General features: G+C 50.9%; 52 protein-coding genes and 4 pseudogenes. 55 read left to right on the forward strand and 1 reads right to left on the reverse strand.

The genetic code is table 11. The features are described from left to right. The first annotated feature begins 127 nt into the window (after window positions 1–127). The 20 genes from HNP82_RS16210 (at window position 128) to HNP82_RS16305 (ending at window position 16,065) form a co-directional block, all read left to right on the forward strand. Window positions 128–1,294 carry an iron-containing alcohol dehydrogenase gene (locus tag HNP82_RS16210; RefSeq protein WP_183776414.1) on the forward strand — a complete coding sequence of 389 codons (1,167 nt, stop codon included), beginning with the start codon at window positions 128–130 and terminating at the stop codon, window positions 1,292–1,294. Between the two features lie 30 nt (window positions 1,295–1,324). Beyond that, window positions 1,325–2,023, forward strand: a complete 699-nt coding sequence (locus HNP82_RS16215) for a flavodoxin (RefSeq protein WP_183776415.1) — start codon at window positions 1,325–1,327, stop codon at window positions 2,021–2,023. Between the two features lie 19 nt (window positions 2,024–2,042). Further along, entirely contained in the window at window positions 2,043–2,789 is a 747-nt protein-coding gene (locus tag HNP82_RS16220) for a flavodoxin (RefSeq protein ID WP_183776416.1), read from the forward strand. A 38-nt stretch (window positions 2,790–2,827) separates the two neighbouring features. After that, complete coding sequence (locus HNP82_RS16225) at window positions 2,828–4,225, forward strand: alpha/beta hydrolase fold domain-containing protein (protein ID WP_183776418.1); 1,398 nt, start codon at window positions 2,828–2,830, stop codon at window positions 4,223–4,225. Window positions 4,226–4,324: 99 nt separating this feature from the next. After that, the gene (locus tag HNP82_RS16230) at window positions 4,325–5,692 is read left to right on the forward strand and encodes an MATE family efflux transporter (protein ID WP_183776420.1); all 1,368 of its coding nucleotides are present in this window, start codon (window positions 4,325–4,327) and stop codon (window positions 5,690–5,692) included. An 85-nt stretch (window positions 5,693–5,777) separates the two neighbouring features. After that, window positions 5,778–6,803: an aldo/keto reductase gene (locus tag HNP82_RS16235; protein WP_183776422.1), complete on the forward strand. Its 1,026-nt coding sequence runs from the start codon at window positions 5,778–5,780 to the stop codon at window positions 6,801–6,803. Between the two features lie 14 nt (window positions 6,804–6,817). Next, entirely contained in the window at window positions 6,818–7,189 is a 372-nt protein-coding gene (locus HNP82_RS16240) for a nuclear transport factor 2 family protein (protein ID WP_183776424.1), read from the forward strand. Window positions 7,190–7,274: 85 nt separating this feature from the next. Continuing rightward, window positions 7,275–8,120, forward strand: coding sequence for an aldo/keto reductase (locus tag HNP82_RS16245; protein ID WP_183776426.1), 846 nt, complete (start codon window positions 7,275–7,277; stop codon window positions 8,118–8,120). A gap of 13 nt (window positions 8,121–8,133) precedes the next feature. Then, entirely contained in the window at window positions 8,134–8,691 is a 558-nt protein-coding gene (locus HNP82_RS16250) for a flavin reductase family protein (RefSeq protein WP_183776428.1), read from the forward strand. Window positions 8,692–8,704: 13 nt separating this feature from the next. Then, window positions 8,705–9,100 carry a cupin domain-containing protein gene (locus tag HNP82_RS16255; RefSeq protein WP_183776430.1) on the forward strand — a complete coding sequence of 132 codons (396 nt, stop codon included), beginning with the start codon at window positions 8,705–8,707 and terminating at the stop codon, window positions 9,098–9,100. An 18-nt stretch (window positions 9,101–9,118) separates the two neighbouring features. Further along, window positions 9,119–9,442 carry a carboxymuconolactone decarboxylase family protein gene (locus HNP82_RS16260; protein ID WP_183776432.1) on the forward strand — a complete coding sequence of 108 codons (324 nt, stop codon included), beginning with the start codon at window positions 9,119–9,121 and terminating at the stop codon, window positions 9,440–9,442. Beyond that, a complete protein-coding gene (locus HNP82_RS16265) occupies window positions 9,378–10,157 on the forward strand; it encodes a RibD family protein (protein ID WP_243164825.1) in 780 nt (259 codons plus the stop codon). Before HNP82_RS16260 ends, HNP82_RS16265 begins: the two co-directional genes overlap by 65 nt. A 204-nt stretch (window positions 10,158–10,361) precedes the next feature. Continuing rightward, the gene (locus HNP82_RS16270; RefSeq protein ID WP_183776434.1) at window positions 10,362–11,216 is read left to right on the forward strand and encodes an aldo/keto reductase; all 855 of its coding nucleotides are present in this window, start codon (window positions 10,362–10,364) and stop codon (window positions 11,214–11,216) included. A gap of 13 nt (window positions 11,217–11,229) precedes the next feature. Further along, window positions 11,230–11,736 (forward strand): flavodoxin, encoded by a 507-nt coding sequence (locus HNP82_RS16275; RefSeq protein WP_183776436.1) that lies wholly within the window; start codon window positions 11,230–11,232, stop codon window positions 11,734–11,736. Continuing rightward, window positions 11,733–12,464 carry a flavodoxin gene (locus HNP82_RS16280; RefSeq protein ID WP_183776438.1) on the forward strand — a complete coding sequence of 244 codons (732 nt, stop codon included), beginning with the start codon at window positions 11,733–11,735 and terminating at the stop codon, window positions 12,462–12,464. The genes HNP82_RS16275 and HNP82_RS16280 overlap by 4 nt, the downstream gene beginning before the upstream one ends. A 14-nt stretch (window positions 12,465–12,478) precedes the next feature. Further along, a complete protein-coding gene (locus HNP82_RS16285) occupies window positions 12,479–13,402 on the forward strand; it encodes a prolyl oligopeptidase family serine peptidase (RefSeq protein WP_183776440.1) in 924 nt (307 codons plus the stop codon). Then, on the forward strand, window positions 13,399–14,028 hold the full coding sequence (locus HNP82_RS16290) for a flavodoxin family protein (protein WP_183776442.1): 630 nt from the start codon (window positions 13,399–13,401) through the stop codon (window positions 14,026–14,028). Before HNP82_RS16285 ends, HNP82_RS16290 begins: the two co-directional genes overlap by 4 nt. Window positions 14,029–14,058: 30 nt before the next feature. Further along, window positions 14,059–14,748 carry a DUF4405 domain-containing protein gene (locus HNP82_RS16295; protein WP_183776444.1) on the forward strand — a complete coding sequence of 230 codons (690 nt, stop codon included), beginning with the start codon at window positions 14,059–14,061 and terminating at the stop codon, window positions 14,746–14,748. Continuing rightward, window positions 14,745–15,791: an FAD:protein FMN transferase gene (locus HNP82_RS16300; RefSeq protein WP_183776446.1), complete on the forward strand. Its 1,047-nt coding sequence runs from the start codon at window positions 14,745–14,747 to the stop codon at window positions 15,789–15,791. The genes HNP82_RS16295 and HNP82_RS16300 overlap by 4 nt, the downstream gene beginning before the upstream one ends. Before the next feature lie 91 nt (window positions 15,792–15,882). Next, window positions 15,883–16,065 (forward strand): cysteine-rich KTR domain-containing protein, encoded by a 183-nt coding sequence (locus tag HNP82_RS16305; RefSeq protein WP_183776448.1) that lies wholly within the window; start codon window positions 15,883–15,885, stop codon window positions 16,063–16,065. Between the two features lie 56 nt (window positions 16,066–16,121). On the opposite strand, the gene HNP82_RS16310 is transcribed toward HNP82_RS16305, so the two are convergent. After that, window positions 16,122–16,451 (reverse strand): helix-turn-helix transcriptional regulator, encoded by a 330-nt coding sequence (locus HNP82_RS16310; protein ID WP_207720655.1) that lies wholly within the window; start codon window positions 16,449–16,451, stop codon window positions 16,122–16,124. Window positions 16,452–16,770: 319 nt separating this feature from the next. On the opposite strand from HNP82_RS16310, the gene HNP82_RS16315 reads away from it, so the two are divergent. From HNP82_RS16315 to HNP82_RS16485, 35 genes and pseudogenes are all read left to right on the forward strand, one after another. Continuing rightward, a complete protein-coding gene (locus HNP82_RS16315; protein WP_183776450.1) occupies window positions 16,771–17,187 on the forward strand; it encodes a sigma-70 family RNA polymerase sigma factor in 417 nt (138 codons plus the stop codon). A gap of 544 nt (window positions 17,188–17,731) precedes the next feature. Next, entirely contained in the window at window positions 17,732–17,962 is a 231-nt protein-coding gene (locus tag HNP82_RS16320; protein WP_183776452.1) for a MerR family transcriptional regulator, read from the forward strand. An 85-nt stretch (window positions 17,963–18,047) separates the two neighbouring features. Continuing rightward, a complete protein-coding gene (locus HNP82_RS16325) occupies window positions 18,048–19,268 on the forward strand; it encodes a tyrosine-type recombinase/integrase (RefSeq protein ID WP_183776454.1) in 1,221 nt (406 codons plus the stop codon). A gap of 146 nt (window positions 19,269–19,414) precedes the next feature. Beyond that, entirely contained in the window at window positions 19,415–20,626 is a 1,212-nt protein-coding gene (locus tag HNP82_RS16330) for a tyrosine-type recombinase/integrase (protein ID WP_183776455.1), read from the forward strand. Between the two features lie 558 nt (window positions 20,627–21,184). Then, on the forward strand, window positions 21,185–21,340 hold the full coding sequence (locus HNP82_RS16335) for a hypothetical protein (protein ID WP_178576745.1): 156 nt from the start codon (window positions 21,185–21,187) through the stop codon (window positions 21,338–21,340). Between the two features lie 234 nt (window positions 21,341–21,574). Next, a pseudogene (locus tag HNP82_RS18905) lies at window positions 21,575–21,880 on the forward strand (ParA family protein); the annotation flags it as partial. A gap of 60 nt (window positions 21,881–21,940) precedes the next feature. Next, a pseudogene (locus tag HNP82_RS18910) lies at window positions 21,941–22,348 on the forward strand (CHAP domain-containing protein); the annotation flags it as partial. A gap of 250 nt (window positions 22,349–22,598) precedes the next feature. Next, entirely contained in the window at window positions 22,599–22,823 is a 225-nt protein-coding gene (locus HNP82_RS16350) for a helix-turn-helix domain-containing protein (protein ID WP_087171829.1), read from the forward strand. Window positions 22,824–22,826: 3 nt separating this feature from the next. After that, window positions 22,827–23,387: a TetR/AcrR family transcriptional regulator gene (locus HNP82_RS16355; protein ID WP_183776456.1), complete on the forward strand. Its 561-nt coding sequence runs from the start codon at window positions 22,827–22,829 to the stop codon at window positions 23,385–23,387. A gap of 148 nt (window positions 23,388–23,535) precedes the next feature. Beyond that, window positions 23,536–24,441: an alpha/beta fold hydrolase gene (locus tag HNP82_RS16360; RefSeq protein WP_183776457.1), complete on the forward strand. Its 906-nt coding sequence runs from the start codon at window positions 23,536–23,538 to the stop codon at window positions 24,439–24,441. Then, window positions 24,428–25,078, forward strand: a complete 651-nt coding sequence (locus HNP82_RS16365; RefSeq protein ID WP_330599686.1) for a GyrI-like domain-containing protein — start codon at window positions 24,428–24,430, stop codon at window positions 25,076–25,078. Before HNP82_RS16360 ends, HNP82_RS16365 begins: the two co-directional genes overlap by 14 nt. Before the next feature lie 38 nt (window positions 25,079–25,116). After that, window positions 25,117–25,239: pseudogene (locus HNP82_RS16370) on the forward strand (IS200/IS605 family transposase); the annotation flags it as partial. Window positions 25,240–25,440: 201 nt separating this feature from the next. After that, window positions 25,441–27,219 (forward strand): oleate hydratase, encoded by a 1,779-nt coding sequence (locus tag HNP82_RS16375; RefSeq protein WP_183776459.1) that lies wholly within the window; start codon window positions 25,441–25,443, stop codon window positions 27,217–27,219. A gap of 56 nt (window positions 27,220–27,275) precedes the next feature. Beyond that, window positions 27,276–28,646 carry a radical SAM protein gene (locus HNP82_RS16380; protein WP_183776460.1) on the forward strand — a complete coding sequence of 457 codons (1,371 nt, stop codon included), beginning with the start codon at window positions 27,276–27,278 and terminating at the stop codon, window positions 28,644–28,646. Next, complete coding sequence (locus tag HNP82_RS16385) at window positions 28,643–28,888, forward strand: S-adenosylmethionine synthetase N-terminal domain-containing protein (protein WP_183776462.1); 246 nt, start codon at window positions 28,643–28,645, stop codon at window positions 28,886–28,888. Before HNP82_RS16380 ends, HNP82_RS16385 begins: the two co-directional genes overlap by 4 nt. Before the next feature lie 47 nt (window positions 28,889–28,935). Continuing rightward, the gene (locus HNP82_RS18850) at window positions 28,936–29,100 is read left to right on the forward strand and encodes a methionine adenosyltransferase domain-containing protein (RefSeq protein WP_408609668.1); all 165 of its coding nucleotides are present in this window, start codon (window positions 28,936–28,938) and stop codon (window positions 29,098–29,100) included. 191 nt (window positions 29,101–29,291) lie between these two features. After that, the gene (locus HNP82_RS16395) at window positions 29,292–29,894 is read left to right on the forward strand and encodes a GTP pyrophosphokinase (RefSeq protein ID WP_330599683.1); all 603 of its coding nucleotides are present in this window, start codon (window positions 29,292–29,294) and stop codon (window positions 29,892–29,894) included. Window positions 29,895–30,063: 169 nt separating this feature from the next. Next, on the forward strand, window positions 30,064–30,672 hold the full coding sequence (locus HNP82_RS16400; RefSeq protein ID WP_330599684.1) for an HdeD family acid-resistance protein: 609 nt from the start codon (window positions 30,064–30,066) through the stop codon (window positions 30,670–30,672). A 6-nt stretch (window positions 30,673–30,678) separates the two neighbouring features. Then, the gene (locus HNP82_RS16405; protein WP_183776464.1) at window positions 30,679–32,607 is read left to right on the forward strand and encodes an efflux RND transporter permease subunit; all 1,929 of its coding nucleotides are present in this window, start codon (window positions 30,679–30,681) and stop codon (window positions 32,605–32,607) included. Window positions 32,608–32,733: 126 nt separating this feature from the next. Further along, the gene (locus HNP82_RS16410) at window positions 32,734–33,705 is read left to right on the forward strand and encodes an alpha/beta hydrolase (protein ID WP_183776465.1); all 972 of its coding nucleotides are present in this window, start codon (window positions 32,734–32,736) and stop codon (window positions 33,703–33,705) included. A 9-nt stretch (window positions 33,706–33,714) separates the two neighbouring features. Then, window positions 33,715–34,023 (forward strand): cation-transporting P-type ATPase, encoded by a 309-nt coding sequence (locus HNP82_RS16415; RefSeq protein WP_183776466.1) that lies wholly within the window; start codon window positions 33,715–33,717, stop codon window positions 34,021–34,023. A 185-nt stretch (window positions 34,024–34,208) separates the two neighbouring features. Beyond that, window positions 34,209–34,645 (forward strand): annotated as a pseudogene (locus tag HNP82_RS16420) (TraM recognition domain-containing protein); the annotation flags it as partial. A gap of 215 nt (window positions 34,646–34,860) precedes the next feature. Continuing rightward, window positions 34,861–35,001 (forward strand): Maff2 family mobile element protein, encoded by a 141-nt coding sequence (locus HNP82_RS16425; RefSeq protein WP_076944450.1) that lies wholly within the window; start codon window positions 34,861–34,863, stop codon window positions 34,999–35,001. A gap of 213 nt (window positions 35,002–35,214) precedes the next feature. Continuing rightward, complete coding sequence (locus HNP82_RS16430; protein WP_183776467.1) at window positions 35,215–35,736, forward strand: nitroreductase; 522 nt, start codon at window positions 35,215–35,217, stop codon at window positions 35,734–35,736. 59 nt (window positions 35,737–35,795) lie between these two features. Then, window positions 35,796–37,133, forward strand: a complete 1,338-nt coding sequence (locus HNP82_RS16435; protein ID WP_015573791.1) for an MATE family efflux transporter — start codon at window positions 35,796–35,798, stop codon at window positions 37,131–37,133. Between the two features lie 22 nt (window positions 37,134–37,155). After that, entirely contained in the window at window positions 37,156–38,559 is a 1,404-nt protein-coding gene (locus tag HNP82_RS16440; RefSeq protein ID WP_183776468.1) for an MATE family efflux transporter, read from the forward strand. A gap of 66 nt (window positions 38,560–38,625) precedes the next feature. After that, on the forward strand, window positions 38,626–39,048 hold the full coding sequence (locus tag HNP82_RS16445; protein WP_183776470.1) for an RNA polymerase sigma factor: 423 nt from the start codon (window positions 38,626–38,628) through the stop codon (window positions 39,046–39,048). Further along, the gene (locus HNP82_RS16450) at window positions 39,041–39,253 is read left to right on the forward strand and encodes a helix-turn-helix domain-containing protein (RefSeq protein ID WP_183776472.1); all 213 of its coding nucleotides are present in this window, start codon (window positions 39,041–39,043) and stop codon (window positions 39,251–39,253) included. Before HNP82_RS16445 ends, HNP82_RS16450 begins: the two co-directional genes overlap by 8 nt. Window positions 39,254–39,557: 304 nt before the next feature. After that, window positions 39,558–40,241: a DUF3849 domain-containing protein gene (locus tag HNP82_RS16455; RefSeq protein ID WP_243164826.1), complete on the forward strand. Its 684-nt coding sequence runs from the start codon at window positions 39,558–39,560 to the stop codon at window positions 40,239–40,241. After that, window positions 40,238–40,582: a plasmid mobilization protein gene (locus tag HNP82_RS16460; RefSeq protein ID WP_183776474.1), complete on the forward strand. Its 345-nt coding sequence runs from the start codon at window positions 40,238–40,240 to the stop codon at window positions 40,580–40,582. The genes HNP82_RS16455 and HNP82_RS16460 overlap by 4 nt, the downstream gene beginning before the upstream one ends. Window positions 40,583–40,724: 142 nt before the next feature. After that, window positions 40,725–41,030, forward strand: a complete 306-nt coding sequence (locus HNP82_RS16465; protein ID WP_087384196.1) for a hypothetical protein — start codon at window positions 40,725–40,727, stop codon at window positions 41,028–41,030. Next, the gene (locus HNP82_RS16470) at window positions 41,027–41,338 is read left to right on the forward strand and encodes a CD1845 family protein (RefSeq protein ID WP_183776476.1); all 312 of its coding nucleotides are present in this window, start codon (window positions 41,027–41,029) and stop codon (window positions 41,336–41,338) included. The genes HNP82_RS16465 and HNP82_RS16470 overlap by 4 nt, the downstream gene beginning before the upstream one ends. 235 nt (window positions 41,339–41,573) lie before the next feature. Beyond that, window positions 41,574–42,617, forward strand: a complete 1,044-nt coding sequence (locus HNP82_RS16475; RefSeq protein ID WP_183776478.1) for a PDDEXK nuclease domain-containing protein — start codon at window positions 41,574–41,576, stop codon at window positions 42,615–42,617. Next, entirely contained in the window at window positions 42,610–43,044 is a 435-nt protein-coding gene (locus HNP82_RS16480) for a hypothetical protein (RefSeq protein WP_183776480.1), read from the forward strand. Before HNP82_RS16475 ends, HNP82_RS16480 begins: the two co-directional genes overlap by 8 nt. A gap of 247 nt (window positions 43,045–43,291) precedes the next feature. After that, a complete protein-coding gene (locus HNP82_RS16485; RefSeq protein ID WP_243164828.1) occupies window positions 43,292–43,840 on the forward strand; it encodes a transposase in 549 nt (182 codons plus the stop codon). Window positions 43,841–43,965 lie beyond the last annotated feature (125 nt).

Consider the following 43,965-nt stretch of genomic DNA (forward strand, 5'->3'; position numbering starts at 1 on the left):
AGAAATCCCAGCATAATACTACAAAATATGAATTTTTCAAGGTACTATAGGTACAGGGCACAACTAATTATATAGTTTCGACCCCAACATCATATAATGAAACAATTTACAGAAAGGAAGCACTGCTATGAACAACTTTATTTTTCAAAACGCTACCAAGGTTTACTTTGGCAAGGGCTGCGTGAAAGAATATCTGACCTGCCTGACGAATGACGCAAAGACGATCCTGTTGGCCTATGGCGGCGGCAGTATCAAGAAAAACGGTGTCTATGATGAAATCACCGGTATTCTGAAGGAAGCCGGCAAAACCATTGTGGAGTTTCCCGGCATCATGTCCAACCCTACCTATGCCAAGGTGCAGGAGGGTGCGAAACTGGCACGGGAGAATAATGCCGACATGATCCTTGCCGTGGGTGGTGGCAGCGCCATGGACTGCTGCAAGGCTGTCTCCCTGGCCGCCCGGTACAACGGTGACATTTGGGATGATTTCTGGGCACGTCCCGGCGTTATTGACTTTGAACCGCTACCTCTGGGCGTGGTGGTTACGGTAGCTGGCACCGGCAGCGAGTGTAACGGCGGCGCGGTAATTACCAACGAGGAAAAGAAGGTAAAGACCGGGCGGGATTATCCGGCCCTCAATCCCCGCTTTGCCCTGATGGACCCCACCTATACATTCTCGGTGCCCATGCGGCAGATGATCTCCGGCAGCTTCGACATCTTGAGCCACATCATGGAAACCTATTTCAGCGAGCCCAATGAGGACAACGTCTCCGATGACATCATGGAGGCGCTGATGAAGAGCGTTATCCGCAATCTGCGCGTGGCCATAAAAAATCCGGAGGATTACACCGCCCGTTCCAACCTGATGTGGGACGCCACCATGGCGGAAAACCGCATCATCAAAATGGGCAAGAAGTGCGACTTCGAGTGCCACAACATGGAGCACCAGCTGGGCGCTTATACCAACTGCAACCACGGCTGCGGCCTGGCGGTGCTCCACCCGGTCTACTACCGTCATATTTACAAGGAGGGGCTGCCTAAGTTTGTCCGATTCGCGGAAAACGTGTGGGGCATCGCCCGTGACGGGAAAACGGACGAGGAACTGGCTCTGGCGGGCATCGAAGCCCTGGCCGCCTTTATCAAAGAGATCCGGCTACCCATCACGCTCAAGGAGCTGGGCGCAGACAAGGCGCAGCTGAAGGAAATCGCCGACTCCTGCGGCATCTCTCAGGGCAGCTATAAGCCTATGACCCATGAGGAAATTCTGGCAATCTTCCAGGAATGCTATGAATAAAATATTTGAACTAAGAAAGGAATGACCAACATGAAAAAATCAGCAGCCATTTTTTTAGGCCTTGCAATGGTCCTGAGCCTGGCAGCCTGCGGCACCAGCTCATCCAATGAGACCAGTGCCCCGGAAACTTCTACCTCTACCGCTTCCAGCGAAACGCAGGAGCCGGAGGCGACGCCGGAATCCACAGAACCCGCAGAGTCCACGGAAGAACCTTCTTCCCAGCCGGAAACGGAGGATGAGGCAGGCGGGACTCTGGTGGTCTATTATTCGGCTACCGGAAACACCGAGCAGGTGGCAAACTATATTGCCGACATCACCGGCGGCGATTTGTTTGAACTGGAGCCGGTAGAGCCTTACACCAGCGATGATCTGGATTGGACCAATGATAACAGCCGTGTTTCCCAGGAATACTACGATGAAAGTCTGCGGGATGTAGAGCTGGTGGCGGATACCGTGGAAAATTGGGACAGCTATGATACGGTATTCATCGGTTATCCTATCTGGTGGGGCATTGCCGCCTGGCCGACGGATGGCTTTGTGGAGGCCAATGACTTTACCGGAAAGACCGTGATCCCCTTCTGCACCTCTTCCAGCTCTGGTCTGGGTGAAAGCGGGCAGCTGCTGGCGGAACTGGCTGGTACAGGAGACTGGCAGGAAGGGATGCGTTTCCGTTCCAGCGCCAGCGAAGCGGATGTACAGGAGTGGATCGACAGCCTGAGCCTGTCCTGATGGATGAAAGGAGGACCCCATGAAATGGATTTTACCATTACTCCTTACTGGGGCTCTGATCCTCAGCCTTGCTGCCTGCGGCAGTGAGACTGGGGAATCGGGGCAGAGTTCAAGCGCTGCGCCATCTTCATCTTCCCCACAGGCAGAAACCGAAACGGATTCTGCTGCGGTAGCGCCTTCCATCGATACAGAAGAAACGGTAAGCCAGATTTCCGACAGCGATATTTTGATTGCTTACTTCACCATGCCGGAAGATGTAGATACGGAAGGTGTGGACGCCATTTCCGGAGCCAGCATTGTGGTAAATGGCGGAGAAGTGATGGGCAATGTGGAATATATGGCCAGCGTCATTCAGGAAACGGTGGGCGGTGATCTGTTCCAGATCGAAACCGTAGAGCAGTATCCTTTGGACCATGATCCATTGGTAGATCAGGCCGCAGAGGAACAGGACGCAGACGCCCGTCCGGAACTGGCAACACACATTGATAATCTTGAACAGTACGACACGATTTTCCTGGGCTACCCAAACTGGTGGGGTGATATGCCCCAAGCGCTGTATACCTTCCTGGAGGAATATGACTTTTCCGGAAAAACAATTATTCCGTTTTGCCCCCACGGCGGCAGCGGCTTTTCACGGACGGAAAGCACGATTGCAGATCTGCAGCCGGAAGCCACTGTCAGCGAAGACGGCCTGACCATTTCACGCAATGATGTGGCGGACAGCCATGACCAGGTCGCACAGTGGGCGGCGGGGCTTGGACTCTAACATCATAAGCTGCGTATAAGAGAAGGGAGGTGCGCTGGATGAGAAGAGTTTTAGCTTTGATATTGGCGGTCATGTTGAGTCTCTGTCTGGCCGCCTGCCAGCAGGAAGATAGCGGGCATTTCACCTTGACCGATGGCAATCCTAGGTCCGAGACGGAGGACGAAGATGACAACCCCCAGGTATCCGGTTTAGCCCAGGGAAATTCTAATATCCTGATTGCATACGATCCCGCGCAACAGTCGGTGGTTCAGGCGGCGGAAATCCTGGCGGACACACTCTCTGGCGACTTGCTGGAAGTAGAACAGGATGACAGCCTCCTGGCGGACGCCTATGAATATGTACTGCTGGGGTTTGCACCCGATGGGGATGCGCTCCCACAGACAATCGAGGAATTTCTGGGACGCCACGATTTTGGGGCGCGCACCATTTATCCCTTTGTGTTGGGTGATGGCGATGCAATTGATTCCGCAAGTTTGTATTCCGCTATCTCCCAGATTCAGCCGGGAGCCTTGATGGGAGGGGATGTCTTGATCCTATCGGCGGATATGACGGAGGATTCGATTCGCGCTTGGGCACAGGGCCTTGGGCTGAACAGTGCAGACGCTGTTCCAGAAGGCATCGCCGGCAACACAGTGGCCACCGCCGCAGTTACCCCTGGAAAACAGCAGGTGCTGTATCTCTGGGAGGAGGGAAACGCTCCGGCACAGACGGAGTACATCGTCAATAACAGCGGCTATTCGGATGATCCGGACTTCCGGCCTTACATTACCAGCTTTCCTGTCCCGGAGGGAATCGAGATTAAGGGCGCAGTGCTTATCTGCCCCGGCGGGGCCTTCCAGTTCCGCAGCGATCAGCCGGAAGGTGTGGATGTGGCAGAAGCACTCAGCGCCCTGGGCTATCAGAGCTTTGTAGTGGATTACCGGCTGCGCCCCTACACCCAGCAGGAGGGAGCGCTGGATCTGGCGCGGGCAGTGCGGTTCGTCCGTGCCCATGCGGAGGAATACGGCATCGATCCCCAAGATATCGCCGTCATGGGATTTTCGGCGGGCGGCATTTTAAGCGGTGAAATGCTCTTAAACTTTGACGGAAACACGCAGCCCACAGCCCTCGACCCGGACTATCAGCCTGATGAACTGGACGAAGTCTCAGCTGACGCGGCGGCCTGCGGCATGATTTATTCTTTCTATGGACGCCTGAGTGTGGGCACCACGAATGTGGAACTGCTGCGTTCCGGAGATCTGCCGCCTACTTTCTACTGCTATGGCACCCGCGATCCGTTCTATGAACAGTTTTTAGCCAATGCAGATGCAGCGGAGGAAGCGGGCGTGGGAGTGGAGCGGCTACAGCTTGACGGAATGCCGCACGGCTTTGGAGCCAGCGGCGATTGGATTCCTGCTTATGACCAGTGGCTTGGCGCTGTGTTCGCAGAAAACTGACAAACCAGAGCACTTTATCTTGCTTGTTATCATACCGGCAGGCTCCGACCTTTTTGGGCGGGGTCTGCCTATTTCTTTTGAAAGGAAGCGATGGACGCAATGGAAGAAGATGCGGAAAAATATTTGTTTGAAAAAATGCCGGTACCCAAAGCAGTAGCGACTTTGGCGCTCCCAACCATCATCAGTCAGATCGTCACCATGATCTACAACCTGGCGGATACCTTTTTTGTAGGACAAATCGGTGACCCACTGATGGTGGCCGCCGTCTCGCTGGTGTCGCCCTGGTTTAATCTGCTCACGGCACTGGGGAACCTGTTCGGCTTGGGCGGCAGCAGCCTGATCTCCCGGATGATGGGGGCGCAAAACCACAAGGACATCAAATATGTGTCCGTGTTCAGTATTTGGGGCGGTGCAGCGGTGACGCTTCTCTTTTCTCTGGGCACCTGGTCAGCCCGCGTCCCCCTGCTGAATTTTTTGGGAGCCAGCCCAGATACCTATGGCTATGCAGAGGATTATCTGTTGTGGGTAGTCGTATTGGGCGGTATGCCAACCATGTTGAGCCTGGCGCTGGGCCATCTGCTACGGAGCGAGGGCCACGCGAAACAGGCCAGCGCCGGCATGATGTTCGGCGGTATCCTCAATGTGGTGCTGGACCCTGTTTTTATTTTTATCTTCCATCTGGATGTGGCGGGAGCCGCTATCGCCACAGCGTTGTCCAATACTGCTTCGGTGGTGTTCTTTGTCGTCCAGTACATACGGCTGAAGGACAAAACGGCGGTTTCCCTGAATCCCCGGCACTTTACTTTCCGTTTTGTACGCCCCATCTTCTCGGTCGGCTTGGCGTCTGCCTTGGCTACCGCCCTGGGAAACGCCTCGAATATGGTGATGGTCCATCTGGCCTCCGGCTATGGCGACATCCCCGTGGCGGCCTACGGCGTGGTGAAACGTATCGACCAGTTCCCACTGAATGTTTCCATGGGGCTGTGCCAGGGCTTCATGCCCCTGGTAGGCTATAACTTTGCTGCGAAAAATTATGGGCGGATGCGCAAGATATCCACCTTTTCCTGGAAGGTTGCCCTGATGATGTCTGCCTGTTTTATAGCCTTCTTCGCCGCCTTTGCGCCGCAGATCCTGCACCTGTTTATCCCGGAGACGCAGACCAGTACCCTGGGTGCTTCCTTCCTGCGGATCGCCTGCCTTGCGGTGCCGCTGACCAGCGTCAACTTCCTTATCAGCTATACGCTTCAAGCCATGGGAAAAGGCGTGCAGTCAGCGATTCTTACTTCCTGCCGGCAAGGGTTACTCAACATCCCGCTGCTGATCGTGATGAACCTGATTTTCGGCTTGTACGGCATGATCTGGACTCAGCTTGTGGTGGAGATCGTTATGCTGCCGGTTTCACTTGGGCTATATTTCTATACTTTCCGAAGGTTGAAAGTTGAAGAGAAAAGGAGCATAAACCTTTGAGTTTCAACTGCATAACAAACCGAGACTTCTGCTTTTCTCTGTGCCGAATTAGAATATAGATAAAGGAAAGAAAGAGGTGTACAAAATGGAAACCCGTGTTTTAGGAAAAGATTTAACTGTTTCCGCTATCGGCCTTGGTTGTATGGGCTTTTCCCATGCCTATGGTGCGCCGACAGACGAAAAAGAAACCATCCGCCTGCTGCGCCGGGCACTCGATCTGGGATATACGTTTTTTGATACGGCAGAGGTCTACGGCACGCCGGATGATCCGCATATCAACGAAGCTCTGGTGGGAAAAGCCCTTGCTCCGGTTCGAGATCAGGTTGTCATCGCCACAAAATTTGGTCTGCGGTTTGACCGGGAGAGCGGGAAGGTGCCCCTGCCCCTCATTCCCGATTCCCGGCCTGAGACTATCCGCCGGTCGGTGGAAGGCTCGCTCCGACGGCTGGGTACCGACCATATCGACCTCTACTTCCAGCACCGCATAGACCCGGCAGTGGAGCCGGAAGAAGTGGCTGGAGTGATGGCGGATTTAATGAAAGAAGGAAAAATTACCCATTGGGGCATTTCGGAAGCAAACGAAGATTATCTTCGCCGTGCAAATGCAGTCTGTCCTGTAACTGCGGTGCAAAACCGCTACTCCATGATGGCCCGAAAGTATGAAAGCCTGTTCCCGGTTTTGGAGGAACTGGGCGTGGGGCTGGTGGCCTTTTCCCCCATGGCCAACGGTTTCCTCACTGGCCAGTATGGCAAGGGTCAGCACTTTGACCCCGCCACCGATTACCGCGCGGCTATGCCGCAGTTTACCGATGAGGCTGTGGAGCAGAATGCCGCATTATTGAAGCTGCTAAACGATATGGCGGTGGAGAAACACGCCACCCCGGCCCAGATTAGCCTGGCCTGGATGCTGTGCAAACGTCCGTGGATTGTGCCCATTCCCGGCACCCGGAAAGAAGATCGGATGACGGAAAACGCCGGAGCCGCCAGAATCAAGCTGTCATCCGATGAGGTTGATGCGCTGGACCGGGCTTTGGATTCTATGAAAATGTCTGCTGTATTTGGGGGAACTACTGTTTCTCTCCATGAGGCAGAAAAAGATTCAGATAAGTAAAGGAGATGAGCAAAATGAACAACATGAAAAATGACCTTCTCGCATTATCTCAGAAATTCTGGGATGCAGTGGAGCACGCCGACGAGTCCGGGATGCGTGCCTGCGCGGACCCTGAATGCAATTTCGTCCACATAGGCATCACCTGCAACTTGGACAAGGAGATCAGCTTTTATACCAGCGGAACCTTCCAGCCCACAGATATCACCTTCCACAACAAAACTGCGGAGGTGTTCGGCAGTACCGGCATAGTGCTCACTGACTGTGATTACAGCCTGTTGCTGGATGGAAAAGAAACCACCCATCATTTCATGGTAACAGAGGTCTATGCCCAGCGGGAAGGCAGCTGGAAACTGGTCACCTTCTCTTTTACTGCGCTGGTGTATTAAACTGTTTCCTTTGAATTTCAGCAATCTGCCGCTTAAAGCGGTATAAGACATACATTCAGAAATCTATTTTAAGGAGGCTTTCTATATGAAATACGCAACTTTGAACAACGGAGTAAAAATGCCCATGGCGGGTATCGGCACCTTTTTGCTGACGCCGGATGAAGCGGAGGCTTCTGTCCTCTCTGCCCTCCAGTGCGGCTACCGGCTGATCGATACCGCCAACGCCTATGTAAATGAAAAGGCTGTCGGCAGAGCGATGAAGAAATCCGGGATTCCCAGAGACGAGATCTTCCTGGAGACGAAACTGTGGCCGGCCTTTTATGAGCAGCCTGATGCGGTAGAAAAGACGCTCCAGCGTCTGGATACCGATTACATTGACCTTCTGCTCATTCATCAGCCTGCGGGCAATTATGTGGCCGGCTACCGGCAGATGGAGAAGGCTTATCAGGAAGGCAAGGTGAAGGCTATCGGACTTTCCAACTTCAACGAAAAGCAGATTCAGGAGATTTTGGACATTTGCGAGGTGAAACCCGCCGTGCTGCAAACCGAGGTGCATCCCTACTCCCAGGAGAAGGAGCTGAAGAAGTTCCTGGACAAAGAGAGCATCGTCATCCAGGCGTGGTATCCTCTGGGCCATGGCGATAAAGCACTGCGGGAGGAGCCGCTCTTCACGGAGCTGGGGGAAAAATACGGCAAAACGAACTCCCAGATCATCCTGCGCTGGCATATCCAGTGCGGCAACATCGTGATCCCCGCCTCCAAGAACCCGGCCCATATTAAGGACAACCTGGATCTGTTCGATTTCTCCCTCACCGATGAGGAGATGGCACAGATCGCCGCGATGGACAGGAAAAAACGCTACTACACCAGCACCCCGGAGATGCTGAAAAGGTACGCGGAAATGGTGCCGGATGTGGACGGGCAGAAATAAGGAGGAAACAAAAATGCGGAAAAATTTTGGCGTCAAATCCTGGTTTTACCCTCTGCCGGTGCTCATCATCGGCACCTACAATGAGGACGGCACACCCAACGCCATGAACGCCGCCTGGGGCGGGCTGTATGATGCGGACAAGGTCGTGCTCTGTCTCAGTGCAGGCCATAAAACCACAAAGAACATCAAGGCCAAGGGCGCGTTCACCGTGGCCTTTGCGGATGCCGCCCATGTGATTCCTGCGGACTATGTGGGCATGGTTTCCGGCAACAACGAACCAAAGAAAATGGAAAGGGCCGGTTTCCACATAACAAAAAGCGCCTTTGTGGACGCCCCGCTCATCGATGAACTGCCGGTGGCGCTGGAGTGCAAATTTCTGAAGGTCAATGAGGACGGTAATATCATCGGCCAGATTGTGAACGTGAGCATTAACGAGAGTGTGCTGGACAGCGAGGGAAAACTGGATATGGAGAAATTCCGGCCGATATCTTTTGAACCCGCCAATAATGGCTATCATCTGCTGGGCGAACGCGTAGGCAATGCCTTTAGCGATGGCGGTAAATTGAAATAAGGGGGCGTCTGGTATGATTGAAGAATTTCACAATTTGTTCCCACAGGGCGACCCCAACACAGTGGCCGGACAGTATTTCAGCGGGGCCAGTTACCTCTGCCCTCTGAGCGATATGGGCGTGTCCGTTTCCAATGTGACCTTTGAGCCCGGATGCCGGAACAACTGGCATATCCACCATGACGGCGGCCAGATTCTCCTGTGCACGGCAGGGCGCGGCTACTACCAGGAGTGGGGCAAGCCCGCCCGGGAACTGCACCCCGGCGATGTCGTCAACATCCCGCCGGAGGTCAAACACTGGCATGGTGCCGCCCCGGACAGCTGGTTTGCCCATGTGGCGATTTCCGTTCCCGGTTCCCATGCTGAGTGGCTGGAACCGGTGGACGCAGAGGAATATGCAAAACTGAAATAAACGGAAAGGATGGGTTTTATGGATAAAGTAACAGCGGGCAGAGATGCCATGAGCAAATTTGCCCCGAAATTTGCGGAGTTAAACGATGATGTCCTCTTTGGGGAAGTCTGGGCGCGGAAGGACAAGCTCTCGCCCCGCGACCGCAGCCTGATCACCGTCTCCGCTCTGATGGCCAGCGGGATTTTGGATACCTCTCTGCTCCACCACATCGAGCGGGCAAAAGCAAACGGCGTCACCGCTACCGAGATGAGCGAGGCGCCGACGCAGCTGGCCTTCTATGCGGGATGGCCCAAAGCCTGGGCGGCGCTGCGGATGGCAAAAGATGTCTATGGAGAGGAATAAGACGGAGCAGCCTTTTGTGGTGTGCCACATGCTGGCTTCTTTGGACGGCAAAATCGACGGGGCGTTTTTTGCCGCCCCGCAGACAGCACTCGCCCTCAAGGTATACGGTGAACTGCGTGGGTTTTACGGCTGCCAGGCCACTCTGTATGGTACGACCACTATGCTGGGCGGCTATGCCGATAGAAAGGTATCGCCCTTTCCCGCAAACGGAAAAGGGCTGCCCAAAGAGGACTGGGTGAACCCGGCCGGTAAGGAGATGGGCAATTTCATCATTGCGGTGGACCCTGCGGGAGAACTGGCTTATTCCGGCTCCACACTCGAAAAGAAAGGCCGCCCCGCCGCCCATGTGATCGAGATGCTGACACAGCAGGCGTCCCCGGCCTACCTTGCCTATTTGCAGGAGCGGGGCGTGTCCTATCTGTTCGCCGGCAAAGAACGGCTGGACTGCGCGCTGCTTCTGCAAAAGCTGTACCGGCAGTTTGGCATTGACAAGCTGATGCTGGCGGGTGGCGGGATCGTCAACGGGTCGTTTCTGGCTGAGGGCCTGGTGGACGAGTTCAGCCTGGTGGTCGCTCCGGTGGCCGACGGCGGCAGCGGCGTGGCCTCCTTTGCCCAGGCGGACTTTCTGCCCCACTGGCCCCCGGCGGCCTTTCATCTGAAAAGCGCGCAAACCCCACAGCCGGACGTGCTGTGGCTGTGCTACACAAAGGCGTAAAACGTAAAACTTTTGTATCAAGGCATCTGCTGTGCAGGTGCCTTGTTTTATGTTTTAGTGGAAAGCCAAAGGTTAAAACTCCATAACGAATCGAGACTTCTGAAACGCTGTGAGAACCTTTACAATAGAATCAGAAACAAAAAAGGTTTCCCATGCAGCGCCTTGGCAGACGCTGCCAAACCGATAGAAAGGAAGTCATGGATCATGGAATATGTAACATTGCGTAATGGAGTCAAAATGCCGAAGCTGGGATATGGTGTTTTCCAGGTTTCAAACGAAGAATGTGAACGCTGTGTATTGGATGCCATTTCGGTGGGTTACCGCTCCATCGATACGGCGCAGTCCTATGGAAATGAGGAGGCAGTGGGCAGTGCCGTTCAGAAATCCGGCGTGCCCCGCGAGGAACTGTTCCTCACCAGTAAAATCTGGATGTCCAACGCCGGCTATGAAAAAGCGAAAGCCTCTATCGACAAGTCCCTGCAAAGGATGAAAACGGATTATCTGGACCTGATGCTGATCCATCAGCCCTTTGGGGATTACTACGGCGCTTACCGGGCGATGGAGGAAGCCTACAAGGCCGGGAAGCTCCGGGCCATTGGGGTGTCCAACTTCTACCCGGACCGGCTCATTGACCTGTGCCAGTTTGCGGAGGTTTCCCCCATGGTCAACCAGGTGGAGACCCATGTATTCCAGCAGCAAAAAGTTGCACATGAATATATGAAAAAGTACGGCGTACAGCACGAAGCCTGGGGGCCCTTTGCAGAGGGCAAAAAGAGCTGCTTTACCAACCCCGTGCTGGTGGAGATCGGCCAGAATTACGGCAAAACAGCCGCCCAAACTGTCCTGCGGTTCCTCATCCAGTCCGATGTGGTGGTGATTCCCAAATCCACTCACAAGGAGCGGATGGAGCAGAACCTGGATGTATTCGATTTTGCCCTGAGCGATGCTGAAATGGACGCTATCCGCGCACTGGACGAGGGTAAGAGCTTGTTCTTCGACCATTACGACCCCGCCACGGTGGAGATGCTCACAAATATGGGAAAGACGAGAATTGTATAAGGAGGAAAGAGAGATGAGCAGAATGTTGATTGTATACTACTCTGTCTCAAATGGAAATACCAGAGGGATTGCCCGTCAGATGGCAGAGTATACGGGAGCGGATCTGGCCGAAATTCAAACAGTACAGCCCTATGTTGGTTCCTATCAGGAAATTGTGGAACAAGGGAAACAGGAAGTGGATCAAGGCTATCACCCGCCCATTCGTCCGCTGCCCTTTCGCCCGGAAGATTATGACATCATTGCGGTGGGAACACCTACCTGGTGGTATACCATGGCCCCGGCTGTAGCTACATTTTTGACATCTTATGATTGGACGGGAAAAATGGTTATTCCTTTTCAGACGCATGGAGGATGGCCCGGTCATACGCTAAAAGATATGAAGACAGCTTGTACAGGTGCAAAGATCTGCTGTGAAGGAAAAATCCAATTTGATTCCAGCGGCGGGAGCCAAATGGTTACTGACAAAAAAGAAGTGCAGCATTGGTTGCGGCAAATCGAGAAAGAGGTTGAAATCAAATGAGTGACATTTTGAAAAAACGGATTCTTTCTTTGCTTCTGGCAGGTATCCTGACACTTTCCCTTGCAGCTTGTGGAAACACGGATTCCACAAGCGGAACAGAGGACGTTTCCAAAACATCCGAGCAAGGCGGTGAAATTCAGCCAAATACTTCCGCGACGGGAGAAAGTGGCAGCACCGAATTGGATGGCAATAACATCCTGATTGCCTATTTCACGGCGGCGGAAAACAGTGGCGTTGATGCCATCGCTTCCGCCAGCTACACCACCATTGACGGGCAGGCCGTGGGCCGGGTCCGCGCGGTGGCGGATATGATTCAGGAAAACGTGGGAGGAGATTTATTTTCCATCCGGACTTCCGTGGTATATCCAACCGATGGCGGGGAATTGATCGACTATGCTGCCCAGGAGCAGGACGAAAATGCCCGTCCGGAACTCACTTCCCACATTGAAAATCTGGATCAGTACGACACGATTTTCATCGGCTATCCCAACTGGTGGGCCGACTTGCCTATGGCGGTGTACAGCTTCTTCGATGAATATGATTTTTCCGGTAAGACCATCATCCCGTTTAATGTCCATAACGGAAGCCGGTTCTCCCGCACCATCCAGACCATTGAGGAGTTGGAGCCGGATGCTACGGTCATCGAGGATGGTTTTACGGTCAGCGAGCAGACGGTGGCCGAGGCTGCCCCGGATGTGGCTGATTGGCTGGCTGGGCTGGGATATTAAGGAAAATGAGCAATATGCAGAAAAAGAAAACCGCTCCGTTTCTTTCGCTTCTGTTATGCTGCACCTTGCTTCTCACTGCCCTTGCTGGATGTGCGGCTTCCAGCCCGGTTGCACAGTCCCAAGCAACAGAATCCTTTGAACCGCCGGAATCAGCCAATCAGGCGTCCGATAGGGACAGCATCCTTCCCTCTGGTGCAGAGCCACCAGACATAGAGACAGGGTTGATTCCTGAACAGGTTTTGGAGGGAGAAACCGGGACAATTCATTACAGCTACTATCTCCCGGAAAACTATGACCCGCAAAAGAATTACCCGCTGATGATGGTTATGCCGGGATATGACATGATGTGGTTCGGAGAAGAATCCTCTGGCTCCAATTTGAGCTGGGATGGGTTCCTGTGCTGGACAAAGCTCCCAGAGGAGATGATTGTGGTCTCTGCCCAGCTCACCGACTGGCATGAAACATCGGCCAGGCAGGCCATTGAGCTGACAGAATACTTTATCGACCATTTCTCTGTAGATCAGGCCCGCGTTTATGCGGCCGGTTATTCCGCCGGCGGGGAGACCATGTCCCAGGCTGTGTCCATGTGCCCGGATCTTTATGCAGCCTATCTGCACGGCGCATCCCAGTGGGATGGGGATTATGCGCCTATCGCGGAAAACGGCGTAGCAGTTTATATCTTTATGGCTGAGCATGATGAGTATTACGGTTCCGAACGGGCATGGGACGCATACAACAGCCTCCGTGATGCCTATATCGAGGCCGGATGGAGCGAAGAACAGATCAGTGAAGTTTTACAAATCCAGACGCCGGATGATGAATGGTTTGCCCAGCGCGGCATTACCGGAAACTACCATGGAGGCGGCAATGCGGTGTTTGGAGAAAAAGATGTTCTGAACTGGGTTTTATCTCATTCTAAGGAGAGTGATATTTTTTGAAGGTATTGTTGGTAAACGGTAGCCCGCACAGGGAAGGCTGCACATATACGGCGCTTTGTACGGTGTCGGAGGCGCTGAATCAGAATGGAATTGACACGGATATTTTTTGGATTGGGAATAAACCCCTTTCCGGGTGTATCGCCTGCCACAAGTGCAGTGATCTCAACCACTGCGTATTTCAGGATACTGTGAACGAATTCCTATCACTGGCAGAGGACTATGATGGCTTTATATTCGGCACACCAGTCCATTGGGCCGGAGCCACCGGTGCAATTACTTCCTTTTTGGACCGTGCTTTTTATGCAGACCTGAACGGGGGCGGCGGACGCTTCTATTTGAAGCCTGCGGCAGTAGTCCTATCAGCCCGGCGGGCCGGAACGACAGCCACCTGGGATCAGGTCAACAAGTATTTTGGCCTGATGCAGATGCCCATTATCACCTCCCGCTATTGGAATATGGTTCACGGAACCACTCCGGAGGAGGTGCAGCAAGATCGGGAAGGGATTTACACCCTGCGGACCCTTGGACACAATATGGCTTATTTTCTGAAATGTAAGGAGGTCGGCAGCAAGCTGGTGCCGCTGCCCCCGCTGGAAACGCCAGAACGAACTAATTTCATCCGATAGAACAAAATTGGAGAACAGGAGGCCACACCAATGAAGCCCAAAATGATTGGAAAAATCACAGTGGATCTTGGCATGACCATCCTTCTGATGCTGCTTATGGCCTTTGAACTGATCGGTAGAACGGCCCATGAGTGGATCGGGGCCGGGATGTTCGTGCTGTTTATTTTTCACCACATCCTAAATAGAAAATGGACGGGCAATCTGCTCCATGGACGGTATACTCCCTATCGCGTCTTACAGACGGTGAGCGCCGTTCTGGTTTTCCTGGCGATGCTGGGGTCCATGGTCAGCGCTGTGCTGATTTCCCGTGAGGTGTTTGCGTTTCTTCCCATTAGCGGAGGGCGCAGCTTTGGACGGACTCTGCACATGCTCTGTGCCTATTGGGGCTTTGTTCTTTTATCCTTTCACCTGGGGATTCACTGGAATATGATCTTGGGCATGGTTGGAAAGCTGTGCGGGAAGCCATCTAAAATGAGGGCAGGACTGATCCGTGTGGCAGGGGTTCTGGTCGCAGCTTATGGCATATATGCTCTGATTCGCCGAAACATCCTGGCCTACCTGTTTTTACGGACTCAATTTGTATTTTTCGACTTTGAAGAACCGCTCATCTTTTTCTTTCTGGATTATCTGGCTGTCATGGGACTGTTTGTGTTCGTAGGGCACTATGCGGGAAAAGCAGTTCGATTTTTACCGAAAAGTCAGGAGAGGTGGATGCCATGAAGCGGCTTCTATCCAGCCTTCTGGCGATATGCCTGCTTGCCGGGCTGGCCGGCTGTGCTATGGAAAGCCCGCAAGGCAATGAGAGCGGCCTGTCTGCATCCTCCCATGATTTCTTTGCCATGAATACTTATATCCGCCTGGAAGCGTATGGGGATGGGGCCGAAGATGCGCTTGCTCTGGCGCAGGCACGGATCGAGGAACTGGAAGGGCTTTGGTCCGTCACAGACGAAACCAGTGACATCTATGCGGTCAACCACAGCGGCGGGCAGCCGGTTTCCGTCAGTGAGGATTCAGTGGAGCTTGTTTCCTTTGCGCTGGAAATGGCCGAAGAAACAGGCGGCGCATTAGAGCCCACCGTTTACCTGGTGCTGACTGCCTGGGGCTTTACCACCGATGAACACCGTGTGCCAAGCCAGGAAGAAATCGACGGGCTGCTTGCATCGGTGGATTACCGCAGAGTTTCCGTGGATGGAACTACCGTTCAGTCGGAACCGGGCATGATGCTGGATTTGGGCGCGGTAGGCAAAGGGTATGCCAGCGATGAGGTCGCGGCGCTTCTTCGGGAAGAAGGGATTACGTCCGCCCTGCTCGACCTTGGCGGCAATATTGTGATGATCGGCTCCCGCCCCGATGGCAGCGACTGGAGGCTGGGACTGCAAAGCCCGTTTGAGAACGACACCGTAGGGGTGTTGACCGCTTCCGACTGTGCGGTGGTGACCTCCGGCAATTATGAGAACTTCTTTACGGCGGATGACGGCACGATTTATGGCCATATCATAGACCCTGCCACCGGTTACCCTGTGAATAATGACCTTGCTTCTGTGACAGTTGTGGCCCCTGACGGAAAGTTGTGCGACGCCCTTTCCACCTCCCTCTTCGTGATGGGTGCAGACGGTGCAATCGAATACTGGCGGGAGCATTCAGGCTTTGAGATGATTCTTATTATGCAGGATCGTCAGATTCTTATTACTGAAGGACTGGACGATCAATTTTCTTTGGATGAGGCGCACTTGGATATGGAATTACGGATCGTTGAAAAGTAAAATTTGCTATGCTGTGGAGCCTGGTAACGAATTTCATGTTAAAGAACCAGTCATTGAATGCAGTGTCATAATATGAAATAGGGTATATAAAATGGAAAAGAAAAAAGGATCATTATGGATACACTGCCCGATCTGCGGCGGTAAAACAAGAACAAAGGTGTATGAGGATACCGTCCTGATAAAGTTCCCACTCTACTGCCCAAAGTGCAAGAGAGAAATCTTGATTGACGTAGTAAAACTGAAAATGGTGCCCAGCAAAGAGCCAGACGCTTAAAGCGCAGAGCCTGCTGCCCGATGATCGGGAGCAGGCTCTGTTTTCGCTTATGTGGCTTATTCAATTTGAACCCCTTTGTGGGAACGCAAGGCGGTCAGAACCGCCTCAATCACGGGAAGTAAGGTTGCCACCTCGTTCTCGCTGCACTCGTTGATAAGGGACTTTACCTGACGCACCATGGAACTTTCGTTTCCCGGATCATCATCGAATAGGAGACGCGCATCCATTTTGAGCGCGCGAATGACGGCATACAAGGTCTTTAATTTTGGATTTCCGCGCCCCATTTCCATGTTGATAATGGTACGCACATCGGTTCCGCTTCTTTCGGCCACTTCCTCTTGCGTCAGGCCGAGTTCCAAACGGGTATTTTTAATGGCTTCAGCCAATCGCTGGGAATATTCTGGTATTCTGTTTCACCTCAGATATATTCTACAATACACCTCGTTCTGTTTTAATTCACTGTGTTTCATCCTTAAACTGTATTGTATTTCAGCTTATATATGAAAGGAGAAGCATTTGAAGGAGAGCATGAGGAATCGCATTGACGCTCTGAATATGAATTTCAAGGTTTCGAGCGGGAGCGGTATGCTTATGCACCTGTATTCCAATACAGGTTAAGAAAAAACGGCAGTTTTCCAGGCTGCCGTTCTCCGCCTCCATTCGGTTCGCACGTTCACAACATACGAATCGAAATGGAGGTCTATCATGAAAACAATCAATTTGCGGGATCTGTATCCCGATGTGTATAAAATCGATACTTATGTGGAAGTAAGCGAGGAAGTGTTGAATGCCATCCAGGCAGCCCAGCGGATGGAGGCGGCTTATGATCGCCGTATGTACCGCCACAAGGCCCACTATTCCCTGGACTACGGTAATGGTATCGAGAAGGCGACGGTATCCCATGCGCCGACCCCGGAAGATATTTTTGAGGCGAAACAGCAGCAGGAGCGGCTGTATGCTGCGGTGATGACCTTGCCGGAAAAGCAGGCCAAGCGGCTATATGCCCACTTCTATCTTGGCATGACGCCGGTGGAGATTGCGCACGCTGAGGGTGTTGATCCCAGCAGCGTCCGCCGCAGCATCCGCAATGGATTGAAGCGGTTGGCAAAAAAATTCTGCTAAATTTCTTTGCCTATACCCGTTTGCGCCGGTTTTTGTCAGTACCTATAAGAAGGTTATTTTTCCTTCACGGGTACATTGACAACCGAATACACGGCAGAACAGGTACATAACCCGCGTATGAGCGAGTGCAGGACGCCGCGAAGATGGAACAGCCAGGAGGTGATGGACAAGCTGTTTCGGAGCGATCAACGACCCTGCACCCCGGATGGTGGCAGATCCGGCGCGATGACTGCGCGGGGGCTTAAAGATACTTCCTCACGGCCCGCCAAAGACTTGGGGGGAACCCTGCGGCGCACGCTACGAACGACGCTGCGGAGTTATGACAGCCGCGCCAGCGGAGACCTGTTCTGTCCCCAGCGTCAGGGGTGCGTGGCAAATGTGGCGTGATAACCAGATTGATTTCATGGCGATCCCCTTTCGGCGCATGAGCGACGATGGGGATGCCTTTCAAAGTTAGATACCATGCGCTGGCAGTTTCGGCTACCAGCGTATTCATGTGATTTTGAAAGCCACAACCATATCCGCAACGAAAGGGGGAACACCTATGGAAAAACTAATTTCTCGAAAAGAGGCCGCCAAAATTCTGGGTATCAGTATTGCGACCTTAGACGCAGCTCGCAACAGTGGGATGATTTCCTATGTTCAGTATGTACAGAACGGTTGCGTCTATTTTACAGATGCGTGCCTTCAGGAGTACATTGCAAAATGCACCCATCGTGCAAAACCGATGGAAAAAAGCACCACATACCGCAAACCTCGAAGCGCAAGGGAATGAGACTTTCCGTATCCTTGCTGGAACCCCAAATGTCTGATAAAACAAAGGTACAGCGCTGGAGATTATTTTCGAGGAGGTGACGGAATTGGCAAAACGAAAAAAAGCAATTCCTCAATATGGCACCGTTATGAAAAATGGTGCCTTGTATTATAGAACCAGAATTAAAGACGCGAATGGGAAGCTCATCGCACTTTATGCAAAAACACCGGAGGAACTGTATCAGCGAGAAACCCTTGCGCTGGAGCAGATTGAGAGTGCTACCTTTCATCGCAAAACGCCCACAGTTGCTGAGTATTGCGAGAAGTGGCTGCTGATGCAGTCTGCTCATGTGCGAGCCACTACCTTGACGGATTATACCTCGAAGGTCAGGCGGCATATCATTGCGGAATTGGGGAATAAGAAGATGGGAGAGGTCAGCCTGGATGATATTCAAATTGCCCTTGTCCCAGTTTCCAAGAAATCTGCATCGGTTTATAAGTCCGTGGTGATCCTTTATAAATCTATCTTTCGTGCGGCGATGGAAAGCAGGATCATTGACCATAACCCGACGATTTATTTGACAGCAAAAGGCGGCGGTGTTCCCCAAGGGGAGCGGCAGGCTTTGAATGATGAACAAGTAGAACGCCTTTTGGATGCTATCCGAGGTTTGCCCCCGTATGTATTTGTGATGCTTGGTTTGTATGCCGGGTTGCGGCGAGAAGAAATCCTCGCGCTACAATGGGATTCTGTCTATCTGGACACGGATACCCCATATCTGACAGTGCGGCGGGCGTGGCACACGGAACATAACAGGCCGGTCATTCTGGATGAGTTGAAAACAAAGGCTGCGGAGAGAAATATTCCCCTTCCTGTCTGCTTGGCGGATTGTTTGAAAGAGGCAAAGGCCACTTCGACTTCTGAATATGTAGTTTCAAACCGGGATGGTGAACCGCTGTCTTACACACAGTTCAAGCGGCTTTGGCAGTATATTGTAACCAGAACGACAAAGGAAAGGGTTTATTACCGATATGAAGATGGAAAGCGCGTAAAACATACGGTCAAACCTGTTCTTGGGGAAAAGGCGGTTCATAACGGCAAGGTCGTTTACAGCCTGGACTTTGAGGTTACCCCACATCAGCTGCGGCATACCTACATCACCAATCTCATTCATGCGTCAGTCGATCCCAAAACCGTTCAATATCTGGCGGGACATGAAAGCAGCAAGATTACAATGGACATCTATGCAAAGGTCAAGTACAACAGGCCAGATGAATTGGTGCAGGCGATGCGTAGTGCATTTGCAGACTGGGATACTGCACAAGTATGAAATCCAAAAGCAGGAAACAAACAAGAGCGAGGCCGATGTCTCGCTCTTGTTCTATATAGGCCGTATCTTTGATTAAATGGAAGCTTTCTGATAAAACAGGGGGGTAGATATAGTAACCACACATTGTCAGGAAAGGAAGATCGAAGATGGCTAAAAAGAAAATGGAGATACCGGAATATGGCACCATTACATTGAAAGGAATTCAGTATTACAGAACGCGGATCATGGATGCAGATGGTAAACAGATAAGTTTGTATGCTACTACCTGCGAGGATTTGTATAAGAAGCAGTTGGCGGCACAGCGGCAGGTAGAAGAAATCATCTTCCATCGTCGGCACCCAACAGTAGCCGAATATTGTGAAAGGTGGCTGCTGATGCAGTCTGCAAAGGTGTCTGCGTCTACGTTGCGAGGATATACGGCCGATCTGAAGAACTACGTTATCAAGCCCTTGGGGGAAATGTACATGGAAGAAGTAACCACGGACGATATTCGATTGGCTCTGGTTCCGCTGTCGAAAAAATCGGAAGGCCTGTACAATACGGTAAATATGCTCATTAAATGTGTCTTTTATGCGGCAGAACGCAATCAAGTCCTCGAACACAATCCTTGCGAGGGAATATCGGGAAAGGGCGGAAAGCCGGGAAAAAGGCGGGAAGCATTGACGGATCAACAAGTAGCGGTTCTTCTGGATACAGTCAAAGGGCTTCCCCCATACTTGTTTATTATGCTTGGGTTGTACTCCGGCTTGCGCCGGGAAGAAATTCTTGCGTTGCAATGGGATTGCGTATTTTTGGACGAGCCTACACCTTATCTATCGGTGCGGCGAGCATGGCGTACAGAACACAACAGGCCCGTGATTTCTACGGTGCTTAAGACCAAAGCAGCCAGGAGGGATATTCCGATACCTAAATGCCTGGTGGATTGTTTGCGGGAAGCCAAGACAACATCTCATTCTGATTATGTGATTGCGGACAGCAAAGGTGAGCCGTTGGCTGCATCCCAGTTCCAGCGGGTATGGCAGTATGTAGTAGTTCGGTCTACCAAACCCCGTAACTACTATAAATATGTGAACGGGCAAAGCATCAAATACACGGTTACTCCCACGCTGGGCATGACACAGAAAAACCAACCAAAAATCAAATATACACTGGACTTTAACGTGACCCCACACCAGCTGCGCCACACATACATCACAAATCTCCTCTATGCAGGCGTCGATCCTAAGACGGTTCAATATCTTGCTGGACATGAAAACAGCAAGACAACTATGGACATCTACGCGAAAGTGAAGTATAATAAGCCAGAGGAGCTGTTCGGGGTTGTAAATAGTGCTTTTCATCAGGGCACAGCTTATTGAAAAGCCGAGATTTTCATGGTTACCATATAGGATAACTGAACAGCTATAATCCCTCAAAGCCCGTAAAATCAAGGAAAATCGGCTCTAAAAGTCATGCAGTACGGTCTCAAAGCAGCTCGTCGTGCACCACAGTTCAGCAAGCGTTAATCGACTGCTCAGACTATATCAAAATGGCTCAAAAACCCCGGAAAATCAAGGTTTTCCGGGGTTTTCCTGTATCTATGGCTTTGATTCTGTTTGGCTGATTTTCGCCGGATTTGACCCGTTTTGATCTCGTTTTTATGTGTTAATAATGGGGCAACTGGGCATTTTGAACCCCTTATGTGTTAATAAATGGGGCAACTGCGAACGAAAATCGGACCGATTTTGAGGTTCTTTTCCCCTTCACTCATTGCCGTCTGATGGCAGAATTCTGTTTGCATTTTTGAGCAAGAAGCTGCTGATATAGTTTCGCTGGATTTGGATGGATTTGACCGAATCTGATATAGTTTATCGGATTTGCACATTGGAAAATCAGGAACTGCTTCGGTATCCTGTAAGTGTAAGGAGGGGTGAACGATGATGAAGGATAAAAAACGCTATCTCTATCTGAATGATGAAGAAACCCGTCTTGTGCTGAAAAGCCTCATTCGTTTCAAGAACAAGTTACTGCAACAGGGGCGATACACGGACTGCGTGGACGAACTGATTTTGAAGGTATCAGACACACTGTAAAACTTAATATCGCATTGGTTACATATGCCGCTTATTCTTTTATGCAAAGAGTAGGCGGCTTTTTTTATGCCCGTACATAGTCGCCGCGTCACCGCAAGCTCCGTATTGTTCGTTTCCGTGTGAAACACGAAAGCTCACTCACTCTGCTGCGGCTCCTTTTCCCAAAAAGTCTTGCGACTTTTCGGGAGCCCTGTGACGCAGACGGCTAAATCTAAGAAAAGGAGGAACCCATTTATGGCGAAAACAAAAGTAATCTCCGTAGCCAACCAAAAAGGCGGGGGTGGAAAAAGCACCAGCGTGTACTGCATTGGCGCGGGGCTGGCCTTAGACGGCAAAAAAGTCCTTCTGATTGATGTTGACCCGCAGGGTGATTTGACCAAGATGCTGGGCATGAGAAAGCCCCATGACCTGCCCCGCGCCCTCGGTGATGTGATGAGTGATGTGGTATCCGGCAAAGAAATTGCCGAACACACGGAGATCATGCACCACCATGAAGGCTTTGACTTTGTGCCGGGAAACCGTGCCTTGTCTGCCGTGGAAACCGGTCTCGTAAATGTTATGAGCCGCGAAACCGTGTTAAGGCAGTATGTGGACAGCGTGGGTAATATCGGTGGTCAGCCGTATTGGTCATGGTACGGCTTTGAGGGCCGTGTGGAATGGTGTGCCTGCTTTGTGAGCTGGTGCTCCAACGAGTGCGGCTATATCGAGAACGGCATTATTCCCAAATTCGCAGGCTGCGTGAACGGCGTCCAATGGTTCAAGGATCGGGGACAATGGGCTGACAATAGCATAGAACCGACACCGGGTATGATTATCTTCTTTGATTGGGATTCCCCGAATGGTTCTTCCGGCCCCCAGGACGGACAGTCCGACCATGTGGGCATCGTGGAAAAATGCGAAAACGGCATTGTCTATACCGTTGAGGGCAATTCCGGCGATAGCTGCCGTCAGAGGCAGTATTCTGTGGGCTATTATGAAATCCTTGGTTATGGTATTCCCGCCTATTAAACAAGATGCCGTCCTTCCGGGCGGCATCTTACTACATACGAATTTCCTTCGTATTTGTTCCTTTCTACTTTGCAAACATCCATATAAATTCTATCTGAAGATTGTCTCCAAAAAACTTTTGCGTGATGACTTGTAATCGGCGGACTTTTTATTAACTATATAAAAATAGCGATTTCGTGTAAATTCTATTGCGTATTAGAAGAAAAAATGATATAATATATATCATGACACAACACTGTGGGGTGGAAAAATGGATAATGCAACGCTTAGCCTTTCTTATAACAGCCTTTGGAAACTGTTGATTGACCGTAAATTGAAGAAAAAAGATTTACAGAATATGGCACATCTCAGTTCGTCCGTGATTGCTAAAATGGGAAAAGATCAGCCGGTCCATCTGGATACGATTGTAAAAATATGTGTTGCCCTTCAATGTGATATTTCAGATGTCGTTACACTGTGTAATAAGGAGGCGTAACGCATGGCCAGTTTTACTAAAAAAGCCATTCGGGATTCATTTGTGAAACTATTGAACGAGAAGCCTTTGAGCCAAATTACTATTCGGGATATTGTAGATGACTGCGGCGTGAACCGCAATACCTTTTATTACTATTACCAGGACCTGCCGCAATTGGTGGAAAGCATTGTAGATGAGGATGCGGAGCGGATGATCCGGGAGCATCCAGCGGTAGAATCGCTGGAGGATTGCATCAATGCCGCCCTCAGCTTTGCGTTGGAAAACCGGAAAGCGGTTATGCACATTTACCACTCCGTCAACCGGGATATCTACGAGCAGTATCAGTGGCGGGTATGCGAGCATGTGGTCACGATTTATGTGGACGGGATCTTGGCGGGAAGGCAGATTTCTGCGGAAGACCGAAAGGTCATCATAGATTACTTAAAATGCGTCTGCTTCGGTATTATCATCGGCTGGCTGGAAACAGGGATGCAGGAAGGAATTCAAACCCGATTCCAACGGATTTACGAATTGAAGCAGGGTGATCTTGAACGTTTGATCGCCCGATGTGAAAAGGAAAAATAAATTTTTCAGACAAAAGCGGCCTCTATGCCTAAATTTCAGGCACGGGGGTCGTGCTGTCTGTGGGAAAGATTGAACAGATGGTTTATTATGTGATAGCAAGATTGGGTGGAGTTTATTAACTCTGCGCTTGAAGTGAAGAGGAGGCAACATGAGAAACGAAAAAATTCCTTCTGAGTTTGATGGATTGAAACTGGAAGTCGCTATCGCAACTCCAGTGGAAATTCCTAAAGGAATCATTCAATTTTCCCACGGTATGGCTGAACATAAAGAAAGATATTTTGACTTTATGAATTATCTCACCAATCATGGATATGTCTGCGTGATTCACGATCACCGTGGCCATGGAGAAAGTGTGGAAATGGAAGATGACTATGGATTCTTTTACACCGAGAATGAGCAGGCGATCATTGATGATCTATATACTGTAACGAAGTATATTAAGAATGAGTACCCCGGCATTCCGTTATATCTGTTTAGTCATAGCATGGGAACTTTGGTTGCGCGCGGGTTCCTTAAGAGATACGACACTGAGATTGAGAAAATTGTACTATGCGGCCCACCGACATACAATGCCGCGGCAGGACTTGGTTTGTTTATGGCAAAACTTTCAAAGCCGTTTTTCAATGAAAAGGCTCCGAATAAGATGCTAAATGCAATGGCTTTTTCGGGCTTTAATTCTGGAAATACGATCCCGAATGGTTGGCTCTCCGAAAACCAAACCAATGTCGTTCAATACAACAAAGACCCGAAGTGCGGCTTTACCTTTACAACAAATGGATTCATTAACCTTTTTAAACTACAAAAAGCAGCTTTCGATAAAAGTAATTGGCTAGTGAACAACCCACGTTTGCCAATACTTGTGATTGCTGGTGAGGAAGACCCAGTCATCCGATCCAGAAAGAAATTTGAGGAGCTTACAGATTTTTTAAAGGAGCTTGGTTATATAAATATCACAAGCAAGTTGTATAGTCATATGCGCCATGAGATACTCAATGAAACGAAAAGGATGGATATATATGAGGATGTTGTGCAATTCATTGATGAATTCAGGTAGACATTCCCATATACACAGGTTTAAGCAGGATTTCGATCCTGCTTTTATCGTTCTGGAAGTAAGTGATGATATAATGGTGGAAAATGTTGATAAACAGTGTATCCTTGTTCAGAAAGTAAATGCTCCGTATTCCTTGGAACAAGTGAGCATTGCTACAAAAGAATGTTTTGTACGTTCATTCAAAGAACAACTTCCTGTTTTCTTTCAGAGCGGTGCAATAGTGCCTTATAGCCGAATTAGGCAACAACGATATACAGAAGCATCATTTGCATTTCTTCCAATTGATATCATGAGTAATATTGATGGAACTATGGAATTGCCAGAAGGTCAGTGTGTTTGCACTTACCATACAGGTGATTATTATTCTATTGGTTGTTCTTATGAGCGATTGTTAGCCTATTGTTCGGATAATAAACTGGACATTATTTCGGACTCTTTTGAGTTTGCTGTCAATGATTATCTCTCTACAAAAGATGAGAATGAATATATTACGAAAATTATGTTCTATGTAAAAAAAGCTCAGGAGATCAATCAAATCCCAATTGAAATTTGTTTCAGCCTTTTCATTATTAGGATAAGACGGGAACGGCTTTCTATTTTTCATACTATTTTGAAAATGCTATGGAAATCATGTTAAGAGAAGCGAAGAAATCAAATGACATTCCTCGCATACATTACTATGTCAGTACAGTTGGGTTAAATGAAGCGACAATCAGAAAGTATATCCAAGGTCAGGAAAAGTACGATATCATGCAGGATAAGTTAAGTGTGAAAGTGTATGAATCCCATTTTACAGGTGGCGGCGATTTTATTCAGAAAATACAAACTAGGCACCAATCCCCCTCGTGCCTAAAATTCTGTCAAAGATACCCTCAATGTCTGAAGTTCAGGCATCGAGGGTATCTTTGTCCGTAGGAAAGGTCGAAACTTCCCGATATAATGGGATCATAAATCAAGGACGCCAAATAAAGACGCTCAAATAATAAGGAGGAAAAAAATATGTATTATTCCAGTGGTAACTATGAAGCCTTTGCCCGTCCTAGAAAGCCCGAAGGCGTAGAAAACAAATCCGCCCACATCATCGGCACCGGCCTTGCGGCTCTGACTGCCGCCTGCTATCTGGTTCGTGACGGACAGCTGCAGGGTCAGAACATCCACATCTATGAGAAAGACCCCATTCCCGGCGGTGCATGCGATGGCTGGCAGTACCCCGATGTAGGCTATGTCATGCGGGGCGGACGGGAGATGGATAACCATTTCGAGGTCATGTGGGATTTGTTCCGCTCCATTCCGTCCATCGAGACGGAAGGGGTCAGTGTTCTGGACGAATACTACTGGCTGAATAAGAAAGACCCCAACTACTCCCTCTGCCGGGCAACCGTCAACCAGGGTCAGGATGCCCACACCGACGGCAAGTTCGGTCTGTCCGACAAGGCTGCAATGGAGATCATGAAGCTGTTCTTCACCCCCGATGAAGACCTGTACGATAAGCGCATCACGGATTTCTTCGATGATGAGGTGCTGAACTCCAATTTCTGGCTCTACTGGCGCACCATGTTTGCCTTTGAGAACTGGCACAGCGCTTTGGAAATGAAGCTGTATCTCAAGCGCTATATCCACCATGTGGGCGGTCTGCCGGACTTCAAGGCTCTGCGGTTCACCCGTTATAACCAGTACGAATCTATGATTCTGCCCATGGTCAAGTATCTGGAAGGCTTCGGTGTCCAGTTCCACTATAACACCAAGGTGGTCAATGTGGAGTTCGACATCCAGCCCGGTAAAAAGCAGGCAAAGCGTATTGAGCTGCTGTCTGAGGGCAAACATCAGTTTGTTGACCTGACGGAAAACGATCTGGTGTTCATTACCAACGGTGGCTGCGTGGAGAACGCCACCATGGGTTCCCAGAACACCGTGGCACCCTTCAACCCCGAAATCAAGCCCGGCGGCGGCTGGGATATGTGGCGCAGAATTGCTGCACAGGATCCTTCCTTCGGTCATCCCGACAAGTTCTGCCATGATCCTGAGCAGTCCAACTGGATGAGCGCCACCGTCACCACACTGAATCAGAAGATCATTCCCTATATCAAGAATATCTGCAAGCGTGACCCCTTTACCGGCGGCGTGGTTACCGGCGGCATCGTGACCGTGAAGGATTCCGGCTGGCTCCTGAGCTGGACCATCAACCGTCAGCCCCAGTTCCGGAATCAGCCCAAGGATCAGTGCCTGGTGTGGGTTTACGGTCTGTTCTCCGACAAACCCGGCGACTTCGTGAAGAAGCCCATGCGGGAGTGCACCGGTAAGGAAATCTGTATGGAGTGGCTGTACCACATCGGCGTGCCGGTGGGGGAGATCGAGGAGCTGGCCGAGCACAGCGCCAACACTGTGCCGGTGATGATGCCCTATATTACCGCTTTCTTCATGCCCCGTGCCGCCGGTGACCGTCCTGATGTGGTGCCCGAGGGTGCTGTGAACTTTGCGTTCCTGGGTCAGTTTGCCGAAACCAAGCGGGATACCATCTTCACCACCGAGTATTCCATGCGTACCGGCATGGAGGCTGTCTACACCCTGCTGGACATCGACCGTGGTGTGCCCGAGGTCTGGGGCAGCGTCTACGACATCCGTGATCTGCTGAACGCCACCATCCAGCTTCGGGACGGCAAGCCCCTGACGGAAATGAACCTGGGTTTCAAGGAGAAAATGGTGGTCAAGAAGCTGCTGGAGAAGATCCGCGGAACAGATATCGAAAAGCTGCTGAAAGAATATCATGTAATTGAGTGATAGAAGCTTCACTGCGGGGAGGCGTTGCCTCCCCCCTTATATATGGAGAGATAAAGATGTCATTTACAAATCAACTGAAAAAAGCAACTCTGCGCACTGCTTTTGGCTACTTGGAGAAAAATCCGGAAGAAAATGCTCTGAAACTGATGTCCTGGGTGGATAAGCTGGCTGGCGATGGCCCAGACAGTTTCCCAGTCCAGCGCGCGGCAGTTCGTCAAGTGCTGGAAGACCCGCAGAACAACATGTATCAGCTCGTTATGAACATCCTGAAGGAGACGGATTCGGAGGTTCTAAAGGCCACCTTTGAAAATTTCTTCCTCAACGCGAATATCATCGGTTGGCCAAAGCAGGAGGAATACCGGAAGAAATATAACTGCAATATTCCTTGGGCCATTCTGCTTGACCCTACCTCTGCCTGCAACCTGCACTGCACCGGCTGCTGGGCCGCGGAATACGGCAACAAGCTGAACCTGACCTTTGACGAGATCGATTCCATTATCACCCAGGGCAAGGAAATGGGCGTATATATGTACATATATACCGGCGGTGAGCCTCTGGTTCGCAAAAAGGACCTGATCGCCCTGTGTGAAAAGCACAGCGACTGCCAGTTCCTTTCCTTCACCAACGCCACATTGATCGACGAAGCTTTTGCAAACGAGATGCTCCGGGTGAAGAATTTTATCCCTGCCATCAGCGTGGAGGGCTTTGAGTCTGCCACCGATGGCCGCCGGGGCAACGGTACCTACCAGAAAGTGATTCAGGCAATGGCAATCCTGAAGGAGAAGCATCTGCCCTTCGGCCTGTCCTGCTGCTACACCAGCCAGAATCTGGATTCTATCAGCTCCTATGAATTTATTGATCAGATGATTCAGTGGGGTGCTCGGTTTGTCTGGTACTTCCACTACATGCCCGTGGGCAATGACGCAGTGCCGGAACTGCTGCCCAATCCTGAGCAGCGGGAATTCATGTATCACCGGATCCGGGACATCCGGGCTACCAAGCCGATCTTCGCCATGGACTTCCAGAACGATGGCGAGTATGTAGGCGGCTGCATTGCCGGTGGACGGCGGTATCTGCATATCAACGCCAACGGTGACTGTGATCCCTGCGTGTTTATCCACTATTCCAATGCCAATATCCGGGACATGAGCCTGCTGGATGTGCTGCGCAGCCCCATTTTCATGGCCTATCACGATGGGCAGCCCTTTAACGATAACCATCTGCGTCCCTGCCCCATGCTGGAGAATCCGGAAAAGCTGCGGGAAATTGTGAAAGCTACCGGCGCTCATTCCACAGACCTGCAATCCCCGGAAACGGTGGATCACCTGTGCGATAAATGCGAGGCTTACGCAAAGAACTGGACCCCCACCGCCACCGAGTTGTGGAGCTGCAGCTGTGCGAAGAAAAAGGGAGAAGCGGCAAAATGACAACCTTCTTTACCTCTGAAAGCGTCACAGCGGGACACCCGGATAAGGTATGTGACCAGATCGCCGATGCCATTTTGGATGCCCTTTTGGAAAACGATCCCCATTCCCATGTAGCCTGCGAAGTAACTGCCATTCCCAACGGGATCCACATTTTCGGCGAGATCACCTCGGCTGCCCGTGTGGACTATGCCGCTATTGCCCGGCAGGTGGTTCGGGATATCGGGTATGTGAAGCACGGCTAGACACCTTTGGTACGGGAAAGCTCCCGGCAGACCGGATCCGGGAACTGATTCTTAAAACGGTTGACCTGCGCCCCTCTGCTATCATAGACCGCCTTTCCCTGCGAACACCGTTTTACAGACACACTGCAAGCTATGGTCACTTTGGCTCAAATACTGCGGAATTACCTTGGGAACAGACAAACTTGCCGCAGCTTTGGCAGGATATCATCTGATTTCGTGATAGAAGATCCTAATAGCCGGATTGCCCCAAGGGTTTCATTGGGCAGTCCGGCTATCTGTGTTATGGAGGGGTCAAAGTCCTGTCGGTTTAAAATGAAAAGGGGGACTTATTCTGGACTTTGAAAGAATCCTGCAAATGACGACAAGTGAGCGTAATCTGGCGCTCTTACAGGACGAGGCTTTCGTGGATGATGTGACAGAGTTTCTCGCAATCCGTCAGTTGTACAATGCTGCAATTAAGCAAGTAAGGACCAAACTTGAGATTCTTAATGATGGATTCCAAGTAGAGCACTGCCACAATCCTATCCACCATATTGAATGTAGGCTGAAGTCTCCAGGAAGTATGCTCGAAAAGCTCAGACGAAAAGGATACCCCATAGAAATGCAATCCCTTCGTGAGGGTATTCTTGATATTGCTGGAGTTCGGGTCGTGTGCAATTACCTAAATGATGTAAATCTAGTCGCTGACCTGCTCCTTTCTCAAGATGACATTCGTTTGCTTAAGAAAAAGGACTTTATTTCTAATCCAAAGCCAAACGGATACCGGAGTCTCCACCTAATTGTTTCAGTTCCCATTTTCTTGGCGGGGACAACAGAACACATTCCTGTTGAGATCCAAATACGGACAATTGCTATGGACTATTGGGCGAGTTTAGAGCATCACCTAAAATACAAGACTGAAAACGATGTGTCAGATTCCCTTAAATGTCGTCTGAAACATGATGCAGATTTGCTGTCTGCAATTGATGCCGATCTGCAAGATATTTTTTGTCAAATGAATGCTTAGTCTGCTCTACATTCAGATTGGCAGTATAGACGGAAGAGTTGGCTGATATGTCAGCTCATGTAGTAAATTACGATGCGAAATCACACTTTTTATATATAAAAAGATTGTCTATGAGGTACGTGACCTTCACGCAACCATGAGAATATTGACAACCCAAGGAGGTATTTTTGTGTATCTGAACAATCGGATTAAAGCTGCAAAAATTGGCTATATCATGATTTCCATTCTACTTTGTGTATTGGGGATTGTACTGATTGCTGTGCCTGATTTCTCGGTGACGCTGCTATGCAGGCTCGGCGGAGGAATCATGGTTCTATTCGGCCTGGTAAAGATCGTCGGCTATTGTTCCAAAGACTTATACAGGCTGGCATTTCAATTTGATCTGGCCTTTGGCATTCTGCTCGTGGCACTTGGCGTCATTCTGATCATCCGTACAGATGCAATGGTTAATCTTATCTGCATTGTTATGGGCATCTGTGTTCTGGCAGACGCGCTCCTCAAAATACAGATTTCCATTGATTCCAAAGCCTTTGGCATTCCAAAGTGGTGGCTGATTCTCGCTGTGGCAATTCTGACAGGGGCTGCCGGTTTCCTGCTGGTCTTACGCCCATCGGAAAGCGCCCAGGTCGTGATGATCTTGCTGGGGGTGACGCTCATAACCGAAGGTGTGCTAAATCTGATCACCATTCTGACCGCCGTTAAGATCATTCGTCACCAGCTGCCGGAGGTCATCGATGCCGAATATTGCCAGATAGACCCTAACAGAGAGGATATGTAATCATCTATGTGTTTTTCAAAGGCGGTTGTAAAATACCGCATACCGATCTTAATTCTAACCGTTTTGCTGATGATTCCGGCAGTGATTGGCATTGCAAATACCAGAATCAATTATGACATGCTGAATTACTTGCCGGAGGATATGGGTACCATCATCGGGCAGAATGAACTCATGGAGGATTTTGGGAAGGGCGCTTTTTCCTTCATTATCGTGGAGGATATGCCGAACAAGGATGTAGCTGCTCTGAAGGCAAAAATTGAGCAGGTCGATCATGTGGATACCGTGATCTGGTATGACACCCTGTTTGACCTTTCCGTCCCCATGGAGCTGCTGCCGGATAAAATCTACACGGAATTCAATACCGACCATTCCACAATGATGGCCGTGTTCTTTGACAGCTCCACCTCCGCGGATATTACCATGGATGCGATCCGGGAGATCCGCGCCCTCTGCGGAAAGCAGTGCTATGTTTCCGGAATGTCTGCGCTGGTCACCGATCTGAAGGACCTCTGCGAACAGGAAGAGCCGATCTATGTGGGCATTGCCGTGGCTCTGGCCTGCGGGGCTATGCTGCTGTTCCTGGATAGCTGGCTGGTGCCCTTTGTGTTCTTAGCTTCCATTGGTATGATGATCCTTCTGAATCTTGGATCCAATATTTTTATGGGCGAGATTTCCTATATTACCAGGGCCCTGTCCGCTGTTTTGCAGTTGGCCGTCACTATGGACTACTCCATCTTCCTATGGGAGAGTTACAACGAGCAGCGGGTAAATTACAGCGATAACAAGGAAGCCATGGCAGTGGCTATCCAGAAAATGCTGACCAGCGTAGTTGGCAGTTCCATTACCACTGTGGCAGGATTTATTTCCCTGTGCTTCATGTCCTTTACCATGGGCCGGGATTTGGGCATTGTCATGGCAAAGGGCGTCCTGCTGGGCGTCATTGGCTGTGTGACTGTTCTGCCGGCCCTGATCCTGATTCTGGATAAGCCCTTACAGAAAACAAAGCACAAGGCATTGATTCCCAACATGGGCAAATTCGCAAAAGGCATTGTCAAGGTGTTTCCCGTGATTCTGGTCATCTTCGCTTTGCTGGTTCCGCCTGCCTATTACGGATACAGCAAAACCAACGATGAAGTTTATTACGATATGGGCCAGTGCCTGCCCGAAGATATGGAATATGTCATCGCCAACAGTAAGCTTGCGGAGGATTTCAACATCGCCTCTACCCACATGCTGCTGATTGACACGGATGTTCCCACGAAGAATGTCCGCAAGATGATCGGCGAGATGGAACAGGTGGACGGTGTCAAATATGTTCTGGGTTTGGAGTCAGTGGTCGGCTCCCGTGTGCCGGAGGAAATCCTGCCGAATTCCGTTGTGGAGATTTTGAAAAGCGACAAATGGGAACTGATGCTCATCAACTCGGAATATAAAGTTGCCAGTGACGAAGTAAACGAGCAGATTACACAGCTGAACGCCATTCTCAAGAGATATGACGAGGGCGGTATGCTGATTGGAGAAGCTCCGTGTATGAAAGACATGATCGAAACCACTGCCCATGACTTTAAGGTTGTCAACGCGGTATCGATTCTTGCCATCTTCCTCATTATTGCCCTGGTGGAAAAGAGCGTCTTCCTTCCGTTTATTCTGATTGCGGTCATTGAGTTTGCTATCTTTATCAACCTGGGATTGCCCCATTATTTAGGACAGAGTCTGCCGTTCATCGCGCCGATCTGTATCAGCACCATCCAGCTTGGCGCGACCGTGGATTACGCAATCCTGACGACCACCCGCTATAAAGCCGAGCGAGTCGCTGGCGCGCAGAAGAAACAGGCCGTGTGGACGGCGCTTACCGCGTCCATTCCGTCCATCATTATATCCGGCATGGGCCTGTTTGCTGCGACCTTTGGTGTCGCACTTTACATTGCCAGATAAAAGAAGCGAAACTATTCCTTTTATACGGAGTATCACTTCCGAAAGGAATATATGAGTGTTGGAAATTTCTTTCTGAAACACTCCTACCAAAGGCTTTTTATCATAAAGAGAAAGGAACACTCCCCTATGAAAATCGAAACAAGAAAAGTAATGAAATTATCGGGAATTGCCATTGCTGCAACGGCAGTAGCATCTGCCACCGCCTATCTGACAACACGGCTTCTGACCAGAGAGGCTTTGGATCGGGACGAACCCAGGGTATTTCAAAAAGCGGGCAATCTGATTTCCGGCACCCAATCCGGCAATGCGTTTCAGGAGGAATTGCGAAAAGCGGCTGAAAAGCTGGCGCAGAAAGAAAATGAAACGGTGGAGATCACCGGTCATGATGGGGTGCCTCTGGTAGGGCACTGGATTCCCTGTGAGAATGCGAAGCGAGTCATCATTGCCATGCACGGCTGGCGCTCTGCGTGGTACAAAGACTTTGGGATGGTGTCCAATTTCTGGGAGAGAAATGGATGCAGCGTCCTGTATGCAGAACAGCGGGGTCAGGGAAATAGCGGCGGTGATTTCATTGGCTTTGGCCCAATCGAACGCTATGACTGCCTGGACTGGATTCACTGGGTCAGTAAGCGATGCGGCACGGAACTCCCCATTTACCTTTGCGGCGTATCCATGGGTGCAACCACGGTTTTGATGGCGGCAGGGCTGGATCTGCCGGAAAATGTCCACGGAATTATGGCGGACTGCGGCTTTACTTCGCCCCACGCCATTTGGAAGCATGTTGCCAATAACAATCTGCACATTCCCTTCCGGCTTCGCGGCATTCTGGCAGATACGCTGTATGAACGGAAAACCCAGTCGGACGCTGCATACGAGTCTACCGTTGACGCGCTGCGCCACTGCCGCATTCCCGTCATGTTGGTACATGGAGCCGATGACCATTTCGTTCCACTGGAAATGACCTATGAGAACTATGCTGCCTGTGCATCCCCCAAGAAGCTGTTTATTGTACCTGGCGCGGATCATGGTATGAGCTACTTCATGGACAAGGAAGGCTATGAAGCTGCCGGACTGGATTTCTGGCGGCAGTATGATTGATATTGCCCTATGAAGAAAGAGAAAGCTGCTGCGCAGCAAATGAATCGGGAAGCCGCTCAGCGCTATCAGGCAGATATTTCCAGCGGTCTGTCTCAAGAACAGGTGCAGGAACGGATCGATAGTGGCTGGACGAACGAAATGGTTACGGAAGAGTCGAAAACCGTGGGGCAGATCATAAAAGGCAATCTGCTCACTTACTTCAACCTGATTTTTGCCATACTCGCGATTCTGGTTGTTGCGGCAGGCTCTTTTCGCAGTCTGACCTTCCTGCCGGTAGTCATTGCCAACCTGTTTATCGGTATCCTTCCTTATGGATGAGAACGGACAGATCAAGCAGGTCATTCCCAGCAGGGAGGACTCTTTGGACAGGCTCATGGATGATAATGTAGAGCAGTTCGCAGACCGACACGAGAGTGTTGAGGACATGGTGTTACGCAGGATTTCTATTGAGTGGCTGTATAAAGCGCTTGATACACTCACGGAAAGGGAAAGAAAGCTGATAGAAGGCCATCTACAAGGACAACGCCGACACCATCATCGGCAACATGGATTCCTCCATTTTCCTGGGCGGCAAGGAGCCGACCACGCTCAAGGAGCTGGAGGCCGTGCTGGGTAAGGAGACCATCGACACCTACAACACCGGCGAAAGCGTGGGCGGGAGACTTCCCACTCGCTCAACTATCAAAAATTGGGGAAGGCGCTGATGAGCCAGGATGAGCTGACCGTCATGGACGGCGGCAAGTGCATCCTCCAGCTGCGCGGGGTGCGGCCTTTCCTGTCGGACAAGTACGACATCACCCAGCACCCCAACTACAAGTACACCGCTGACGCCGACCCGAAGAACGCCTTTGACATCGAAGGCTACCTCAAGGCCCGGCTGAAGCTCAAACCCAACCAGGTCTGCGACGTGTATGAGATCGACGCCGCAGCTGGCGAATGATGTTCCGCTGTGAAAGGAGTGATCGTATCTACCCGCCACCACCGCCCCGAAGGGGCCATCGGCGTACAAAGCGGACGATCTCTACAAAATAATGAAAAAAGGAGGAAGGCCGGAGTCAGCCAGCCCGGAAACCGGGCGGCGGATGGTCCGGCTTTTGTATGCCTATGAACCATGACTAATCAATCTTTTTCAAATGATTCCGGCCAACTTTATTTATGGAATTTTTCAATCAGGCAATCACCGTTCTCCAGACCCTCGTTATCGCCCTCGGTGCCGGTCTCGGCGTGTGGGGCGTCATCAACCTGCTGGAAGGTTACGGCAACGACAACCCCGGTGCCAATGCTCATGTGCCATAAAGTAACACAAAAAGCAACAGACAGCCTCCACAATTCCGTAAAGATTGATACTTGACAGTCTCCCGAAAGCTCGCTATAATAATAGACGTAAAATTTGAGTGGACTTTTCCGGATTCGGTCATCTTTTTGCCACACAACTGTCTTATGATAGTTGTGTGGCTTTTTTTGTTGCCTGCATCTCGGAAATGTTGACAGAATGGAGGATGATTTTTTATGGAAAACAACTTCTTATCTCTGATCAAGACGCGCCGTAGTGTACGGGCTTACAAACCGCAACCTGTCCCTTCCGAGGCGTTGGACGCTGTACTGGAAGCCGGGACTTATGCACCTACCGGCGGAGGACGTCAATCCCCTACCATCATTGCAATCACAGACCCCAAATACCGGCAGGAAATCGCCAGGTTAAACGCAGAAGTGATGGGGAACAATACAGACCCTTATTATGGCGCGCCTGTCGTGATTTTGGTTCTGGCAGATGGCTCCGCAAACACCTTTGTAGAGGATGGAAGCTGCGTCCTTGAAAATATGATGCTCGCCGCCCATGCTCTTGGGCTGGGAACCGTATGGGTACATCGGGAACGTGAGATTTTCGACAGTGAAAACGGTAAGGCTCTCCTGCGGGAGTGGAAGCTGCCGGAAACCTTGCGTGGCGTCGGAGCGATTGCATTGGGTTATCCAGCTAAGGAAGCCGGTCAGCCCGCAGCACGCAAACAAAACTATATTGTTCGGATTTAATAACCTGCTGTCCGGCGCAATTTTTTTGCGCCGGACACTTTGTGGAGAGGAGGGAAAGTATGCAGACCAGTAATAAAATGGCAGTTGCGCCCGTTGGAAAGCTCATTTGGCAAATGTCGATACCGCCGCTGATCTCCATGTTCCTGCAATATTCCTATAACCTGATAGACAGCGCGTTTGTAGCGCGGCTGAGTGAGAATGCGCTGACGGCTGTTTCTCTGTCATTCCCGATTACAACACTGATGAATGCGGCGTCTATCTGGATTGGTGTCGGCGTGAATGTACTGATTGCGGGGTATCTTGGACAGAAAAAGCAGGATGAAGCAAATACCACCGTCACACACGGATTGTTACTGGCCTTTGGAATAGGTGCTTTGCTCAACCTTCTGTCATTCCTGATTATGAAACCCTACTTTCGGGCATTCACCAATAATGAAGAAATCTATCAGTTGAGCATTGCCTATATGGGCGTATGTTCGTTCATGCAAATCCCCAATATGGTGCATATCGCAATCCAGAAGATGATACAGGCCACCGGGAACATGATTGCTCCCATGTGGTTTCAGATTGCGGGCGTGGTGGTCAATTTTGTATTCGATCCCATCCTGATTTTTGGTATTGGTATTTTCCCGGCTATGGGAATCCGCGGTGCTGCGGTGGCTACTGTTGCGGGCTATTTGTTGTCCATGATTTTGGCGTTTGCTTTGCTGCTGGACAAAAAGCAAAAAGTGCAGATAAAAATCAAAGGCTTTCACTTGCAGAAACAGATGATCCGCCGTATTTTTGCCTTTGGCCTGCCATCTTTTATTATGAACGCCCTCAGTTCGTTTATGGTGACGTTCGTCAATCTGTTTCTGGTGGCGTATTCTGATACGGCGATTGCATTCTTCGGTGCATATTTTAAGGTGCAGCAGTTGATTGTTATGACGGTAAATGGCTTAATCCAGGGTTGTTTGCCAGTCATGCGGTTTAACTACGGCGCAGGGAGCAGCGAACGGCTGCATTCCGCTTTCCGATACGGAACTGCTTTGGTCACCGGCATGATGATACTGGGGACGTTGGCTGTCATCCTTTTTCCGGCGCAGATTTTGGGATTGTTTACGGCATCGGAAGCCATGCGCTCCTTTGGAATATCCGCTATGCGGATTATGGCGACAAGCTATCTGTTTTGCGGTCTTTCTACTATGATTTCCACCTATTTTCAGGCCACAGAAAAAGTAGGTTCCAGCATGGCAATTCAATTATGCAGGCAACTGCTTTTCCTTGTTCCATCCTTATGGTGTCTGGACAAATTGTTCCATCTGAACGGAATCTGGCTTGCATTCCCTGTCGCGGAAACTGGCACCTTGCTTGTTGCTCTCATAATGATGGCCTGGTATCACCGTAAAAAATCATAACGTATTCTGCGAAGGAGGAATTATGAACGATACTTTCATGAAAGAAAAGCCGGTATTACCGCTGATTTTATCCATGTCCCTGCCTATGGTGTTATCCATGCTGGTCAATTCCCTCTACAACATTGTGGACAGTTTTTTCGTCGCGCAGATCAGCGAGGAGGCTATGACGGCATTATCGTTGGTTTACCCGGTTCAAAATTTTATCAATGCTGCCGGAATTGGATTTGGCGTTGGGATCAATGCAGTGATCGCCTTCTATCTGGGCGCGGGGGATCATGAAAAAACGGATCAGGCCGCCACGCAGGGACTTGTGCTTGCCGTGATTCATGGCGTTGTTATGACAGTCTGCTGTATCGCCATCATGCCGGTTTTCCTGCGGATGTTCACTTCATCCGAAGCGGTCATTGAACTTGGCGTCCGCTATTCTATCGTTGCGTTCGCCTTTACGCTCATTGTTACCGTCAGCATGGCGTTTGAGAAACTGTTCCAGGCAGTAGGAAACATGAAGACAACCATGATCAGCCTGATGTGCGGGTGCATCACAAACATCGTCTTAGACCCCGTTCTGATTTTTGGCTATGGCCCATTCCCGGAAATGGGAATTGAAGGCGCTGCGCTGGCAACCGGCATCGGACAGGCTCTGACACTGGCGATTTACCTTGTAGTCTATCTTTTGCGGCCAATTCGCGTGCATATCCGCAGGCAGTACATTTTGCCCAGCAAAAAGATGGTCATCAAGCTGTATTCTATCGGCATTCCCGCAACCCTGAATCTTGCACTTCCGTCTCTTTTGATTTCGGCGCTCAATGGGATTTTAGCTGCCTATTCCGAAGTGTATATTCTGGTTTTGGGGATCTATTACAAATTGCAGACCTTCATCTATCTTCCGGCGAATGGCATTGTGCAGGGGATGCGCCCCCTGATCGGCTATAACTACGGTGCAGGGGAGCACAAACGGGTCAGCCAGATTTATCAGATCGTTTTGTGCATGAGTGGTATCATTATGGTGCTTGGAACCGCGATATGTCTGCTGATCCCCGGCCAGCTGATAGGGCTGTTTACCCACACAGAGGCGACGATTCGGGCCGGGGAAACGGCCCTGCGTATCATCGGTGCCGGTTTTATCGTCTCGGCGGTTTCTGTTACCTCTTCCGGCGCATTGGAGGGACTTGGAAAAGGCACCCCTTCTTTACTGATTTCCCTTTGCCGGTATGTAGTAGTTATTATCCCGACTGCGTTTTTACTCAGCAGACTTTTCGGAGCGGTTGGCGTCTGGAATGCGTTTTGGATCACGGAGGTGATTACTGCGATCATTTCCATTTGTGTTTACCGCAAGGCAATAGCAAGGCCAGCCGAGCCAGTCAACGGTCAAGATGAACAGCGCATACGCGCCGCCGTTGACAGCCCCGCCCGCCTTTGCAGATAGGCAATCAAGGGGCGACAGCAAGGAGTGCTGCCGCCCCGCACTATTATTCAGAGAGGGGGAATTTCCATGACCGACTTTGAAGCCTATCAGGAGTACATCCAGCGCAAGCACAACGCCTTTTGTAAGGCAGTAATCCGCTATGCTGCCCGCGATAAGATTTTGCAGCTTCGCCGGAAATGGGAGCGGCAAATTTCCCTTGACTATCTGATGGACGAGAAGTTTGTCCAGTTTGCCGGGCCGGAGCCGGACGAGGAATACCCCTTTACCGTCTGCGGCCAGACCGTCCTGCTCTGTAACGCCGATCTTGCCGCCGCGCTCTCCGCCCAGCCAAAGCAGACACAGGAAGTGATTTTGCGCTACTACTTCCTGCGCCAGCCGCAGCGAGTGATCGGCGCACATATCGGCCGGACGCGCAGCACAGCGGGGCGGCATATCCAGCTTGCCTTGCGGCGGCTGCGCGAGGAAATGGAGGCGTGCCGGTATGAGTAAGTTGCTCCCTTATGAAACAATCGTCAAAGCCCATGAGGGCGACCCGGAAGCCGTGAACGCCGTCCTGCGCCACTACGCCGGATATATCCGCTATTTCTCCAAAGTGAACGGACAGGTCAATGCCGAGGTGGAGGACTATGTGAAACAGCGACTAATTGACTGCCAATTCAAGTTCCGGTTTGACTATCCGCCGGACGAGCCATAAAAACTGAATACCTGCCGCCTACTGGCGGCCAGCGAAAGCAGTAAGTCTTGAAAAAGATTTGCTGCTTTTTTTGTTTGACCGGTTCTGTTTTCGGCCATTTTGACCCTTTCAAGTTGGAGTAGTAAGTGAGGGAGAAATTTTTGCCCCGGCGTTTGGCATTCTTGATTATTGTCCGTGGTAGAGGGCAAAGAGAAATTTTGAAAAATCCCCGTCCAGCGGGTAGCTGGTAGCCTTTCAAAAGTATCTTTGGCGAAAGGAAAAAAGACCGCCCACAGCGGGCCGCAAGCCCTGTCCTGTCCGTTCTATGTACGGGAAAACCAGAAAGGAGGCCATCGAGGCGTCCATTTCGAAACATTACCGGGACAACCGGCTGGAGAGAGACGCGGTGCCCCAGGTGATCGAGCAGTTCGGTTACACCCGCACCCTCTATGTGCTGGCAAACACGGTACAACAAAAAGATTGGGACGGTCGGTTCAGCCCGGCCAATAAGGCGTGGGCCAAGACCGTGGACATCCCGCCCAACCCGGACGGCTTCGGCGGAGACCGCAACCTGGACTTCGTGGTGGACAGCCACTCCGGCCTGGTCGATCTGTTTTTGAGCCAGGCGCGGCAGGATTATCTGCGTCTCCAACCGCTGACGCCGGATGAGATTCACACTGAGGCCGCCCGGCTGTTGCAGGAACTTCGTGCGCCGGATACGCCCAACAGCCCCCACGGCACCCATTACATGGCCCGCGTCTCGCCGGACTTTCTGGCCCGCGCAGGCACCCAGGCCCATGACCGGCTGATGGCGCTGCTGCCGTTCCGCAGCCTGGCGATCACCGGCATGAAGGACCTGCCCGGCACCTATGTCACCATTCTGGCCAGCGAGGATCGTTCCAAAGAGCTGCGCCAGCGCCGCCCTTCGGTCCGCCGCCAGCTGAAGCAGGAGCCGTGTTCCGCTGAAAAGAAAGCGCCCGTTCGTAAGAAAAAGGAGCCGGAGCGGTGAGCGCCCCCAAGCGCAAACGGGAGGTGCAGCTGAACTTCCGGGTCTCGCCGGAGGAACTGGCGCTGATCGAGCAGAAGATGGCCCAGCTGGGGACAAAGAACCGGGAAGCCTATCTGCGCAAGATGGCCCTGGACGGCTATGTGGTGCGTCTGGAACTGCCGGAGCTGAAGGAGATGGTGTCTCTGATGCGCTATTCCAGCAACAACCTGAACCAGCTGGCCCGCCGCGTGCATGAAACAGGGCGCATTTATGACGCTGACCTGGAGGATATATCCCGGAGGCAGGAGGCTTTGTGGGATGGGGTGCATCGGATATTGACCCAGCTGGCAAAGCTGTCGTGACAGGGGCATACGCCCCGGCTTTGAGGGAGGTCCGGCGTGTGCGTGCGGCTGCGCCGGGCCTCCCTCTTTTTTTCTTTGCCCGTATCGTTGCACTTTTACAAACCACAAGCGATAATATCATCAGAAACGGAGGTGAAGGCTGATGTTGACATTTGAAAATATCTTGGAGTTGTTTCAAGAGTATCTGCTGCGTGACCCGGAGGAAGAAGTCCTTCCGTGCAAACGCGGCTATGTCCGATTGACCTGGAACAAGGATTCCCGCTACTGCGTGGACGGCATCCTCTGCCAGACCCCGGAGGAACTGTTTGACCTGCTGCTCACGGATTACCAGGACTTTGAATTGCTCCGCCGGACGAAAGGCCGCCGGGAGGTTACAGAGGCCGATGAAAAAGCCGTGGAGAAGCTGTGCCAGCCCTACCTGGACTGGCGGAAGGGGGCGCTGAAATGAAAGCGGTATGGTTTATCTTGAAACTGGGGCTGAAAATCCTTGCCGCGCCATTGGTGCTGGCGCTGGCCCTGTTCACATGGGTATGCTTCGGCCTGCTGTATGTGTCCAGCTTCATCTTCGGCTTGGCCTCCACGGTGGTGGCGCTGCTGGGGGTCGCGGTGCTGGTGACCTACTCGCCGCAAAACGGCGTGATCCTGTTGGTGATTGCTTTCCTGGTCAGCCCGCTGGGCCTGCCGATGGCTGCCGCCTGGCTGGTGGGCAAGGTGCAGGACCTGCGGTATGCGATCCAGTACGCGGTGTATGGCTGAACAGGAAATGAAGAATTGCCGGGAGTGAAGTCCCGGCAATTTTTGACTTTACTTTTGTGCTAATTTTGTAGATCAGATTAGTGCGAAAGGAAAGTTTGGCTCTATTGTGACGGCGCAAAGCAAGTAAGACGTTGCCTCGTGTTTTTGGCGTTTTACTTTCCGCGAGAAATAGGATATACTGATAAATAAGAGCAAACCGGCAGCATGGTATGCCGATGAAATAAGGAGGGATTCTATGGCGAACCAACTGACGCCGAACAATCCGTTGGTCCAGGAAATCCGGGAGCTGGTGAAAAACGCAAGAACCACTGTGGCACAACAGGTCAACACCCAACTTTTGTCCACTTACTGGCAGATTGGCCGTGCGATTGTGGAATACGAGCAGCAAAACCAGCTCCGGGCCGAATACGGCAAGCAGACATTGAAGGAGTTGGCAAAGGAGCTGACGCAGGAATTGGGAAAAGGCTTCTCACGGTCAAATCTCCAAAATATGAGGGCCTTTTATCTGGCGTATGAAAAATGCCAGACAGTGTCTGGCAAATTGTCCTGGTCCCACTATTGCGAACTTTTAAGCATTTCTGATGCAAATAAACGCAGCTTTTACGAAAAGGAGGCTGTCAATTCCAACTGGTCTGTCCGCGAACTGAAGCGTCAGATCGACAGCTCCCTTTATGAGCGCCTGCTGCTGTCCAACGGAGACGCCAATAAAGAAAAGGTCCTTTCTCTGGCGCAGAAAGGAATTGAGATCAACCAGCCAGCCGACATTATCCGCGATCCGTATGTATTTGAATTTTTGGGTGTGCCGGAAAACAAGCCCATGTTGGAAAGCGACTTGGAGAAGGCTCTGGTAGCGCAGATCGAAAAGTTCCTGCTGGAGCTGGGGCGCGGTTTTATGTTTGTGGGAACACAGCAGCGGGTTACATTAAACAATACCCACTATTATGTGGACATGGTGTTCTACAACAAAATCTTGCGGGCGTATGTTTTGATTGAGCTGAAAACCACAAAACTGACGCCGGAAGCTGCCGGACAGCTCAATATGTATCTGAACTACTATGCCGCCGAAGTCAACGACCCCGATGACAACCCGCCTATCGGCATCATTCTCTGCACCGAGAAAGATAGTGTGGCGGCGGAATATGCGTTGGGCGGTCTTTCCAACAACATTTTTGCATCCCGCTATGTTCTCTATATGCCGGACAAGGAGCAGCTGATCGCCCAGGTGGAAGCTGTCTTGAAAAACTGGCATGAGAAAAATGATGGTTCTGCCCATGAATGAGAAAGAGCTGATTGGGAAAGTTCATTCGTCGGTCTACCACCAATGCCAGCGGCGAGGTTACGCCGCCCCGGTAGATGTGTTGATGGACATTGGCGTCCTGCCAAAGCAAAAGTATGAGGATTGGCGGTTCGGCAAGGTAGATTACCTGGAACGGGTCTGCACGGTCAATTTGCGAAAGCTGTCTTTCATCATGCACCAGATGCGGGTGTACGCGCAGAAAACTGGCTTAAAGCCTTCTTTCTGTTACTACAAGCGATGGGGCGTGAAGAAGAAAACCGGCCAGGGGCATAAGCCGGTTATCCCGCTGCGGTTCAGCAAAAGCGGTAACCCGGAAGTTGAAAAGTGGTATGCGACCCACTTTGTAGACAGCAAGCGGATTGCAGAACTGAAAACGCAGCAGCAATCGAATATAGACCAAGTTCAATGAAACAAGGACAGCTTTTACAGAGCCGTCCTTTTTCTTTTGCCTGTTGCTATCTTAATTTTTGAGGAAGGAGGGCACCCACATGGCCACCACCCGTATCATGCCGTTGCACGCCGGCAAGGGCCGCACGGTCGGCAAGGCCATCAGCGACATCATCGACTATGAGAAAACGAAATGGACGATTGCGCATCTGAAATGGCTGAAGCCGTTGGAGGTGTCTGCATTATACAGGGAGACACTGGATGAGTACATGGCAACCTATGACGAGCAGACCGCAAAGATCGAGCGTTTTGACAAGCGTATAGAGGAACTGGCGTCTCAGGAAAGGTATCAGGAAAAAGTAAAGAAGCTGAACTGTTTCCTAGGGATCAAGACGCATACGGCATTGTCACTGATTGTGGAGACGGGGGATTTTGAACGGTTCGCGAAAGGGAATATATATGCAGCGTACCTTGGCCTTGCGCCGGGCGAAAAATCCAGCAGCGATAATATCAACCGTCTGGGAATCACGAAAGCGGGCAACCGTCATCTGAGACTTCTTCTGATCGAAGCGTCAGGAGGGATATGTAAAGGTGCAGTGGGTCATAAATCCAAGGATCTGAGGCAGAGACAGTGTGGAAATCCAGCAGAAGTGATCGCATACGCAGACAAGGCAAACACGCGTTTAAGGAGCCGGTATTATAAATTTATCCGGCATGGGAAAAAGAGGAATGTGGCTGTAGCAGCGATTGCGAGGGAACTGGCATGTTTTATCTGGGGGATGATGACGGGGAACATTCGTATGCAGAAGGCGGCTTAATACATCATGTGCCCTTGCCAGTCAAGAGTGCTGGGCACCGCGGAAGCGGCATATGCTCTTGACAGCCAAGAGGCCCTGATGTGATGGGCATCCAAGCAGAAATCAGCATCTAAAAGCAGATTTCT

The sequence above is a fragment of the Catenibacillus scindens genome, from assembly GCF_014202115.1.
GTDB lineage: Bacteria > Bacillota > Clostridia > Lachnospirales > Lachnospiraceae > Catenibacillus > Catenibacillus scindens.

What these genes read in the sequence shown, in the direction of transcription:
- HNP82_RS16210 (WP_183776414.1), top strand. Translation starts at nt 128, where the DNA reads ATGAACAACTTTATTTTTCAAAACGCTACCAAGGTTTACTTTGGCAAG.
- HNP82_RS16215 (WP_183776415.1), top strand. Translation starts at nt 1,325, where the DNA reads ATGAAAAAATCAGCAGCCATTTTTTTAGGCCTTGCAATGGTCCTGAGC.
- HNP82_RS16220 (WP_183776416.1), top strand. Translation starts at nt 2,043, where the DNA reads ATGAAATGGATTTTACCATTACTCCTTACTGGGGCTCTGATCCTCAGC.
- HNP82_RS16225 (WP_183776418.1), top strand. Translation starts at nt 2,828, where the DNA reads ATGAGAAGAGTTTTAGCTTTGATATTGGCGGTCATGTTGAGTCTCTGT.
- HNP82_RS16230 (WP_183776420.1), top strand. Translation starts at nt 4,325, where the DNA reads ATGGAAGAAGATGCGGAAAAATATTTGTTTGAAAAAATGCCGGTACCC.
- HNP82_RS16235 (WP_183776422.1), top strand. Translation starts at nt 5,778, where the DNA reads ATGGAAACCCGTGTTTTAGGAAAAGATTTAACTGTTTCCGCTATCGGC.
- HNP82_RS16240 (WP_183776424.1), top strand. Translation starts at nt 6,818, where the DNA reads ATGAACAACATGAAAAATGACCTTCTCGCATTATCTCAGAAATTCTGG.
- HNP82_RS16245 (WP_183776426.1), top strand. Translation starts at nt 7,275, where the DNA reads ATGAAATACGCAACTTTGAACAACGGAGTAAAAATGCCCATGGCGGGT.
- HNP82_RS16250 (WP_183776428.1), top strand. Translation starts at nt 8,134, where the DNA reads ATGCGGAAAAATTTTGGCGTCAAATCCTGGTTTTACCCTCTGCCGGTG.
- HNP82_RS16255 (WP_183776430.1), top strand. Translation starts at nt 8,705, where the DNA reads ATGATTGAAGAATTTCACAATTTGTTCCCACAGGGCGACCCCAACACA.
- HNP82_RS16260 (WP_183776432.1), top strand. Translation starts at nt 9,119, where the DNA reads ATGGATAAAGTAACAGCGGGCAGAGATGCCATGAGCAAATTTGCCCCG.
- HNP82_RS16265 (WP_243164825.1), top strand. Translation starts at nt 9,378, where the DNA reads ATGCGGGATGGCCCAAAGCCTGGGCGGCGCTGCGGATGGCAAAAGATG.
- HNP82_RS16270 (WP_183776434.1), top strand. Translation starts at nt 10,362, where the DNA reads ATGGAATATGTAACATTGCGTAATGGAGTCAAAATGCCGAAGCTGGGA.
- HNP82_RS16275 (WP_183776436.1), top strand. Translation starts at nt 11,230, where the DNA reads ATGAGCAGAATGTTGATTGTATACTACTCTGTCTCAAATGGAAATACC.
- HNP82_RS16280 (WP_183776438.1), top strand. Translation starts at nt 11,733, where the DNA reads ATGAGTGACATTTTGAAAAAACGGATTCTTTCTTTGCTTCTGGCAGGT.
- HNP82_RS16285 (WP_183776440.1), top strand. Translation starts at nt 12,479, where the DNA reads ATGCAGAAAAAGAAAACCGCTCCGTTTCTTTCGCTTCTGTTATGCTGC.
- HNP82_RS16295 (WP_183776444.1), top strand. Translation starts at nt 14,059, where the DNA reads ATGAAGCCCAAAATGATTGGAAAAATCACAGTGGATCTTGGCATGACC.
- HNP82_RS16300 (WP_183776446.1), top strand. Translation starts at nt 14,745, where the DNA reads ATGAAGCGGCTTCTATCCAGCCTTCTGGCGATATGCCTGCTTGCCGGG.
- HNP82_RS16305 (WP_183776448.1), top strand. Translation starts at nt 15,883, where the DNA reads ATGGAAAAGAAAAAAGGATCATTATGGATACACTGCCCGATCTGCGGC.
- HNP82_RS16315 (WP_183776450.1), top strand. Translation starts at nt 16,771, where the DNA reads ATGAAAACAATCAATTTGCGGGATCTGTATCCCGATGTGTATAAAATC.
- HNP82_RS16320 (WP_183776452.1), top strand. Translation starts at nt 17,732, where the DNA reads ATGGAAAAACTAATTTCTCGAAAAGAGGCCGCCAAAATTCTGGGTATC.
- HNP82_RS16330 (WP_183776455.1), top strand. Translation starts at nt 19,415, where the DNA reads ATGGCTAAAAAGAAAATGGAGATACCGGAATATGGCACCATTACATTG.
- HNP82_RS16335 (WP_178576745.1), top strand. Translation starts at nt 21,185, where the DNA reads ATGATGAAGGATAAAAAACGCTATCTCTATCTGAATGATGAAGAAACC.
- HNP82_RS16350 (WP_087171829.1), top strand. Translation starts at nt 22,599, where the DNA reads ATGGATAATGCAACGCTTAGCCTTTCTTATAACAGCCTTTGGAAACTG.
- HNP82_RS16355 (WP_183776456.1), top strand. Translation starts at nt 22,827, where the DNA reads ATGGCCAGTTTTACTAAAAAAGCCATTCGGGATTCATTTGTGAAACTA.
- HNP82_RS16360 (WP_183776457.1), top strand. Translation starts at nt 23,536, where the DNA reads ATGAGAAACGAAAAAATTCCTTCTGAGTTTGATGGATTGAAACTGGAA.
- HNP82_RS16365 (WP_330599686.1), top strand. Translation starts at nt 24,428, where the DNA reads ATGAATTCAGGTAGACATTCCCATATACACAGGTTTAAGCAGGATTTC.
- HNP82_RS16375 (WP_183776459.1), top strand. Translation starts at nt 25,441, where the DNA reads ATGTATTATTCCAGTGGTAACTATGAAGCCTTTGCCCGTCCTAGAAAG.
- HNP82_RS16380 (WP_183776460.1), top strand. Translation starts at nt 27,276, where the DNA reads ATGTCATTTACAAATCAACTGAAAAAAGCAACTCTGCGCACTGCTTTT.
- HNP82_RS16385 (WP_183776462.1), top strand. Translation starts at nt 28,643, where the DNA reads ATGACAACCTTCTTTACCTCTGAAAGCGTCACAGCGGGACACCCGGAT.
- HNP82_RS16405 (WP_183776464.1), top strand. Translation starts at nt 30,679, where the DNA reads ATGTGTTTTTCAAAGGCGGTTGTAAAATACCGCATACCGATCTTAATT.
- HNP82_RS16410 (WP_183776465.1), top strand. Translation starts at nt 32,734, where the DNA reads ATGAAAATCGAAACAAGAAAAGTAATGAAATTATCGGGAATTGCCATT.
- HNP82_RS16415 (WP_183776466.1), top strand. Translation starts at nt 33,715, where the DNA reads ATGAAGAAAGAGAAAGCTGCTGCGCAGCAAATGAATCGGGAAGCCGCT.
- HNP82_RS16425 (WP_076944450.1), top strand. Translation starts at nt 34,861, where the DNA reads ATGGAATTTTTCAATCAGGCAATCACCGTTCTCCAGACCCTCGTTATC.
- HNP82_RS16430 (WP_183776467.1), top strand. Translation starts at nt 35,215, where the DNA reads ATGGAAAACAACTTCTTATCTCTGATCAAGACGCGCCGTAGTGTACGG.
- HNP82_RS16435 (WP_015573791.1), top strand. Translation starts at nt 35,796, where the DNA reads ATGCAGACCAGTAATAAAATGGCAGTTGCGCCCGTTGGAAAGCTCATT.
- HNP82_RS16440 (WP_183776468.1), top strand. Translation starts at nt 37,156, where the DNA reads ATGAACGATACTTTCATGAAAGAAAAGCCGGTATTACCGCTGATTTTA.
- HNP82_RS16445 (WP_183776470.1), top strand. Translation starts at nt 38,626, where the DNA reads ATGACCGACTTTGAAGCCTATCAGGAGTACATCCAGCGCAAGCACAAC.
- HNP82_RS16450 (WP_183776472.1), top strand. Translation starts at nt 39,041, where the DNA reads ATGAGTAAGTTGCTCCCTTATGAAACAATCGTCAAAGCCCATGAGGGC.
- HNP82_RS16455 (WP_243164826.1), top strand. Translation starts at nt 39,558, where the DNA reads ATGTACGGGAAAACCAGAAAGGAGGCCATCGAGGCGTCCATTTCGAAA.
- HNP82_RS16465 (WP_087384196.1), top strand. Translation starts at nt 40,725, where the DNA reads ATGTTGACATTTGAAAATATCTTGGAGTTGTTTCAAGAGTATCTGCTG.
- HNP82_RS16470 (WP_183776476.1), top strand. Translation starts at nt 41,027, where the DNA reads ATGAAAGCGGTATGGTTTATCTTGAAACTGGGGCTGAAAATCCTTGCC.
- HNP82_RS16475 (WP_183776478.1), top strand. Translation starts at nt 41,574, where the DNA reads ATGGCGAACCAACTGACGCCGAACAATCCGTTGGTCCAGGAAATCCGG.
- HNP82_RS16480 (WP_183776480.1), top strand. Translation starts at nt 42,610, where the DNA reads ATGAATGAGAAAGAGCTGATTGGGAAAGTTCATTCGTCGGTCTACCAC.
- HNP82_RS16485 (WP_243164828.1), top strand. Translation starts at nt 43,292, where the DNA reads ATGGCAACCTATGACGAGCAGACCGCAAAGATCGAGCGTTTTGACAAG.